The organism is Enterobacter sp. DNB-S2 (genome assembly GCF_019443845.1).
In the GTDB taxonomy this organism is placed as follows: domain Bacteria; phylum Pseudomonadota; class Gammaproteobacteria; order Enterobacterales; family Enterobacteriaceae; genus Enterobacter; species Enterobacter asburiae_B.
The window spans coordinates 3592372-3650042 of sequence record NZ_CP050520.1 but is presented as its reverse complement, the minus strand read 5'-3'; the positions used below and the strand labels follow the sequence as shown (position 1 = coordinate 3650042).

General features: G+C 56.4%; 52 protein-coding genes, 4 tRNA genes and 1 other annotated feature (2 of these 57 only partly in view). Of the genes, 28 read left to right on the top strand and 28 right to left on the bottom strand.

From position 1 onward, the window contains the following. From cpsB to ugd, 4 genes are all read left to right on the top strand, one after another. Window positions 1–1192, top strand: the 3' portion of a protein-coding gene (cpsB, locus tag HB664_RS17540) for a mannose-1-phosphate guanyltransferase (protein ID WP_039262644.1). The gene continues 236 nt to the left of window position 1, outside the view; only the last 1192 of its 1428 coding nucleotides appear in the window; its start codon lies off the left edge, out of view; the stop codon is at window positions 1190–1192. Window positions 1193–1210: 18 nt separating this feature from the next. After that, window positions 1211–2581, top strand: a complete 1371-nt coding sequence (cpsG, locus tag HB664_RS17535) for a colanic acid biosynthesis phosphomannomutase CpsG (protein ID WP_055703382.1) — start codon at window positions 1211–1213, stop codon at window positions 2579–2581. A gap of 167 nt (window positions 2582–2748) precedes the next feature. After that, window positions 2749–4155, top strand: coding sequence for an NADP-dependent phosphogluconate dehydrogenase (gene gndA / locus HB664_RS17530; RefSeq protein ID WP_028013772.1), 1407 nt, complete (start codon window positions 2749–2751; stop codon window positions 4153–4155). Window positions 4156–4381: 226 nt separating this feature from the next. Beyond that, a complete protein-coding gene (gene ugd, locus HB664_RS17525) occupies window positions 4382–5548 on the top strand; it encodes a UDP-glucose 6-dehydrogenase (protein WP_039263831.1) in 1167 nt (388 codons plus the stop codon). Window positions 5549–5600: 52 nt separating this feature from the next. Here ugd and HB664_RS17520 read toward each other — a convergent pair whose 3' ends face one another. Next, entirely contained in the window at window positions 5601–6605 is a 1005-nt protein-coding gene (locus HB664_RS17520; RefSeq protein WP_219939898.1) for an NAD-dependent epimerase, read from the bottom strand. A 192-nt stretch (window positions 6606–6797) separates the two neighbouring features. Here HB664_RS17520 and wzzB point away from each other — a divergent pair, with 192 nt between their 5' ends. Continuing rightward, on the top strand, window positions 6798–7778 hold the full coding sequence (gene wzzB / locus HB664_RS17515) for an LPS O-antigen chain length determinant protein WzzB (protein ID WP_219939897.1): 981 nt from the start codon (window positions 6798–6800) through the stop codon (window positions 7776–7778). A 41-nt stretch (window positions 7779–7819) separates the two neighbouring features. Here the strand turns inward: wzzB and hisIE are convergent, their stop codons facing one another. The 9 genes from hisIE to hisL form a co-directional block, all read right to left on the bottom strand. Beyond that, window positions 7820–8431: a bifunctional phosphoribosyl-AMP cyclohydrolase/phosphoribosyl-ATP diphosphatase HisIE gene (gene hisIE, locus HB664_RS17510; RefSeq protein ID WP_219939896.1), complete on the bottom strand. Its 612-nt coding sequence runs from the start codon at window positions 8429–8431 to the stop codon at window positions 7820–7822. After that, entirely contained in the window at window positions 8425–9201 is a 777-nt protein-coding gene (gene hisF, locus HB664_RS17505) for an imidazole glycerol phosphate synthase subunit HisF (protein ID WP_111966136.1), read from the bottom strand. Before hisF ends, hisIE begins: the two co-directional genes overlap by 7 nt. Beyond that, window positions 9183–9920, bottom strand: a complete 738-nt coding sequence (gene hisA / locus HB664_RS17500) for a 1-(5-phosphoribosyl)-5-[(5-phosphoribosylamino)methylideneamino]imidazole-4-carboxamide isomerase (protein WP_219939895.1) — start codon at window positions 9918–9920, stop codon at window positions 9183–9185. The genes hisF and hisA overlap by 19 nt, the downstream gene beginning before the upstream one ends. Further along, window positions 9920–10510, bottom strand: a complete 591-nt coding sequence (gene hisH / locus HB664_RS17495; protein ID WP_032636077.1) for an imidazole glycerol phosphate synthase subunit HisH — start codon at window positions 10508–10510, stop codon at window positions 9920–9922. The genes hisA and hisH overlap by 1 nt, the downstream gene beginning before the upstream one ends. Continuing rightward, window positions 10510–11577 (bottom strand): bifunctional histidinol-phosphatase/imidazoleglycerol-phosphate dehydratase HisB, encoded by a 1068-nt coding sequence (gene hisB / locus HB664_RS17490; RefSeq protein WP_219939894.1) that lies wholly within the window; start codon window positions 11575–11577, stop codon window positions 10510–10512. Before hisB ends, hisH begins: the two co-directional genes overlap by 1 nt. After that, window positions 11574–12635: a histidinol-phosphate transaminase gene (gene hisC / locus HB664_RS17485; RefSeq protein WP_032658765.1), complete on the bottom strand. Its 1062-nt coding sequence runs from the start codon at window positions 12633–12635 to the stop codon at window positions 11574–11576. The genes hisB and hisC overlap by 4 nt, the downstream gene beginning before the upstream one ends. Then, complete coding sequence (gene hisD / locus HB664_RS17480) at window positions 12632–13936, bottom strand: histidinol dehydrogenase (RefSeq protein WP_033146555.1); 1305 nt, start codon at window positions 13934–13936, stop codon at window positions 12632–12634. Before hisD ends, hisC begins: the two co-directional genes overlap by 4 nt. A 5-nt stretch (window positions 13937–13941) precedes the next feature. Then, window positions 13942–14841 carry an ATP phosphoribosyltransferase gene (gene hisG, locus HB664_RS17475; RefSeq protein ID WP_028018500.1) on the bottom strand — a complete coding sequence of 300 codons (900 nt, stop codon included), beginning with the start codon at window positions 14839–14841 and terminating at the stop codon, window positions 13942–13944. Between the two features lie 45 nt (window positions 14842–14886). Continuing rightward, window positions 14887–15010 (bottom strand) — a sequence feature (His leader region). Beyond that, entirely contained in the window at window positions 14986–15036 is a 51-nt protein-coding gene (gene hisL, locus HB664_RS17470; protein ID WP_001364200.1) for a his operon leader peptide, read from the bottom strand. (Overlaps the previous feature by 25 nt.) 175 nt (window positions 15037–15211) lie before the next feature. Between hisL and HB664_RS17465 the strand changes: the two genes are divergently transcribed. From HB664_RS17465 to plaP, 4 genes are all read left to right on the top strand, one after another. Then, complete coding sequence (locus HB664_RS17465; protein ID WP_039263825.1) at window positions 15212–16036, top strand: SDR family oxidoreductase; 825 nt, start codon at window positions 15212–15214, stop codon at window positions 16034–16036. A gap of 41 nt (window positions 16037–16077) precedes the next feature. Continuing rightward, window positions 16078–17007, top strand: coding sequence for a LysR substrate-binding domain-containing protein (locus tag HB664_RS17460; protein WP_219939893.1), 930 nt, complete (start codon window positions 16078–16080; stop codon window positions 17005–17007). Window positions 17008–17226: 219 nt separating this feature from the next. Continuing rightward, a complete protein-coding gene (gene yoeI / locus HB664_RS17455; protein WP_099458931.1) occupies window positions 17227–17289 on the top strand; it encodes a membrane protein YoeI in 63 nt (20 codons plus the stop codon). Next, entirely contained in the window at window positions 17279–18637 is a 1359-nt protein-coding gene (gene plaP, locus HB664_RS17450) for a putrescine/proton symporter PlaP (protein WP_023312362.1), read from the top strand. The genes yoeI and plaP overlap by 11 nt, the downstream gene beginning before the upstream one ends. Window positions 18638–18755: 118 nt before the next feature. Here plaP and sbcB read toward each other — a convergent pair whose 3' ends face one another. Beyond that, window positions 18756–20192, bottom strand: a complete 1437-nt coding sequence (gene sbcB / locus HB664_RS17445) for an exodeoxyribonuclease I (RefSeq protein ID WP_370650855.1) — start codon at window positions 20190–20192, stop codon at window positions 18756–18758. Window positions 20193–20390: 198 nt separating this feature from the next. Between sbcB and dacD the strand changes: the two genes are divergently transcribed. The 4 genes from dacD to HB664_RS17425 all read left to right on the top strand — a co-directional run bounded on the left by dacD (window position 20391) and on the right by HB664_RS17425 (window position 23795). Then, a complete protein-coding gene (dacD, locus tag HB664_RS17440; RefSeq protein ID WP_032658759.1) occupies window positions 20391–21557 on the top strand; it encodes a serine-type D-Ala-D-Ala carboxypeptidase DacD in 1167 nt (388 codons plus the stop codon). A gap of 119 nt (window positions 21558–21676) precedes the next feature. Continuing rightward, on the top strand, window positions 21677–22150 hold the full coding sequence (gene sbmC / locus HB664_RS17435) for a DNA gyrase inhibitor SbmC (protein ID WP_033145946.1): 474 nt from the start codon (window positions 21677–21679) through the stop codon (window positions 22148–22150). A gap of 92 nt (window positions 22151–22242) precedes the next feature. Further along, entirely contained in the window at window positions 22243–23301 is a 1059-nt protein-coding gene (locus tag HB664_RS17430; RefSeq protein ID WP_023312358.1) for an FUSC family protein, read from the top strand. Between the two features lie 158 nt (window positions 23302–23459). After that, a complete protein-coding gene (locus HB664_RS17425) occupies window positions 23460–23795 on the top strand; it encodes a DUF496 family protein (RefSeq protein WP_008499467.1) in 336 nt (111 codons plus the stop codon). 47 nt (window positions 23796–23842) lie between these two features. Here HB664_RS17425 and HB664_RS17420 read toward each other — a convergent pair whose 3' ends face one another. Then, window positions 23843–24178, bottom strand: a complete 336-nt coding sequence (locus HB664_RS17420; protein WP_219939892.1) for a gamma-glutamylcyclotransferase family protein — start codon at window positions 24176–24178, stop codon at window positions 23843–23845. A gap of 53 nt (window positions 24179–24231) precedes the next feature. Further along, window positions 24232–24307: transfer RNA gene (locus tag HB664_RS17415), tRNA-Asn, on the bottom strand. A 161-nt stretch (window positions 24308–24468) separates the two neighbouring features. On the opposite strand from HB664_RS17415, the gene emmdR reads away from it, so the two are divergent. Beyond that, complete coding sequence (gene emmdR, locus HB664_RS17410; protein WP_219939891.1) at window positions 24469–25923, top strand: multidrug efflux MATE transporter EmmdR; 1455 nt, start codon at window positions 24469–24471, stop codon at window positions 25921–25923. 103 nt (window positions 25924–26026) lie between these two features. After that, window positions 26027–26102, top strand: a tRNA-Asn gene (locus HB664_RS17405). A 144-nt stretch (window positions 26103–26246) separates the two neighbouring features. Here HB664_RS17405 and HB664_RS17400 read toward each other — a convergent pair. The 3 genes from HB664_RS17400 to shiA all read right to left on the bottom strand — a co-directional run bounded on the left by HB664_RS17400 (window position 26247) and on the right by shiA (window position 30879). After that, the gene (locus HB664_RS17400; protein ID WP_219939890.1) at window positions 26247–28019 is read right to left on the bottom strand and encodes an aminopeptidase P family protein; all 1773 of its coding nucleotides are present in this window, start codon (window positions 28017–28019) and stop codon (window positions 26247–26249) included. An 18-nt stretch (window positions 28020–28037) separates the two neighbouring features. Next, window positions 28038–29492, bottom strand: coding sequence for an AMP nucleosidase (locus tag HB664_RS17395; RefSeq protein ID WP_048976440.1), 1455 nt, complete (start codon window positions 29490–29492; stop codon window positions 28038–28040). A 73-nt stretch (window positions 29493–29565) separates the two neighbouring features. Beyond that, entirely contained in the window at window positions 29566–30879 is a 1314-nt protein-coding gene (gene shiA / locus HB664_RS17390) for a shikimate transporter (RefSeq protein ID WP_182930888.1), read from the bottom strand. 255 nt (window positions 30880–31134) lie between these two features. Between shiA and pagP the strand changes: the two genes are divergently transcribed. Beyond that, entirely contained in the window at window positions 31135–31710 is a 576-nt protein-coding gene (pagP, locus tag HB664_RS17385) for a lipid IV(A) palmitoyltransferase PagP (RefSeq protein WP_045887840.1), read from the top strand. Here the strand turns inward: pagP and HB664_RS17380 are convergent. The 3 genes from HB664_RS17380 to HB664_RS17370 are packed head-to-tail and all read right to left on the bottom strand — an operon-like array spanning window position 31707 to window position 36816. After that, window positions 31707–32672 (bottom strand): acyltransferase, encoded by a 966-nt coding sequence (locus tag HB664_RS17380; protein WP_069303050.1) that lies wholly within the window; start codon window positions 32670–32672, stop codon window positions 31707–31709. The two genes, pagP and HB664_RS17380, sit on opposite strands and share 4 nt — an antisense overlap. Continuing rightward, window positions 32669–35731, bottom strand: coding sequence for an efflux RND transporter permease subunit (locus HB664_RS17375; RefSeq protein ID WP_219939889.1), 3063 nt, complete (start codon window positions 35729–35731; stop codon window positions 32669–32671). Before HB664_RS17375 ends, HB664_RS17380 begins: the two co-directional genes overlap by 4 nt. Further along, window positions 35731–36816: an efflux RND transporter periplasmic adaptor subunit gene (locus HB664_RS17370; protein ID WP_219939888.1), complete on the bottom strand. Its 1086-nt coding sequence runs from the start codon at window positions 36814–36816 to the stop codon at window positions 35731–35733. The genes HB664_RS17375 and HB664_RS17370 overlap by 1 nt, the downstream gene beginning before the upstream one ends. A 396-nt stretch (window positions 36817–37212) precedes the next feature. Here HB664_RS17370 and HB664_RS17365 point away from each other — a divergent pair, with 396 nt between their 5' ends. The 3 genes from HB664_RS17365 to ldtA all read left to right on the top strand — a co-directional run bounded on the left by HB664_RS17365 (window position 37213) and on the right by ldtA (window position 41343). After that, window positions 37213–37644, top strand: a complete 432-nt coding sequence (locus HB664_RS17365; protein ID WP_023312348.1) for a universal stress protein — start codon at window positions 37213–37215, stop codon at window positions 37642–37644. A gap of 47 nt (window positions 37645–37691) precedes the next feature. Next, the gene (locus tag HB664_RS17360) at window positions 37692–40385 is read left to right on the top strand and encodes a cation-transporting P-type ATPase (protein WP_219939887.1); all 2694 of its coding nucleotides are present in this window, start codon (window positions 37692–37694) and stop codon (window positions 40383–40385) included. 61 nt (window positions 40386–40446) lie between these two features. Continuing rightward, on the top strand, window positions 40447–41343 hold the full coding sequence (gene ldtA, locus HB664_RS17355; protein WP_047061146.1) for a L,D-transpeptidase: 897 nt from the start codon (window positions 40447–40449) through the stop codon (window positions 41341–41343). Between the two features lie 145 nt (window positions 41344–41488). On the opposite strand, the gene HB664_RS17350 is transcribed toward ldtA, so the two are convergent. Continuing rightward, window positions 41489–41564, bottom strand: a tRNA-Asn gene (locus tag HB664_RS17350). Between the two features lie 320 nt (window positions 41565–41884). Between HB664_RS17350 and nac the strand changes: the two genes are divergently transcribed. Both nac and cbl read left to right on the top strand, forming a co-directional pair. Then, window positions 41885–42802 carry a nitrogen assimilation transcriptional regulator NAC gene (gene nac, locus HB664_RS17345; protein WP_033145933.1) on the top strand — a complete coding sequence of 306 codons (918 nt, stop codon included), beginning with the start codon at window positions 41885–41887 and terminating at the stop codon, window positions 42800–42802. 96 nt (window positions 42803–42898) lie between these two features. Next, the gene (cbl, locus tag HB664_RS17340; protein WP_023336219.1) at window positions 42899–43849 is read left to right on the top strand and encodes an HTH-type transcriptional regulator Cbl; all 951 of its coding nucleotides are present in this window, start codon (window positions 42899–42901) and stop codon (window positions 43847–43849) included. 43 nt (window positions 43850–43892) lie between these two features. On the opposite strand, the gene HB664_RS17335 is transcribed toward cbl, so the two are convergent. Then, window positions 43893–44498: a glutathione S-transferase family protein gene (locus tag HB664_RS17335; RefSeq protein ID WP_258235895.1), complete on the bottom strand. Its 606-nt coding sequence runs from the start codon at window positions 44496–44498 to the stop codon at window positions 43893–43895. A 173-nt stretch (window positions 44499–44671) separates the two neighbouring features. Here HB664_RS17335 and HB664_RS17330 point away from each other — a divergent pair, with 173 nt between their 5' ends. From HB664_RS17330 to HB664_RS17320, 3 genes are all read left to right on the top strand, one after another. Continuing rightward, window positions 44672–45565 (top strand): LysR substrate-binding domain-containing protein, encoded by an 894-nt coding sequence (locus tag HB664_RS17330; protein WP_219939885.1) that lies wholly within the window; start codon window positions 44672–44674, stop codon window positions 45563–45565. A gap of 177 nt (window positions 45566–45742) precedes the next feature. Beyond that, the gene (locus HB664_RS17325) at window positions 45743–46096 is read left to right on the top strand and encodes a type II toxin-antitoxin system RelE/ParE family toxin (RefSeq protein WP_219939884.1); all 354 of its coding nucleotides are present in this window, start codon (window positions 45743–45745) and stop codon (window positions 46094–46096) included. A gap of 4 nt (window positions 46097–46100) precedes the next feature. Then, on the top strand, window positions 46101–46403 hold the full coding sequence (locus HB664_RS17320) for an XRE family transcriptional regulator (RefSeq protein WP_029741460.1): 303 nt from the start codon (window positions 46101–46103) through the stop codon (window positions 46401–46403). Window positions 46404–46477: 74 nt separating this feature from the next. On the opposite strand, the gene HB664_RS17315 is transcribed toward HB664_RS17320, so the two are convergent. Further along, window positions 46478–47398, bottom strand: a complete 921-nt coding sequence (locus HB664_RS17315) for a LysR family transcriptional regulator (protein ID WP_126327674.1) — start codon at window positions 47396–47398, stop codon at window positions 46478–46480. Window positions 47399–47539: 141 nt separating this feature from the next. On the opposite strand from HB664_RS17315, the gene HB664_RS17310 reads away from it, so the two are divergent. From HB664_RS17310 to HB664_RS17300, 3 genes are all read left to right on the top strand, one after another. Next, window positions 47540–47929 carry a RidA family protein gene (locus tag HB664_RS17310; protein ID WP_219939883.1) on the top strand — a complete coding sequence of 130 codons (390 nt, stop codon included), beginning with the start codon at window positions 47540–47542 and terminating at the stop codon, window positions 47927–47929. A gap of 291 nt (window positions 47930–48220) precedes the next feature. After that, window positions 48221–48478 carry an antitoxin gene (locus tag HB664_RS17305; protein ID WP_033145928.1) on the top strand — a complete coding sequence of 86 codons (258 nt, stop codon included), beginning with the start codon at window positions 48221–48223 and terminating at the stop codon, window positions 48476–48478. Next, window positions 48479–48811 carry a type II toxin-antitoxin system PemK/MazF family toxin gene (locus HB664_RS17300; protein WP_032658722.1) on the top strand — a complete coding sequence of 111 codons (333 nt, stop codon included), beginning with the start codon at window positions 48479–48481 and terminating at the stop codon, window positions 48809–48811. A gap of 54 nt (window positions 48812–48865) precedes the next feature. On the opposite strand, the gene HB664_RS17295 is transcribed toward HB664_RS17300, so the two are convergent. The 6 genes from HB664_RS17295 to HB664_RS17270 all read right to left on the bottom strand — a co-directional run bounded on the left by HB664_RS17295 (window position 48866) and on the right by HB664_RS17270 (window position 57072). Continuing rightward, window positions 48866–48941: transfer RNA gene (locus HB664_RS17295), tRNA-Asn, on the bottom strand. Between the two features lie 164 nt (window positions 48942–49105). Then, window positions 49106–51295 (bottom strand): TonB-dependent siderophore receptor, encoded by a 2190-nt coding sequence (locus tag HB664_RS17290; protein WP_045142987.1) that lies wholly within the window; start codon window positions 51293–51295, stop codon window positions 49106–49108. A gap of 26 nt (window positions 51296–51321) precedes the next feature. Beyond that, window positions 51322–52647: a lysine N(6)-hydroxylase/L-ornithine N(5)-oxygenase family protein gene (locus HB664_RS17285; protein WP_069303042.1), complete on the bottom strand. Its 1326-nt coding sequence runs from the start codon at window positions 52645–52647 to the stop codon at window positions 51322–51324. After that, on the bottom strand, window positions 52644–54386 hold the full coding sequence (iucC, locus tag HB664_RS17280; RefSeq protein WP_309137264.1) for an aerobactin synthase IucC: 1743 nt from the start codon (window positions 54384–54386) through the stop codon (window positions 52644–52646). The genes HB664_RS17285 and iucC overlap by 4 nt, the downstream gene beginning before the upstream one ends. Further along, entirely contained in the window at window positions 54383–55330 is a 948-nt protein-coding gene (locus HB664_RS17275; protein ID WP_219939882.1) for a GNAT family N-acetyltransferase, read from the bottom strand. The genes iucC and HB664_RS17275 overlap by 4 nt, the downstream gene beginning before the upstream one ends. After that, complete coding sequence (locus HB664_RS17270) at window positions 55330–57072, bottom strand: IucA/IucC family siderophore biosynthesis protein (protein ID WP_047061138.1); 1743 nt, start codon at window positions 57070–57072, stop codon at window positions 55330–55332. The genes HB664_RS17275 and HB664_RS17270 overlap by 1 nt, the downstream gene beginning before the upstream one ends. Before the next feature lie 138 nt (window positions 57073–57210). Between HB664_RS17270 and HB664_RS17265 the strand changes: the two genes are divergently transcribed. Continuing rightward, on the top strand, window positions 57211–57671 hold the 5' end (the start) of the coding sequence (locus HB664_RS17265; protein ID WP_219939881.1) for an MFS transporter. Its footprint extends 751 nt past the window's final position; 461 of the gene's 1212 nt are visible here — the first part of the coding sequence; it begins with the start codon at window positions 57211–57213; the stop codon falls past the right edge of the window.

Sequence of the window (57671 nt, the reverse complement as noted above, 5' to 3'; positions counted from 1 at the left end):
CATCCTCGAACCGGTTGGTCGTAATACAGCTCCGGCGATAGCGTTGGCTGCACTTGCTGCAGTTCGTACCCAGCACGAGGGTAATGCGCTCATGCTGGTTCTGGCCGCCGATCACGTCATACAGGATGAAGAAGCTTTCCGTAATTCAGTTCGTAAGGCACTACCTTATGCTGAAAATGGAAAGCTTGTGACCTTTGGCATCGTCCCGCATAAACCAGAGACTGGCTATGGTTACATTTGTCGAGGTGTGCCATGCGTTGATGTTGAGCATGCAGATGCATTTGAGGTCGCGCAATTTGTTGAGAAACCTAATCTTGAAACGGCGGAAGCCTATGTTGCCTGCGGTGAATACTACTGGAATAGCGGGATGTTTCTCTTCCGCGCCGATCGCTATCTTGAGGAACTGAAAAAATATCGTCCGGATATTCTTAAGGCGTGCGAAAAGGCCATGAGCTCTATTGATCCTGACCTTAACTTTATTCGCGTTGACGAGGAAGCTTTCAGAGCTTGTCCTGATGAGTCGATTGATTATGCTGTGATGGAACAGACTTCAGATGCTGTTGTTGTGCCAATGGATGCTGGCTGGAGTGATGTCGGCTCATGGTCTTCGCTTTGGGATATTAGCCATAAGACTCCAGAGGGTAACGTCGTTACAGGTGACGTCTTGTCCTATAATACCGAAAATAGTTTCCTGTATTCTGAATCCGGGCTATTGACTACTGTTGGGGTGAAAGATTTGGTCGTTGTGCAGACCAAGGATGCTGTATTGATTGCCGATCGTAACGCCGTTCAGGATGTGAAGAAAATTGTCGAATCGATCAAAGCAGACGGCCGTCATGAACATCATACTCACCGCGAAGTTTATCGTCCCTGGGGTAAATATGACTCGATTGATACGGGAAGCCGCTATCAAGTTAAGCGATTGACCGTAAAGCCGGGCGAAGGTATCTCTCTTCAGATGCATCACCATCGTGCTGAGCATTGGATTGTCGTCGCAGGAACTGCACAAGTTACAATTAACGAGCAAACCAAACTCCTCGGTGAAAATGAGTCTATTTATATTCCTGTTGGAGCAACGCACTGTCTGGAGAACCCTGGAAAGATCCCTTTGGAATTGATTGAGGTTCGCTCAGGCTCTTATCTTGGAGAGGATGATATTGTACGTTTTGCTGACAGGTATGGTCGTGTTTGAGATTACGGTAAAATTATCATGGAAAAATTAACCTGTTTTAAAGCCTACGATATTCGCGGCAAGCTGGGCGAAGAGCTGAATGAAGACATCGCGTGGCGCATTGGCCGCGCGTACGGCGAATATTTAAAACCGCAGACCATTGTGCTGGGCGGCGACGTGCGTCTGACCAGTGAATCCCTCAAGCTGGCCCTGGCGAAAGGGCTGCAGGACGCGGGCGTGGACGTGCTGGATATCGGCCTTTCCGGGACCGAGGAGATTTACTTTGCCACCTTCCACCTGGGCGTGGACGGCGGTATCGAAGTGACGGCCAGCCACAACCCGATGGACTACAACGGGATGAAGCTGGTGCGCAAGGGCGCCCGTCCTATCAGCGGCGACACCGGCCTGCGCGACGTGCAGCGCCTGGCGGAAGCCAACGACTTCCCGCCGGTGAACGACGCGAAGCGCGGCAGCTACAAAAAAATCAACCTGCAGAAAGAGTACATCGACCACCTGCTGGGCTACATCAACGTGGCGAACCTCAAGCCGCTGAAGCTGGTCATCAACTCCGGTAACGGCGCGGCCGGCCCGGTGGTGGACGCGCTGGAAGCCCGCTTTAAGGCGCTGAACGTGCCGGTGACCTTCGTCAAGGTGCACAACACCCCGGACGGCAACTTCCCGAACGGTATTCCTAACCCGCTGCTGCCGGAGTGCCGCGACGACACCCGCAACGCGGTGATTGAGCACGGTGCGGACATGGGCATCGCCTTTGACGGCGACTTCGACCGCTGCTTCCTGTTCGACGAGAAAGGGCAGTTCATCGAGGGCTACTACATTGTCGGCCTGCTGGCGGAAGCGTTCCTTGAGAAAAACCCGGGCGCGAAAATCATTCATGACCCGCGCCTTTCCTGGAACACCGTCGACGTGGTCTCCGCGGCGGGCGGCACGCCGGTGATGTCCAAAACCGGCCACGCCTTCATCAAAGAGCGTATGCGCGAAGAAGACGCCATTTACGGCGGCGAGATGAGCGCCCACCACTACTTCCGTGATTTTGCCTACTGCGACAGCGGGATGATCCCGTGGCTGCTGGTGACCGAGCTGCTGTGCCTGAAGGGGCAGACGCTGGGCGAGCTGGTGCGCGACCGCATGGCGGCGTTCCCGGCGAGCGGGGAGATCAACAGCAAGCTGGCGCAGCCGGCCGAGGCCATTGCCCGCGTGGAGCAGCACTTTGCGATCCACGCGCTGGAAATTGACCGTACGGACGGCATCAGCATGGCGTTCCCGCAGTGGCGCTTTAACCTGCGCTCGTCCAACACCGAGCCGGTGGTGCGCCTGAACGTGGAGTCCCGTGCTGACACGGCGCTGATGGAAGAGAAAACGCAAGAAATTCTGGCTTTGCTCAGGAAGTGAGGGTCTGCCGCCGGCGTATTTCTGGCGGCTTGACTGTACCTGGATTGTGCAATCAGTGTGACATAGATCAGCAAAAGCTATTCATGTCACCTAATACTGAGTTAACATCTCAACCACATTTCAAGCCGCGCATAAGCCGTGGTGACCACACCTGACAGGAGTATGTAATGTCCAAGCAACAGATCGGCGTTGTCGGTATGGCAGTGATGGGGCGCAACCTGGCGCTCAACATCGAAAGCCGTGGTTATACCGTCTCCGTTTTCAACCGCTCCCGTGATAAGACCGAAGAAGTGATTGCCGAGAACCCAGGCAAGAAACTGGTTCCTTTCTATACGGTGAAAGAGTTCGTTGAATCTCTGGAAACGCCTCGTCGTATCCTGTTAATGGTGAAAGCAGGCGCAGGTACCGATGCAGCTATCGATTCCCTGAAGCCTTACCTTGAAAAAGGTGACATCATCATTGATGGCGGTAACACCTTCTTCCAGGACACCATTCGTCGTAACCGTGAGCTGTCTGCTGAAGGATTTAACTTCATTGGCACCGGTGTATCTGGTGGTGAAGAGGGCGCACTGAAGGGCCCATCCATCATGCCTGGTGGACAGAAAGAAGCATACGAACTGGTTGCGCCTATTCTGACTAAAATCGCTGCCGTTGCCGAAGATGGCGAGCCGTGTGTGACCTACATCGGTCCGGACGGTGCTGGTCACTATGTCAAAATGGTGCACAACGGCATCGAATACGGCGACATGCAGCTGATTGCTGAGGCTTATTCCCTGCTGAAAGGCGGTCTGAACCTTTCCAATGAAGAACTCGCGGAAACTTTCACCGAGTGGAACAAAGGCGAGCTGAACAGCTATCTGATCGACATCACCAAAGATATCTTCACGAAGAAAGATGAAGAGGGTAAATACCTGGTTGATGTGATTCTGGATGAAGCTGCGAACAAAGGTACCGGTAAATGGACCAGCCAGAGCTCTCTGGATTTGGGCGAACCGCTGTCTCTGATCACCGAATCCGTCTTCGCGCGTTACATCTCTTCCCTGAAAGAGCAGCGCGTCGCGGCATCTAAAGTGCTGTCTGGTCCGCAGGCTAAACCAGCGGGTGATAAAGCCGAATTCGTTGAAAAAGTGCGCCGTGCACTGTACCTGGGTAAAATCGTTTCTTACGCGCAGGGCTTCTCTCAGCTGCGTGCAGCGTCAGACGAGAACAACTGGGATCTGAACTACGGTGAGATCGCGAAGATCTTCCGCGCGGGTTGCATCATTCGTGCGCAGTTCCTGCAGAAAATCACCGATGCCTATGCTGAAAACGCCGGTATCGCCAACCTGCTGCTGGCACCGTACTTCAAGAAAATTGCGGATGAATATCAGCAGGCGCTGCGTGACGTGGTTGCCTACGCTGTCCAGAACGGTATCCCGGTTCCGACCTTCTCTGCTGCAGTAGCCTACTATGACAGCTACCGTGCTGCTGTGCTGCCAGCTAACCTGATTCAGGCACAGCGTGACTACTTCGGTGCGCATACTTACAAACGTACCGATAAAGAAGGCGTGTTCCATACCGAATGGATGGAATAAGTTAACTTACTCGCTGTAATCAAAACCCGGAGCTTGCCTCCGGGTTTTTTTATGCAAAAAGTGTCGCCTGTTATTCGAAGTAGTCTGAATCTCGCCCAGCTCGTAGTGATTACTCCTGGTTTGCCTTGACAGTTCAGTTTGCCAGGAGGTACAAAGCCCAACAGTTATGTTTATCGCGATGGTCTGGCGGCCATCAGTACAGTTAACTCACAGAAGTCATTAGCGAATGAAAATAACAATCTCCGGAACAGGGTATGTCGGTCTTTCTAACGGCATTCTGATTGCCCAGAATCATGAAGTGGTTGCGCTGGATATCGTGCAGGCCAAAGTGGATATGCTCAATCAGAAAAAATCGCCGATTGTGGATAAAGAAATCCAGGACTATCTCAGCAATAAATCGCTGAATTTCCGCGCCACAACAGATAAAGAAGATGCATACCGCAATGCGGATTACGTCATCATTGCGACGCCTACTGACTACGATCCTAAAACCAACTACTTCAACACCTCAACTGTAGAAGCGGTTATCAAAGACGTTATCGCGATTAACCCTGACGCGGTGATGGTTATTAAATCGACCATTCCTGTTGGGTTTACCAAATCTATTAAAGAAAAGTTCGGTATTGATAATATCTTCTTCTCGCCTGAATTCCTGCGTGAGGGGAGAGCGCTTTACGATAACCTGCATCCTTCGCGTATCGTCATTGGCGAACGTTCAGAGCGCGCTGAACGCTTTGCTGCGCTGCTTCAGGAAGGCGCAGTGAAGAAAGATATTCAGGTGCTGTTCACCGACTCCACCGAAGCTGAGGCGATTAAGCTCTTCGCGAATACCTACCTGGCAATGCGGGTAGCTTATTTCAATGAGCTGGACAGCTATGCAGAGAGTCTTGGCCTGAATACCCGCCAGATTATTGAAGGTGTGTGTCTCGACCCGCGTATTGGCAACCACTACAACAACCCGTCATTTGGCTACGGCGGCTATTGCCTGCCAAAAGATACTAAACAATTGCTGGCAAATTATCAGGCTGTGCCGAACAACCTCATTTCGGCGATTGTTGACGCTAACCGTACACGTAAAGATTTCATCTCCGATTCCATCCTTGCGCGTCAACCGAAAGTGGTCGGCGTATACCGTCTGATCATGAAGAGTGGCTCCGATAATTTCCGCGCCTCTTCCATTCAGGGGATCATGAAGCGCATTAAGGCGAAAGGGGTTGAGGTTGTAATCTATGAGCCTGCCATGCCGGACGATCAGTTCTTCAATTCCCGGGTGATCCGCGATCTGGATGCCTTTAAGAAAGAAGCCGATGTCATCATTTCAAACCGCATGGCGGAAGAGCTGGCTGACGTGGCGGATAAGGTTTATACCCGCGATCTGTTTGGTAGCGACTGATTCTCTGCGTTATTTTGTAAAAAACCCGGCTGAATTGCCGGGTTTTTTATTTTCAAACCTTGTAGAAATCGCGGTACCAGCCGACGAAGTTCTTCACCCCATCTTTAACCGAGGTTTGCGGTTTAAATCCGATCACCTCATAAAGCGCCTGGGTATCGGCACTGGTTTCCAGAACATCGCCTGGCTGAAGAGGTAGCATGTTTTTCTCTGCTTTTTTACCCAGCGCGTCTTCCAGGGCGGTAATGTAATCCATCAGTTCGACTGGCGAGCTGTTACCGATGTTGTAGACCCGGTAAGGCGCTGAGCTGGTCGCCGGGGAGCCGGTCTCAACGGTCCAGTTTGTGTCTGACTGAGGAATAACATCCTGCAGACGAATAATTGCTTCAGCGATGTCATCAATGTACGTGAAGTCGCGCTTCATCTTACCGTAGTTATAGACATCGATGCTTTTGCCTTCAATGATCGCCTTAGTAAACTTAAATAGCGCCATGTCCGGACGTCCCCACGGACCGTACACGGTGAAGAAGCGCAGGCCGGTGGTCGGCAAGTTGTACAGATGCGAATAGGTGTGCGACATCAGCTCATTGGCTTTTTTGGTCGCGGCATAGAGTGAGACCGGGTGATCCACGGAATCGTCAGTGGAGAAGGGCATCTTGCGGTTGAGGCCGTATACTGAGCTGGACGAGGCATAAAGCAGGTGCTGCACGTTATTATGGCGGCAGCCTTCCAGCACGTTGAGATGGCCGATAAGGTTGGCATCTGCATACGCGTGAGGGTTTTCAAGAGAGTAACGTACACCCGCCTGCGCGGCCAGATGAATCACACGATCAAACTTCTCACTGGCGAAAAGCGTGGCCATACCTTCCCGGTCAGCTAATTCCAGCTTGTGGAAGGTGAAACGCTCAGATATTAACAGTTCCAGGCGCGCCAGCTTCAGGTTGACATCGTAGTATTCATTGAGGTTATCGATACCAACAACCTGATGACCCGCCTCAAGGAGGCGTTTACTGACATTCGCACCGATAAAACCTGCAGCGCCCGTGACTAAAAATTTCATAGCTTCCCTCATAAACCCTATTCTATAGATGCCGTAACGCATCACATGGCGTCTATGATAGCGCGAAGGGTGTAAGTTACATAACCCATCTTTCCGATATTACTCATCGGATTCTTATAGAAAAATCGCCAGTAATGGATAAACTATACAAACAAAATTATGTTTGCCCTTTTTTTATCAGTTAGGGATTGTATGACGCAAAATAACAATAGCCAGGTCAGCCGAGGCAATGACCCGGAGCAAATTGATTTACTTGATTTAATGCTGCAGCTGTGGCGTGGGAAGTGGGTGATAGCCACCTTTGTTGTTGTTTGTATCGCCCTGGCAATTGGATATCTCTCTGTCGCAAAGGAAAAATGGACCTCAAGTGCGATTATTACGCAACCAGATGCGGCCCAGATTGCCAGTTATTCTAATGCATTGAACATCCTTTATGGTACCGCAGCACCTACAATGCTTGACAACCAAACGCGCGCTATCGGTCGTTTTAGCTCCTCATTCTCGGCGTTGTCGCAGGCGCTTGATAACCAGGCAGTGCCTGAAAAACTGACGATCGAGCCCACGGTTAAAGAGCAGCCGCTCCCATTAATAGTATCGTATACCAGTACATCTGCAGAAGCTGCGCAAAAGCAATTGGCACAGTTCATCCAGCAGGTAGATGAGCAAACGGCTAAAGAACTGGCCGCTGACCTTAATGACAACATCAAAGCGCAGATAAAGACCCTGAATGATTCCCTGCAAAACCAGGAGAAGGTCGCTCAGGAACAGAAAGATCTGCGTATCAAACAGATTGCTGAGGCACTCAAGAACGCTGAAGCAGCGAAAATTACCTCGCCGCGCCTCCAGCAAACCCAGGAGGTGACTCAGGAAACGATGTTCTTGCTGGGAAGTGAGGGGCTGAAATCCATGATTGACAACGAAGCTTCTCTCCCGTTGGTCTTTCCCAGAGCTTATTACCAGACCAGGCGAAATCTGCTGGACATCCAGAATCTGAGCGTTAACCCGGACACGATCCACGTTTACCGTTATGTCATGAAGCCGGAACTCCCTGTGCGTCGTGACAGCCCGAAAAAAGCAATTACTCTTATTCTTGCTGTACTGCTGGGCGGGTTGCTTGGTTCCGGTTTTGTGCTTGGCCGCAACGCATTGCGCAACTACAAACCCAAAGTCTGATTTGCAGATTAAAAAAAACCGGGGATATTCCCCGGTTTTTTTTATTTGTGACGTTTGCGAAGATTTTCAATCACCGCCGTCAAATCCAGCTCCTGATCCTGCAGCAGCACCAGCAGGTGATACATCAAATCAGACGCTTCATTCGTCAGCTCCTCGCGGTCATGCACGGTCGCGGCCAGTGCCGTCTCAACGCCTTCTTCACCTACCTTCTGTGCGATACGCTTGGTTCCGCTGGCGTACAGCTTCGCGGTGTAAGAACTTTCAGGATCCGCCGTTTTACGCTCTGCCAGCAGCTGTTCCAGTTGATACAGGAACAACCACTGGTGGCTCGCCTCGCCGAAGCAGCTGCTGGTGCCCTTATGGCAGGTTGGGCCGATTGGGTTTACCAGCACCAGCAGGGTGTCGTTATCGCAGTCAGGCGTTATGCTCACTGCATTCAGGAAATGACCCGAGGTCTCGCCTTTGGTCCACAGGCGCTGTTTCGTGCGCGAGTAGAAGGTCACTTTGCCGCTGGCGAGCGTTTTCGCCAGCGCGTCCTGATTCATATACCCCAGCATCAGCACTTCGCCTGAGACGGCATGCTGGACAACCACCGGCAGTAATCCGTCCGTTTTTTCCCAGTCCAGCTGCGCCTGTTGTTGCTCTGTTAACATACCCTGATCTCCACGCCCTGGTCGGCCAGGTACGTTTTTAACTCACCAATATTAATAATCTGCTTGTGGAACACGGAAGCGGCCAGCGCGCCGTCCACGTTCGCATCGCGGAAGGCTTCGAGAAAGTGTTCCATGGTGCCCGCGCCGCCGGAGGCAATCAGCGGAACGTGGCAGACCTCACGAACTTTTTTCAGCTGTTCGAGGTCATACCCGTTACGCACGCCGTCCTGATTCATCATGTTGAGGACAATCTCGCCAGCGCCACGCTTTTGCACTTCCTGCACCCAGTCGAGCGTTTCCCACTGCGTCACGCGCGTGCGGCTTTCATCCCCCGTGTACTGATTGACGTGATACTTGCCCGTTGCGGCGTCATACCAGGTGTCGATCCCGACCACAATACACTGCACGCCAAAACGATCGGCGAGGCGGGTAATGAGCTCCGGGTCGGCCAGGGCAGGGGAGTTAATCGAAATCTTGTCGGCGCCAAACGAGAGAATTTTGGCGGCGTCGTCAGCGGACTTAATTCCGCCCGCCACGCAGAACGGAATGTCGATCACTTCCGCCACGCGTTCCACCCAGCTTTTGTCGACCACGCGGCCATCGCTGGAGGCGGTGATGTCGTAAAAGACCAGCTCGTCGGCGCCTTCATCGGCATAGCGTTTTGCCAGCGGGACGATGTCTCCAATGATCTCGTGGTTGCGGAACTGCACGCCTTTCACGACCTGACCATCGCGTACGTCCAGGCAGGGGATTATCCGTTTTGCCAGCATTGAATAGCCTCCGTCACAGTAAATTTACCTTCCAGCAGAGCCCGGCCCACAATCACACCCTGCACACCGGTACCGCGCAGCGCGGCTACGTCGCCTATATCACCGATACCGCCGGAAGACTGGAACGCTATGTGCGGATAACGCGCACAAACCTCTTCATAAAGCGAGACGTTGGAGCCAGCCAGCGTGCCGTCGCGGGAGATGTCAGTGCATAACACGTGCTTCAGGCCAACGGGCAGATAGATATCAACCAGCTCTTCCAGCGTCACGCCGGAGTTTTCCTGCCAGCCGCTGACGGCCACCTGCTTGTTGCCCTGTTCGTCAATACGCACGTCCAGCGCCAGCACCAGAGCATCGGCGCCAAAGCGGCGGAACCAGCCCTTCACCGTCTCAGGATCTTTCACGGCGGTTGAACCTACCACCACGCGGGCCACGCCAGCGTCCAGCAGCGCCGCGACGTCATCTTCCGTACGCACGCCGCCGCCGACCTGGACGGGCACATCAACGCCCGCAACAAGTTGTTTTAGCAGCGGGATCTGGCGTTTCGCCGGATCTTTCGCGCCCGTCAAATCCACCAGGTGCAGTACCTGCGCACCCTGGGCGGCATAATCCTGCAGACGCGGCAGCGGGTCGTTTCCGTAGTCGCGCTGCTGGCCGTAATCGCCCTGATGCAGACGGACAACCGTACCGTCAATTAAATCTAACGCGGGAATAATCATCACATCTCCAGGAAGTTTTTCAGCAGCTGCGCGCCCGCGGCGCCAGAGCGCTCCGGGTGAAACTGTACGCCGAAGAAGTTGTCTTTCTGTACGGCCGCCGTAAACGCCTCGCCGTAGGTGCACTGGGCGATCGTATTCACGTTCACCGGCATGGCGTAGCTGTGGACGAAGTAAAAATACGCGCCGTCTTCGATGCCGCGAAACAGCCGGTCGCCCGCTTTGGCGTAAACGCGGTTCCAGCCCATATGCGGCAGAGGCAGGCCGCGATCGGTCATTTTCGGCACGTCTTCATCAATAATGCCCAGCAGGTCAACGCCGTTGCTCTCTTCGCTGCGGCGGCCCAGGATCTGCATGCCCAGACAAATACCCAGTACCGGTTGGGTACAGGCTTTGATCAGGTCGACCAGCTCGCGTTCGCGAATCTGATCCATCGCCGCCTGCGCGGTGCCCACGCCCGGTAAAAAGAGTTTGTCGGCGCGCAGCACCACGTCCGGGTCACGGCTTACCACCGGCTCATAGCCGTGGCGCGCAATGGCCGATTTCACGGAGTTCAGGTTGGCGCATCCGGTATCCAGAATGACCACGTTCATTACAGCACTCCTTTCGATGAAGGTAGGGCGTCACCTTCCACGCGAATTGCCTGGCGCAGGGTACGGCCAAAGGCTTTAAAGAGACTCTCCACGCGGTGGTGGTCGTTCTTGCCCTTGGTCTTCAGGTGCAGCGTCAGGCCCATGGTGTAGGACAAGGAGCGGAAGAAGTGCTCCACCATTTCGGTGCTCAGATCGCCCACGCGCTGGTAGGTGAAATCAGCTTTGTATTCCAGGTGCGGACGGCCGGAGATGTCCATCGCGCAGCGCGCCAGACACTCGTCCATCGGCAGGACAAAGCCGAAACGGTTAATGCCGCGCTTGTCGCCGAGCGCCAGCTTCAGGGCTTCACCCAGCGCCAGGCCGGTATCTTCCACGGTGTGGTGATCGTCAATGTAGAGATCGCCTTTTACCGTAATTTCCATGCGGAAACCGCCGTGGGTGGCAATCTGGTCCAGCATGTGATCGAAGAAACCGACGCCGGTGTGGATCTTGCTGCCGCCTTCACGGTCCAGCCAGACCTTCACGTCAATCTGCGTCTCTTTGGTGTTGCGCTCTACGTGGGAATAGCGGTCGCGCTTTGTCAGCTGCTCGCCAATCTTCGCCCAGTTCAGGTTGTTGCGGTCGTAGCGCAGCCCCGCGATGCCCATGTTTTCCGCCAGCGTGATATCGGTGATGCGATCGCCGATGACATAGCTGTTGGTTTTATCCAGCGCATCTTCAGCCAGGTAGCGCTCTACCAGCTTCACCTTTGGCTTACGGCAGTCGCACTCGTCGGCCGGCATGTGCGGGCAAATCAGCACGTCATCAAATACCACGCCCTGAGAGGTCAGCACCTGCATCATCAGATTATGCGGGCCGTCAAAGTCCGCCTGCGGGAAGCGGTCGGTACCCAGACCATCCTGGTTGGTGATCATCACCAGCTTAAAGCCTGCTTTTTGCAGCTTAAGCAGCACCGGGATCACGTCCGGTTCAAAAGCCAGCTTGTCGAATCGGTCGACCTGAAAATCGGCTGGTGGTTCCGAAATAAGGGTGCCGTCACGATCGATGAAAAGGATCTTCTGGGTCATACTTTCTCCGCTTTCAGGGCGTCAATCACGCGCTGGCTCTCTGCACGGGTGCCTACGGTAATGCGCAGGCACCCGCTCAGAGAAGGTTGTTTATTCTGGTCTCGTAAGATAATGCCCTGATCCCATAAAGATTTAAATACGGCACTGGAGGCGGTGAAGCGCACCAGGATGTAGTTAGTTTCCGAGTCGAATACCTGCTCCACGCAAGGGATATCCTTCAGGGCGGTCACCAGATACTGACGTTCCTCCAGAATTTGCGCCACGCGCTCGCGCATCGCGTTGATCCCCTGAGGCGTTAGCGCCTGTGCCGCAATATCGGCAACCGGCGTTGAGAGCGGGTACGGGGCGATCACTTTCAGCAGCAGGTCGATGACCTCTTTATTTGCCAGGGTGAATCCGCAGCGCAGACCCGCAAGGGCAAAGGCTTTCGACAGCGTACGCAGCACCACCAGGTGCGGATACTCTTCCAGCCAGCCTGCCAGCGTCGCCTGTGGGCAGAACTCGATGTAGGCTTCGTCGGCAACCACCAGCGCTTTACCGCGCGTCATTTCCAGCAAAGTGCGGATATCCTGCGGGTTGATAATCTGTCCGGTCGGGTTGTTCGGGCTACAGACAAATACCACTTTTACCCCATCGAGATTGTCGGCGATCCCCTGAAGATCCAGCTGCCAGTTCTCTAGCGCCTGCACGTTGCGACACGCTACGCCGAAGGTTTCCGCGCTGACGCTGTACATGCCGTAGGTAGGCTGGCAGTACATCACCGCGTCTTTGCCCGGCTCGCAGAAGGCGCGGATCAGCAGTTCAATGCCCTCATCCGCGCCGCGGCTGACCAGCACCTGCTCTGGCTTCACGCCCGCGTACTGCGCGTAGTTTTCAATAACGGCCTTTGGCTGACACTCCGGATAGCGGTTCAGCGTTTGCTGCGACAGTTCAAACTGCACCGCCGTCGGGAATTCGTTGGCGTTCAGCCAGACATCCCCTTTGCCGCCCAGACGACGCGCCGACTGGTAAGGCGTCAGGCGACGGACATTTTCGCGGGCTAACTCTTCAATGTTCATGCTTGCTCCTTCAGGGCTGCAACGCGCAGCGTAACGGCATTTTTGTGGGCGGTCAGCCGCTCGGCGGCAGCCAGGGTTTCAATAGTAGACGCCAGTGACGCAAACCCTTCGCGGGAGAGCTCCTGCACGGTCATGCGTTTCTGGAAATCCGCCAGGCCCAGGCTCGAACAGGTCGAGGTGTAGCCATACGTGGGCAGCACGTGGTTGGTGCCGGAGGCGTAATCGCCCGCGGACTCCGGTGACCAGTCGCCGAGGAACACCGAGCCCGCGCTGGTAATGCTGTCAACCAGATCGCGCGCGTTGCGGGTCTGAATGATCAGGTGCTCCGGGCCGTACTGGTTGGAGATGGTAATACACTGGTCCAGGTCGCGCGCCACAATCAGGCGGCTGGCCGCTAGCGCCTGACGTGCCGTGTCGGCGCGGGGCAGGTCGGCAAGCTGGCGCTCAACGGCTTCGCCCACGCGTTTCGCCATATCGGCATCCGGCGTCAGCAGGATGACCTGCGAGTCCGGGCCGTGTTCCGCCTGAGAAAGCAGGTCGGAGGCCACAAAGTCCGGCGTTGCGCCGCTGTCGGCAATCACCAGCACCTCAGACGGGCCGGCAGGCATATCGATGGCCGCGCCGTCCAGACGCTGGCTGACCTGGCGCTTGGCTTCGGTCACGTATGCATTGCCCGGGCCAAAAATTTTGTCGACCTTAGGAATGGATTCCGTGCCGAACGCCAGGGCCGAAATCGCCTGCGCGCCGCCCACTTTATAGACCGCCTGCACGCCGCAGAGCTTCGCCGCATAGAGGATCTCGTCGGCAATCGGTGGCGGTGAGCACAGCACCACTTTCTGACACCCGGCAATTCGCGCGGGTGTCGCCAGCATCAGTACGGTGGAGAAAAGCGGGGCAGAGCCGCCAGGGATATAGAGGCCAACGGATGCAACCGGGCGCGTGACCTGCTGACAACGCACGCCGGGCAGGGTTTCGACATCCACGGTCTGCAGCTTTTGCGCGGTGTGAAAGGTATCAATGTTTTTCACCGCGACGGCCATCGCCTGCTTGATGTCGTCACCCAGACGATTGCTGGCATCAATGATTTCCTGCTCGGTAACCTGTAATGCACCGACTTCCGTCTTGTCAAACTTCGCGCTGTATTCACGCAGCGCGTCATCGCCACGGGCTTTGACGTTATCCAGGATCTCCGCCACGGTACGTGAGATGCTCTCAGAGGCGGAAATCGCCGGGCGCATCAGCAGCTCGCGCTGCTGTGCGTCGCTACAGGTGTTCCAGTCGATGATTGTGTTAAAGCTCATGGCCATTACTCCATCATCTTCTCAATAGGCAGCACCAGGATGGAGCTTGCGCCCAGCGCCTTCAGTTTTTCCATGGTTTCCCAGAACAGGGTTTCGCTGCTCACCATGTGCATCGCCACGCGCTGCTGATCGCCCGCCAGCGGCAGGATGGTTGGACGCTCAGCGCCCGGCAGCAGGGCAATTACTTCATCCAGACGCTCGGTTGGGGCGTGCATCATGATGTATTTGGACTCACGCGCCTGAATCACGCCCTGAATGCGGGTCAGCAGCTTGTCGATCAGCTGCTGTTTGGCGTCGGCCATGTCGCCGTCGCGCTGAATCAGGCACGCTTTAGAGCGGTAGATCACTTCCACTTCGCGCAGACCGTTGGCTTCCAGCGTCGCGCCGGTAGAGACGAGGTCACAGATGGCGTCCGCCAGACCCGCACGCGGCGCCACTTCAACGGAGCCGTTCAGCAGGCAGGATTTAAACTGCACGCCTTTCTGGTCGAGATAACGCTTTAACAGGTGAGGGTAAGAGGTGGCGATACGTTTGCCGTTCAGCGCGGCCGGGCCGTCCCACGCTTCGTCAACCGGCGTAGCCAGCGACAGGCGGCAGCCGCCGAAGTCCAGACGACGGAGGGTGAAGTAACGCGGATCTTCACCCTGCGCGCGGCGGGTCAGCAGCTCTTCTTCCAGCACGTTTTCCCCGATAATGCCGAGGTCAACGACGCCATCCATGACCAGGCCGGGAATATCGTCATCACGCACGCGCAGAATGTCGATGGGCATGTTTTCAGCCAGAGCAATCAGGCGCTGGGTGTGCAGGTTAATTTTAATCCCGCAGCGGGCCAGCAGTTCGCGTGAGTCATCGCTCAAACGGCCTGATTTTTGAATAGCTATGCGTAAGCGTGAGTTATCTAACATTCTTTATTCCTCGTTAACCTGTTTTAACCTGCCTGAATTTGGTCCAAAAAAAACCCCCCGGAAGAAGATCTTCCGGGGGCTTTTTCATGCGTTCATGCACCACTGGAAGATCCAAACGTCTTCCAGCACACATCGCCTGAAAGACTAGTCAGGATGATGGTGATGATGGTGGTGTTTAAATTGAACGCGTGTCATATAAATTCTCGATGAATGCTTATTCATTTGATGTCTTTTAACCTAAACCAGTTGTACGACATATTGCAAGGGCTTTTTTTGATCATTAATTCATTTCATATTGATGCTATGAATTGTGTGTTCTGCCGGGCTGGCGTAGCCTTATAAAAGACGAGTGAGAGTCAGGAGAATTCGCATGAAAAAGGTCGCGATTGTCGGTTTAGGATGGCTGGGAATGCCGCTGGCGATGTCATTAGCCGCGAAAGGCTGGCAGGTGACCGGGAGCAAAACCACGGCGGATGGGGTAGAGGCAGCGCGCATGTGCGGTATTGATGGAGTTGAGCTGCGCCTTGAACCGGAGCTGGTGTGTGATGCTGACGATCTGGACACGCTGATGAACGTCGATGCGCTGGTGATCACGCTCCCCGCGCGGCGCAGTGGCCCGGGCGAGTCGTTTTATCTGCAGGCGATGCAGGAGATCGTCGACAGCGCGCTGGCGCACCATGTTCCGCGCATCATTTTTACCAGCTCGACGTCGGTGTATGGCGAAGTTGAGGGCGTGGTGAAAGAGAGTTCCGAGCGCCGTCCCGTGACGGCGAGCGGTCAGGTTCTGAAAGAGCTGGAAGACTGGCTGCATAATCTTCCCGGCACGCAGGTCGATATTGTCCGTCTGGCGGGGCTGGTGGGTCCAGGCCGCCATCCGGGACGCTTTTTTGCCGGTAAGTCTGCGCCAGACGGCCAGCATGTCGTCAATCTTGTGCATCTTGACGATGTTGTTGCTGCGATTGAGCTACTCTTACAGGCTCCGAAAGGTGGACACATCTATAATATATGTGCACCTTCTCATCCGGCACGCAGCACGTTTTACCCGCTGATGGCACGTCAGCTGGGCCTGGCTCCGCCGGTTTTTGGTGAGGCAAAGGATGACAGCAAAGGCAAAGTTGTTGATGGCAATCGCATTTGTCATGAGCTGGGGTTTGAGTATCAGTATCCCGATCCGCTGGTGATGCCCATGGAATAAGACCCGCAGCGGAGACGATCGCGCACCAGAAGGGGGCGAGCATGAAACCGCTGCTGGATGTTCTTATTATTCTGGATGCCCTTGAAAAAGAGGGGAGCTTTGCCGCTGCGTCAGCAAAGCTCTACAAAACCCCATCTGCGTTGAGCTATACCGTTCAAAAACTGGAAAGCGATCTCAATATCCAGATCCTCGATCGCACCGGGCACCGCGCACGTTTCACCCGTACCGGACAGATGCTGCTGGAAAAAGGCCGTGAAGTCCTCCATACCGTTCGTGAACTCGAAAAACAGGCCGTAAAGCTTCATCAGGGTTGGGAAAACGAGCTGGTTATTGGCGTAGATGATACTTTTCCGTTTTCTCTCCTGACGCCGCTGATTGAAGCCTTTTATCAACACCACAGCGTGACCCGGCTTATCTTTATCAACGGCGTGCTGGGTGGCTCCTGGGATGCCTTAACGCAGGGCAGGGCGGATATCTTTGTCGGTGCACTCCATGAGCCTCCCCAGCTGAGTGATTTTGGTTTTGCCCGGCTGGGCGTACTGGAGCAGGTATTTGCCGTAGCGCCCCATCATCCTCTGGCTCAGGAGCCAGAGCCTGTTAACCGTCGCGTGATTAAAGGCTACCGCGCCATCGTGGTCGGGGACAGCTCTCGTCCGGAATGTGCGGTCTCCTCGCAGCTGCTGGATGAGCAGGAGGCCATTACCGTTTTCGACTTTAAAACCAAGCTGGAACTGCAAATAAGCGGCCTGGGCTGCGGCTATTTACCGCGCTATCTGGCGCAGCGGTTTATTGACAGCGGCGCGCTTGTTGAAAAACAGGTACTTGCTCAAAGCAGTAATGAATCGGTGTGGGTAGGCTGGAATGAACAAACTGCCGGGCTTGCAAGCGCCTGGTGGCGAGACGAGATTTTAGCAAATAGTGCTATCGCCGCCGTTTACTCTCAGCCCGACGTCCAGAAATCAGCCAGTTAGTAAAAAGAAAATTGTCCCATGCTTTGCAAAGTATTGCCTTTTGTATCCGATGTGGGGCAAAATGCGGCCGCTGCAACCAAATGAATAATCGACGATATAAAAGGCGTCGGTTATTTTTTTTTGCATGTACGAAACGAAACTAAAAACCAAGAGGCCGGGCTTCGTACCGGATAGATATTTACTAAAATCCGACAGTTGTTGTCGCTGAGGAAGAAAGAAATGGGGCAATTTTTCGCTTACGTGGCGGTTATCACCGTAAAGGAGAATAACTATGTCGCATAACGCAACTCCAAACACCTCTCGCGTGGAATTACGTAAAACGCTTACGTTGATTCCGGTTGTTATGATGGGCCTTGCCTATATGCAACCGATGACGCTGTTCGATACATTCGGTATCGTATCAGGCCTCACAGACGGTCATGTGCCGACGGCTTATGGCTTCGCGCTGATTGCGATCCTCTTTACCGCGCTGAGCTACGGTAAACTGGTGCGTCGCTATCCGTCTGCTGGTTCCGCCTACACCTATGCCCAGAAATCCATCAGCCCGACTGTTGGCTTTATGGTGGGCTGGTCTTCGCTGCTCGACTACCTGTTCGCGCCGATGATCAACATTCTGCTGGCAAAAATTTATTTTGAAGCGCTGGTGCCGTCGATTCCATCCTGGATGTTCGTCGTGGCGCTGGTGGCCTTTATGACCGCCTTTAACCTGCGCAGCATTAAGTCCGTTGCCAACTTTAACTCCGTTATCGTTGTGCTTCAGGTTGTCCTGATTGCCGTTATTCTTGGCATGGTGATTTACGGTGTGTTCCACGGCGAAGGCGCCGGCACTCTGGCGAGCAGCAAGCCGTTCTGGTCTGGTGATGCCCATGTGATCCCGATGATTACCGGGGCAACCATTCTGTGCTTCTCCTTTACCGGTTTTGACGGCATCAGCAACCTGTCTGAAGAAACGAAAGACGCAGAGCGCGTGATCCCTCGCGCCATCTTCCTGACGGCGCTGATTGGCGGTCTGATCTTTATTTTCTCGACCTATTTCCTGCAGCTGTACTTCCCGGATATCTCCCGCTTCAAGGATCCGGATGCGTCTCAGCCGGAAATCATGCTCTATGTGGCGGGTAAAGCGTTCCAGGTTGGCGCGCTGATCTTCTCCACCATTACCGTACTGGCGTCCGGTATGGCCGCGCATGCAGGCGTTGCGCGTCTGATGTACGTGATGGGCCGCGATGGCGTATTCCCGAAAAGCTTCTTCGGCTACGTTCATCCAACCTGGCGTACCCCGGCGATGAACATCATCCTGGTCGGTGCCATTGCGCTTCTGGCGATTAACTTTGACCTGGTGATGGCAACGGCGCTGATTAACTTCGGTGCGCTGGTGGCGTTCACCTTTGTTAACCTGTCGGTTATCTCTCAGTTCTGGATCCGTGAAAAGCGTAACAAGACGCTGAAAGATCACTTCCAGTATCTGTTCCTGCCGATGTGCGGTGCCCTGACCGTGGGCGCGCTGTGGGTTAACCTGGAAGAGAGCTCTATGGTGCTTGGCCTGATTTGGGCGGGTATCGGCCTGATTTACCTGGCCTGCGTCACGAAGAGCTTCCGTAACCCGGTTCCGCAGTACGAAGACGTCGCGTAATGACTTGCCGGGTGGCGCTAGCGCTTGCCCGGCCTACAAAACGACGCACCCGTTGGCCTGTGCCAGCGGGCAAAAAAAAGCCGGAGACATCGCCTCCGGCTTTTTTTATACCCCTCGCTCAGACAATCTCTTGAGCGTACTGGAACAGGGATTTCAACAGCGCCTGTTTCTCAGCATTCCCCTCATACTGGCCATAAAGCATTTCCAGCTCCTGGGCATAGCTATTAAGGAACTCAGGGGTAAAGACATTGCGACGATGCTGCAGCCAGCGATCCTGCTCTGCCTCGTCCAGCGTGCCGGGGAAATTACGTGCGCGGTAGTTAAACATCAGCTTTTCGATGCGTTTATCGGCGAAAGTAATATCCAGCGCCGGTAAGTTACGCGGCTCGGTTTGCAGAACGATATTCATCGCCGCGCGGTCGGCATCGCTGAAGAAGCCGTTGTAGAGCTGGGCATCCACGTTTTCAGACGGCACGAACGGCTCCGCCTCGGCAAAGATAGCAACTACTTTCTCGCGCACCTGCGGGTTATCGCGCAGCACTTTCAGGTTATCGAGGCAGCGCTGACGGTTAATGCCCAGTCTGTCCGCATCTTCCGGGCGCAGCGTATTCGCCTGCGCGAGTACCGGACATTTATTGATATGCACCAGTTTGACCGGCACCGCGGGCAGATCGCCGAGTTCATTTTTCGGGGTATAGAGCCGTTCGCGCAGGGTATCGCTGTCGAGCTCCAGCAGCGGCGAAATATCGCCAGCTAAATCCACCATGATGACCGCATTACGGTTGTCCGGATGCCAGGCCAGCGGGGCGACCCAGCTGGTATTACCGCGCCAGGCGCCAAACATGCCGGAGATATGCACCAGGGGTTTCATCTGCGGTACGTCGATAAGGGTCATGAGCTTCTGCTTGCTGCGGTGGCTCAGCAGATACTCAAACAGCCGGGGCTGCGCGTTTTTCACCAGCTTCGCCATGGCAATGGTGGCATAGACGTCCGCCATCGCGTCGTGGGCATTGCTGTGCTCGATGCCGTTGGCGCGCGTCAGGTGTTCCAGCCGGAAGCTGGTCAGCCCTTCCTCATTTTCCGGCCAGTTAATGCCCTCAGGACGCAGGGCATAACAGGCGCGCATGATGTCGAGCAAATCCCAGCGTGAATTGCGGTTCTGCCAGCTCCAGGCATAGGGATCGTAGAAGTTGCGATAGAAGATGTTGCGCGTCACTTCGTCATCGAAGCGGATGTTGTTGTAACCAACCACGCAGGTATTGGGAACGGTAAACAGATCGTGAATGCGTCGGGCGAATTCTGCCTCGTTAACGCCTTTCTCGCGCGCTTCCTGAGGCGTGATCCCGGTGACCATGACCGCCCCGGGCTGCGGCAGGTAGTCATCAGCCGGTTTGCAGTAAAAGACCTCAGGCTCGCCAATAATGTTGAATTCGTCGTCGGTACGGATGGCGGCAAACTGCGCCGGTCGGTCCAGCGCCGGGTGCGTGCCAAAGGTTTCGTAGTCATGGAATAAAAAAGTCGGGCGAGCGGCAGAGTCAGACACCAGTAATACCATCCTGTTAAAAAATGACGTCACTATGGTAAACGATCGTGCGGTTCAGACCGAATAAAAAGCACCGCCGTGACGCAAATTTGCGCGCCAGCTTCAGAGAAAAACCTGTGCTCTGTCACATTTTTTTGCAATTAAGCCAGGTAACGACATCAGAACTCCCGTAAAAAGGTCATCGATTTTTAATGACCTGAGGATATACCGTTGAAACGCCGTCTGTTTATTGCTGTTTCTTTACTCGCTTCGAGTGTCTCATCTGCTTTTGCGGCCGAACCACTGGATTTTTCGCCGCAGCCTCCGGCCATTCAGGCTGGCTCCTGGGTGCTGATGGACTACACGACTGGTCAGATCTTAACGGCGGGCAACGAACATCAACAACGTAATCCGGCGAGCCTGACCAAGCTGATGACGGGGTATGTGGTTGATCGGGCCATTGATAGCCATCGCATTACGCCGGACGACATTGTCACCGTCGGGCGTGACGCGTGGGCAAAAGGCAACCCGGTTTTTGACGGCTCATCGCTGATGTTCCTGAAAGAGGGCGATCGCGTCTCCGTGCGTGATTTAAGCCGCGGTCTGATTGTCGATTCCGGCAACGACGCCTGCGTGGCGCTGGCCGATCACGTGGCGGGCGGTCAGCCGCAGTTTGTGAAGATGATGAACGACTACGTGCAGAAGCTGAACCTGCGCGATACGCACTTTGAAACCGTCCACGGGCTGGACGCGCCGGGCCAGCACAGCTCGGCCTATGACCTGGCCGTACTCTCCCGGGCCATCATTCACGGCGAGCCTGAGTTTTACCATATGTACAGCGAAAAGAGCCTGACCTGGAACGGGATCACCCAGCAAAACCGTAACGGCCTGCTGTGGGATAAAACCATGAACGTGGACGGGCTTAAAACGGGGCACACCTCGGGGGCGGGCTTTAACCTGATTGCGTCCGCCGTTGACGGTCAGCGCCGTTTAATCGCGGTGGTGATGGGGGCGGACAGCCCGAAGGGGCGTGAGGACCAGGCCCGGAAACTGCTGCACTGGGGGCAGCAGAACTTCGATACGGTGCAAATCCTGCATAGCGGTAAAAAAGTGGGGACAGAGCGTATCTGGTACGGCGATAAGGAGCAGGTGAAACTGGGCACCGACCAGGACTTCTGGCTGGCCTTGCCGAAAGCGGAAGTGCCGAACATCAAAGCCAAATACGTGCTGGATAAAAAAGAGCTGGAAGCGCCGATTGCTGCGCATCAGCGGGTCGGGGAGATCCAGCTCTATGACCGTGACAAGGTGGTGGCGCACTGGCCGCTGGTGACGCTGGAAGCCGTTGATAAGGGCGGACTGTTCTCTCGCATGAGCGATTATCTCCACCACACGCTTTAACCGCTGATGGGCAGACTGGCAGGGTTGCGAGTCTGCTCACATAATAAACACTCCTCGTTTGCCGATAATAGTAATCCAGCTTTATAGTGTATAAATATACAGTAATAAATGGAGGCAGCATGGACTACAGCATCAAGCAGCAACAGAAACGTAAGATTGCCGGTTTTCATTTGGTCGGACCGTGGGAACAAACGGTTAAACAGGGCTTTGAACAGCTGGTGATGTGGGTGGACGGGCGCCACATTGAGCCGCTGGAGTGGGTTGCGGTCTACTACGATAACCCCGATGAGGTCCCGGCAGAAAAACTGCGCTGCGATACGGCCGTTACGGTGCCGGACGATTTCGTTATCCCGGAAAACAGCGAAGGCGTCATGATGACGGAAATCGCGGCCGGGGATTATGCCGTGGCGACGGCGCGCGTGGAAAACTACGACTTCGCCACGCCGTGGTATCAGTTCTTCAACTCTCTGCTGCAGGACAATAAGTACCAGATGGCGCTTAAACCCTGCTTCGAACGCTATCTTAATGACGGCAATGCAGACGGCTACTGGGATATCGAAATGTATATCGCGGTAGAGCATAAAACGGCTTAAGCCTGCTAAATGAAGGGTTTTTCAGCCGGGAGCGATCCGCCCGGCTGAAAACACAGTACAATTGTGATTTGCCGTGTAGCTGGAGAGCGGGTGTGCGTCCCGACAAATCATTAACCCCTTTTGAAATTCGGTTGTACAAACATTACCGCGTGGTGCACGGGTGCCGCATCGCGCTGGCGTTCGTATTGACGTTTGTACTGGTCCGTTTGCTTGATGTTCCGGAAGGAACGTGGCCGCTGATCACCCTGGTGGTGGTGATGGGGCCCATCTCGTTTTGGGGGAACGTTGTTCCGCGCGCCTTTGAGCGAATTGGCGGGACGGTTTTAGGCTCGGCCCTTGGGCTTATTGCCCTGAAGCTGGAACTCATCTCATTTCCCGTGATGCTGGCATGGTGCGGGGCCGCCATGTTCCTGTGCGGCTGGCTGGCGTTGGGCAAAAGACCGTATCAGGCCTTGCTGATTGGGATTACTCTCGCGGTGGTTGTCGGTGCGCCCGCCGGGGATATGACCACCGCGCTGTGGCGAAGCGGGGATGTCATCCTGGGGTCACTGCTGGCCATGCTCTTCACCGGTATCTGGCCGCAGCGCGCTTTTCTGCACTGGCGTATTCAGATGGCGAACTACGTCACCGCCTTTAACCGCGTCTATCAGGCCGGTTTTTCTCCTAATCTGGTCGAGCGTCCCCGGCTGGAAAAGCATCTGCAAACGATCCTCAACGACGTGGTCAAAATGCGCGGCCTGATCACGCCCGCCAGCAAAGAAACCCATATTCAGAAATCGATTTTCGAAGCCATCCAGACGGTAAGCCGCAATCTGGTCTGCATGCTTGAACTGCAAATCAACGCCCACTGGGCCTCGCGTCCCAGCCATCTGTTGATGCTTAACGCGCAGACTCTCAAAGAGACCCAGCAGATGACGCAGCAAACGCTGTTGACCATTGCCCATGCGCTCTATGAAGGGAACCCGCAGCCGATACTGGCCAACAGCGAGCGGCTGAATGAGATCGTCGCGGAGCTGAAGCAGTTAATCAATGAACGCCAGAGCGATAACGTGGCGGAAACGCCTATTCATGGCTACGTCTGGCTGAGCATGGAACTGGCGCGTCAGCTTGAGCTGTTATCGCACCTTATTTGCCGGGCGCTGCGCAAATAAAAGGCGTATGTGACGGCTGCTGCTTCGATTCAGCAGCAATTGGGGTTATGATAGCTTTAAACGATATACTCATTGTCATTCGCAGCCGCTGTCAGTAAGGTTATTGTTACAACGGTTGCCTTAACGAATCCGAATCTCACATTATCAGGGGTGTAAAAATGGAAACTACCAAGCCTTCGTTCCAGGATGTTCTGGAATTCGTCCGCCTGTTCCGCCGCAAAAACAAGCTGCAGCGTGAAATCCAGGACGTTGAGAAGAAGATCCGTGACAACCAGAAACGTGTTCTGCTCCTCGACAACCTGAGCGACTACATCAAGCCAGGTATGAGCGTTGAAGCTATTCAGGGCATCATTGCCAGCATGAAAAGCGACTATGAAGACCGCGTTGATGACTACATCATCAAAAACGCTGAGCTGTCCAAAGAGCGTCGTGACATCTCTAAAAAGCTGAAAGTGATGGGCGAAATCAAAAACGGCGAAGCAAAAAGCGAGTAATCGCAGCGAATAGTGAAAAAGGCTCTCTGGTGACAGAGAGCCTTTTTTTATGGTTCAGAACGCGGCTGTAGCTGATAAATCCAGGCCTGAACCTGCTTGCCTTCAAGGGTGGTCACCGTGACCTCAACCCGATCGTAGCCGTCTTCAAATTCGTCCAGCATTTGCCAGTGTGCGGCAAGGTTATCCGAGATAAACAGATAGCCTTCGACGCGGGGGCCGTCAGGGTGGAGCACAATTCCCGGGAAGTCCGCCGCGGCGCCCCAGCCGCGTTCGTAAAACGTGCCGGATACGGAACCGGCCAGCCATTCGCCGCCGATGTCTTCAAGAATATGCGCATTAGCGTGGCCCGGGCGCAGCGTGCCGTAGACAAACAGAGCGTTCATTTTCCCTCATCCGCAAAGCAAAAAGCCTGCTTTAAAAGCAGGCTTTTTAAATTTGGCTCCTCTGACTGGACTCGAACCAGTGACATACGGATTAACAGTCCGCCGTTCTACCGACTGAACTACAGAGGAATCGTTGTGGAGGCTTATCTTAGCGGCGAAAAAACTTTTGTCAAACCTGATCTTAGGGAAAATCGACTGATTGCTGATTCTGTCGTCAGTTTGTTGTAAATCCACACATCTTTTTCTGGAAAATACTTTGCAGGATTAGCATTTGTCCCCCATCATTTGAAATGGAGTTTCAACTTTTCTCGCTAAGGTCCATTTTGAACGTCACTGCCTCCTTACGCCAGGCGATAACGCGCACGCCATGGTATGCAAAACGTAAAAGCTATCGTGTCCTGTTCTGGCGTGAAATCACCCCTCTCGCTGTGCCTATCTTCCTGGAAAATACCTGCGTTTTGCTGATGGGGGTTTTGAGCACCTTCCTGGTGAGCTGGCTGGGTAAAGAGGCGATGGCTGGGGTTGGGCTGGCGGACAGTTTTAACATGGTGGTGATCTCGTTCTTTGCCGCCATAGACCTCGGGACGACGGTGGTGGTGGCCTTTAGCCTCGGCAAGCTTGACCCCAAACGTGCACGCGAGGCGGCCCGCCAGTCGCTGATGATCATGACCATTTTTTCGATCGTTCTGGCGGCGGTGATCCACTATTTCGGTAAAGAGATTATCGATTTTGTCGCCGGGGAGGCCACTAACGAGGTTAAAGACCTGGCGCTGACCTACCTGGAAATGACCGTCTTAAGCTATCCGGCGGCGGCCATTGCGCTGATTGGCAGCGGTGCGCTGCGCGGGGCGGGCAACACCAAAATTCCGCTGCTGATCAACGGCGGGATGAATATCCTGAATATCATTATCAGCAGCGTGCTGATCTACGGCGTGTTCTCGTGGGAGGGGCTGGGGTTCGTCGGTGCCGGACTGGGGTTAACCATTTCACGCTATATCGGTGCGGCAGCCATCATCGGGGTGCTGATGGCGGGGGTCACCCCCTCGCTGCGTCTGACGCTAAAAAGCTATTTCCGCCCCTTTAACTTCGCCATTATCTGGGAAGTGATGGGCATCGGCATTCCCGCGAGCATTGAATCGGTATTGTTCAACGGCGGGAAGCTGCTCACGCAGATGTTTGTCGCCGGGATGGGGACCGACGTTATCGCCGGTAACTTTATCGCCTTCTCTATTGCCTCGCTGATTAACCTGCCGGGTAACGCGCTGGGTTCAGCATCCACCATTATTACGGGTAAACGGCTCGGGAAAGGGCAGATAGGCCAGGCGGAGCGGCAGCTGCGGCACGTGTTCTGGCTGTCAACCATTGGGCTGACGCTGATCGCCTGGGGAACCGCGCCGTTTGCCGGGCTGATGGCCTCGTTCTATACCCACGAAGATGACGTTAAAGAGGTCGTAAAGATCCTCATCTGGCTCAACGCGGCCTTTATGCCCATCTGGGCGGCCTCATGGGTATTACCCGCCGGGCTGAAAGGGGCGCGCGATGCCCGCTTTGCGATGTGGGTATCGATGCTCGGCATGTGGGGATGTCGCGTTGTCGCGGGGTATACGCTCGGGGTGATGCTTGGATGGGGTGTGGTCGGCGTCTGGCTGGGGATGTTCCTCGACTGGGCCGTGCGGGGTGCGCTGTTCTACTGGCGGATGGTCAGCGGACGCTGGCTGTGGAAATATCCGCGGAAAAATGCCTGAGAATTGCGCGAAGTGGAGAATAATTCGGCAAACGATCGGAAATGTGCATTCTGCCTTTGACATCCCGGGGGAGCATCGATAATATGCGCCCCGTTCACACGATTCCTCTGTAGTTCAGTCGGTAGAACGGCGGACTGTTAATCCGTATGTCACTGGTTCGAGTCCAGTCAGAGGAGCCAAATTTGAAAAGCCTGCTTTTAAAGCAGGCTTTTTGCTTTTCTGCGCAAGGTAAACGCAAAACGGCAACCGGGTTGCCGTTTTTAGTGTTTGCACCCTCTCCCGCGGGAGAGGGCTGGGGTGAGGGCACCAGCCCGCACAATGCACTATCGACACAAACCAATCGGCGCCGTCGCCTCAACCAGCCACTCACGCGCATCGCTATTCACCAGAGGTGAAAGCACCTCGCGTACCTGCCGGTGATACGCATCCAGCCACTGCTTTTCCTGCTCGCTCAGCAGATGCAGCTCAACCTGACTTAAGTCGATCGGGATCAGCGTCAGCGAGGCAAATTTGCAGAAACCCGGACGGCTCTCCACTATCTCCACCTGGTTTTCAATACGAATACCGTGGCTGTCGCCCAGATAGTAGCCTGGCTCGATAGTCATGATATTGCCCGCCACCAGCGGCCACGGGTTAACCTTTTTGGCGATGCGATGCGGGTTCTCGTGGATCAGCAGCTGGTGCCCCACGCCGTGTCCCGTGCCGTGATCGTAATCCAGCCCCATCTCCCACAGCGGGCGACGCGCAAACGCATCCAGCTGATGCCCCTGAGTCCCGGAAGGGAACTGCAGGGTAATGAGCGACAGGAAGCCTCTCAGCACGGCAGTGTAATGCAGGCGTTGCTGCGGATCGACTTTCCCCCACGCCAGCGTGCGCGTGGCGTCGGTGGTGCCGTTAACATACTGGCCGCCGGAATCGTTCAGGTAAAAATGGTCATGGCCGATGGGCTTATTGCTGGCCTCGCTCGAATGATAGTGGCACATCGCCGCATTGCTCGAAGAGGCGGAGATGGTTTCAAAACTCTGCTCGATGAACCCGGGCTGCTGCTGACGGAACGCAAGCTGCTGCGCCTGCGCGTCCAGCTCGGTGAGCGGTTGTCCTGCCGCCTCGCGCCGCGGCACTTCGCGGCTCAGCCAGGCGAGGAAGTTGACCCACGCGGCCCCGTCCCGGTGATGGCACTCGCGATAACCCGCCAGCTCGACCGGGTTTTTAGTCGCTTTCATCAGGGTGATGGGATCGGTCCGCCAGACAATTTCTCCCCGTGGTTCAACGGCGAAGCGCAGGGCAACCGGCGCGGAATCGGCATCAATCATCACCCGTTTGCCTACAGCAATCTGCTGGCAGCGTTCAATAAAGGTATCCTGCGGCGCAATGGTGAACACATTGCGCACATCGTCAGGCAGGGCGCTGAGCTTATTGTCGTTAACAAACCACTCAACGTGACCGTCACGACCAAGAAGGGCAAAGGAGAGCGGTACCGGGCTGTAAGGGATATCCGCACCGCGGACGTTTAACAGCCAGGCGATGTTATCCGGCAGGGTGACGGCGAGATAATCGGCATTGTTTGCGGCCAGCACGGCGGCGACGCGCTGACGTTTGTCCGCGCTGCGTTCGCCGCTGTGTTCAACCGGCATCTCACGGATAAGCCCCGCCGGTGCGGCTGGGCGATCGGTCCATAGCGTGTCAAACGGCGAGACCTTCAGCGGCACCAGCTCGCACGGCGTGGCTGACAGTTGCTCAAACTCCGCGTTGGTCATCAGCAGCGCGTCAAAACCGATGCGCGTTCCTGCCTCAACGTTTTCTGCCAGCCATTCTGCCAGCGGCTCGTTGTGCAGGTGGTGGATCTCAACCTCATCCATATTGACCTGAACGCGCGCCTGAACCTGATAGCGCCCGTCGACGAACAGCAGCGCTTTGTTTTTCAGCACCAGCGCCACGCCGGCCGAACCGTCAAAGCCCGTCAGCCAGGCCAGCTTTTCGTCGTAAGGCGCGCAGTATTCGCTCTGCCAGGCATCCGCACGCGGGACGATCATCCCGTCGAGATGGCTGGCCTCAAGCCAGTGGCGCAGGGCAGAGAGCGGTGATGTGCTGGACATTGTTTTTCCTTATCGTGATTAGCGGAACGGCGGCTCGTTGAAGGTGCGCAGCTTGCGGGAATGGAGCCTGTCACCTTCAGCCCGCAGCAAATCAATGGCGCGAATACCAATCTGCAGATGCTCGGAGATTGCCCCTTCGTAGAAACGGTTGGCCTGGCCCGGCAGCTTAATTTCACCGTGCAGTGGCTTATCGGAGACGCACAGCAGCGTGCCGTAAGGAACGCGGAAGCGATACCCCTGCGCGGCAATGGTGGCGCTCTCCATATCGATCGCCACCGCGCGGCTCAGGTTGAACCGGAGCGCGGAGGCGGAGTAGCGCAGCTCCCAGTTGCGGTCATCCGTTGTGACGACCGTACCGGTGCGCAGGCGCTGTTTAACCTCTTCGCCCGGCATACCGCTGACCTCTTTGGTGGCGTCATACAGCGCGCGCTGTACTTCGGCGATGCTCGGGATTGGGATATCCGGCGGCAGGACCGCATCAAGCACGTGGTCATCGCGCAGATAGGCGTGGGCCAGCACGTAGTCGCCAATCAGCTGGCTTTCGCGCAGGCCGCCGCAGTGGCCAATCATCAGCCAAACGTCCGGGCGCAGTACCGCCAGATGGTCGCAGATGGTCTTGGCATTTGACGGGCCAACGCCGATGTTAATCAGCGTGATGCCCTGGCCGTCTGCGGTGATCAGATGCCAGGCGGGCATCTGGTGCTTTTTCCACGCCAGGTCGGAAATGGCCTGCTCGGGCGCTTCGGTTTCAGCGGTGATCCAGATCCCGCCCGCGCAGGACAGCGCGATGTACGGGCTCTCCGGGTCGAGGATCTGGCTGCAGCCCCAGCGGACAAACTCGTCGACGTAGCGGGTGTAGTTGGTAAAGAGCACGAACGGCTGGAAATGTTCGACTGGCGTACCGGTGTAGTGGCGCAGGCGCGCCAGGGAGAAATCGACCCGTCGGGCATCAAAGTGCGACAGGGGAGAAAATTCTGCCGGGTGATAAATCCCGTCGGCCGTCTCATCGCCAATCTGGGAAAGTTCCGTCGTCGGGAAGTGGCGGGTCAGCCCCGCGCTCATGGAGCGGTCAAGGGTTAACGCCGAACCGTCAATCACGTACGGATACGGGATCTCATGCTGCGAGGGCTCAACGGCAATGTGCGCGCCGTAATCCTGGTACAGCAGCGTAAGCTGTTCTTCAAGATACGGGCGGAACAGCGCAGGGCGGGTGACGGTGGTGCTGTAGCAGCCGGAGTGGGTAAAGCGCGCATAGGCGCGGGTTTTGGGATTACTGCTGGCGCTGCCGTCCCAGGTCACAGAGAGCGATGGATAAACAAAAAGGCCCTCGGTTCTGGCCTTTTGGTCGGGAAGTTTCCCTGTTTCGATATATTCGCTGATGGCGCCGCGCAGCGCGTTGACGGACTGTTCATACAGCGCGTCGAGTTTTTCCAGCGCCTGAGCCGGGGTCAGGCTGGAGCCCTTATTATTCATCTCTGTCTCCTTGTTCCACAGGTGTGCGACTCTACCCGATAGTATGTCACACGCCTGTGAAACAAAAGGGAGATCAGCCGTGGCTCGTCTCTTTCATCAGCAGCGCCGTCGCCGCCGACAGCAGGCAACCGGCCAGCAGATAAATCGCCACGCTGTGCCAGTTGCCGCCGGAGAAGGTCACCAGCGCGGCGGCAATAAACGGCGTAAATCCGCCACCGACCACGCTTGCCACCTGATAGCCCACGCCCGCGCCGCTGTAGCGGTAGCTTGCGCCAAACAGCTCGGTGAACATCGGCTGCTGCACGCACACCACCATGTCGTGAGCGATATTGGCGAGCATGATGGCGAAGAAGACAATCCAGAAGATCGACTGCGCCTCAAGCGCCATAAAGAATGGCCAGGCGCTGAGGGTGCCAATCAGCGCCCCGGTGATGTAAACGCGACGGCGGCCAAACCGGTCCGCCAGCCAGGCGAAGCAGGGGATAGTCAGACAGCTGATCCCGCCGACCAGCAGGCCAATATTCAGGAACAGCTCGCGCGGCAGACCAAGGTTCTGCGTCGAGTAGTTCAGGGCAAACGCGGTGACGATATACATCGTCAGCAGCTCGCACAGGCGCAGGGCGATAATTTTCAGAAAAGCGCCAGGATGCCGGACGAGGGCTTCCATGACCGGAAGACGTCTGTTCTTGGCCGGTTTTTCCTGCTGCTTTTCGAACTCAGCCGACTCCTCCATCCCGTTACGGATCCACAGCGCGGCGATGACCAGCACGATGCTGAAGATGAACGGAATGCGCCAGCCCCAGCTCAGGAACTGCTCGTCGGTGGTGAGCTGGCTGATTAGCGATACCAGCCCGGTGGAAAGCAGAAGGCCCACGCCGTACCCGACCTGTACGCCGCTGCTGTAAAACGCTTTCCGGTGCTTCGGCGCGCTCTCAACGGACAGCAGCGCCGCGCCGCCCCATTCGCCGCCGACGGCGAAGCCCTGGATGGCGCGCAGGGTGACCAGCAGTACCGGCGCCCACCAGCCGATAGAGGCAAACGAGGGGAGAATACCGATAAGCGCGGTGGCGATCCCCATCATCCAGACGGTGAGCATCAGCATGCGCTTGCGGCCCAGGCGGTCGCCGAAGTGGCCGAAGATCACACCGCCCAGCGGGCGAAACAGAAAGCCGACGCCGAAGGTGGCAAACGCGGCAAGCGTGCCCATCGCAGGGCTGACCTGGGGAAAAAACTCGCGGTTAAACACCAGGGCGGCAGTGATGCCGTAAAGCAGAAAATCATACCAGTCGACGACGGCACCCGCGAAGCTGCCTAAGGCTGCGCGGCGGGCACGATTGAGCGAAGGTGTCTCCTCGTTGGGACGATCGGAGATGAGGGTGGAGTCCATAGTTGTCCTGTCCGTACTGATTTTTAATTATTGGTATAAGAAAAGGTCACTCACATAGCGGCCGTCATATAAACGGAACCTATGAGACTACCGCGACAGAACGCCTGAGAAAACGTTTTTATCTTTCCGGATGGTGCTGAATAAATAAATTTCATCCCCGCCTGCATCGAGATAATTGTGTCTTCTGGCTCCGTTAAAGGCTGAATGGTTTACAGTAATAGTGACCGCTGCGTAAGTTAAGCTGAGGGAATAACGATGCAACGCACCTTTTCGGCATTCTGGATGGTCCTGTTTTTATTCGTCGCACCGCTTCATGCGGAGCCCAACGTCTATGGTGAACAGCGTATCAGCGGCTGGTGGAATGCGCTGACGGATGATATTTCGCAAACCTGGGAAGAGCCCCAACGTTACGACCTGTACCTGCCGTTTCTGAGCTGGCACGCTCGCTTTATGTACGACAAAGAAAAAACCGACAATTACAATGAAATGCCGTGGGGCGGCGGGCTGGGCGTTTCCCGCTATAACGAAGAGGGCAACTGGAGCGCGCTGTTCGCAATGATGTTCAAGGACTCGCACAACGAATGGCAGCCCGCGATGGGCTATGGCTGGGAGAAGGGATGGTATCTGGATAATGCCAAAGATTTCCGTCTTGGGCTCGGTGCCGCGGCGGGCATCACGGCGCGAGATGATTTTGCAAACTATGTCCCGCTACCGTTCATCTTCCCGCTGTTTTCGGCCGGGTATAAGCGCGTTACCGTCCAGTTCACCTATATTCCAGGAACCTATAACAACGGCAACGTGCTCTTTGCCTGGCTGCGCTTAGGCTTCTAAAGGGTGATCACCTTTTTTGCCACGGCGTTAGACAATACCAGCATGGAGAACAGAACTGAGGTGACGAAGGTGAGCACAATCAACGCCAGCTTCATACCGAGAGAGGTCACCGGTATCAGCGCCGTCAGCAGATGAAACACCGAGTAGTGCACAATATACACGCCGGTCATCGTTTTGCTGATGGCGGCCAGAATGGACTCCTTAAATTCAGCATTGCGGCGAAAGCGCACGCCGTTCGCCGCAATCACCAGCGCGATGATCAAAATGTAAATCTGCGAGCCGGTGAGAATAAAGGCGTTTCTGTCCGCCTTGAACAGCGCGAAGAAGAAGTGGCGCTCGTAAAACCAGGTGAAGAGGTAGATAAACGGGATGGCGACAACCGCCGCCCTGACGACATTTTTGCGGCTAATCCACTCGGCAATTTTCGGGTCGCAAAAGAGTTGCCCCGTCAGATAAAACAGCAGCCATGTCCACAGCCGATACTGCGGTGAAAGAGAAAGGGCGTGCGTTCCAGGATAGAGCGCCGACAGCAGATCGTATCCGTAGGAAAAGAGCAGCAGGGCGGCAATCGCGCCGCAGAACAGCCTTCGCCGCTGGCTGAGCCACTCCACCGCCGGGTGGAAGGTGTAAATCACCACAAACGCAAACACGAACCAGGGCTGGATTAAATACCCGCGCTGATAGGGCTCCCACAGGTAGTAGATCGTTATCCAGAACAGAAAAACAATCACCAGACTTTTAATTTTACCGAGCTGCCAGCGGGTGCCGTGCCGTGATTGTCCGTCGAGATAGCCCGCAACGACAAAAAACAGCGGCGTGGCAATCGTCGAAATAAAGGTTAAAAACCCCAGGATCCAGTGATAGTCATAATCATAATGATCCCAGGTGTTGTAGATGGTAAAGAAGGTCACCGCCGTCATACAGCCCAGCGTCTTGATAATGTTCAGCCCTGTCGCATTCATTGTTGTTTGGCTTCGTCCTTACGATGGAAACACGCATAGATCACGGGGAGTACCAACAGCGTCAGGATTGTAGCAAACCCCAGTCCAAACATAATCACAACGGCCATGCTCTGGAAGAAAACGTCCAGCAGCAGCGGAGCCAGGCCAAGTACGGTCGTAAACGCGGTGAGCAGGATGGGGCGCAGACGCGAGGTCGCGGCGTACACGATCGCCTCGTTCTGATCCTTTTGCGTTTTCTGCTGCTCGATCTCTTCCACCAGCACGATGCCGTTGCGGATGAGCATTCCGCTCAGGCTCAGCAGACCAATCAGCGCCATAAAGCCAAAGGGAATGCCGGTAATTAAAAATCCCGGCGTGACGCCAATCAGCGCCAGCGGTACGGTCAGCCAGATGGCGACCGCATTTTTCACCGAACTGAACATCAGCACCGTAATGACAAACATCACCAGATACCCAAGAGGTAGCGTAGTGAATAGCCCCTGCTGCGCTTCGCTGGAGTTTTCCGCGTCGCCCCCCCACTCGATGCTGTAGCCGTGTGGCAGGGGAAGGGCATCTACCTGCGGCTTCACCCGGGCGAGAATGCCCCCGGAGGTTTGCTGGCTCAGCGGGTCCGGGTCCGTCTGCACCGTCAGCACCCGCGAGCGGTCGCGGCGAAGGATGAGCGGATCTTCCCACTCCAGCGAGAAGCGGCTGACGACGTTACTCAGCGGGATATACTGCTGCCGCGTCTGGCTCCAGACCAGCACGTTGTTCAGGTGACTGGCGTCCAGCCGTTCGCTCTCAGGCGGGCGCACCACGACCGGAAGCAGGTCACTGCCTTCCCGATACAGCCCCGCCCGGCTGCCGGAGAAGTTCATCTCCAGCGCGTTGTCGACGTCCTGCTTATCTACGCCAAGCTCGCGGCCCAGGGCGGCAACGTACTGTGGGCGGATCACCTTGCTGCGGTTTTGCCAGTCGTTCCTGACGCTGCCCGTAGCAGGATCGCGGGTGAGGATGTCGTCCACCTGGCTGGCAATCAGGCGCAGCCGGTCAGGGTCGGGGCCTTTAATGCGCACCTCAATGGCGCTGTCGCCGGAGGGGCCAAACATCACGCGTTTGGTGCTGGCGTTGACCTGCGGATAGTTTCGCGCGATGTACTCGTCCACGTGGCGCGTCAGGGCGGAGATGTTGCGCTGGTCGTCCATGCGCACCATGATCTGCGCATAGTTGCTGTACTGGCGCTGTCCGCTGTAGGTCAGAATAAAGCGCATACTTCCCTGACCAATGGTTGAGACGGTGGTCTCCACGCCAGGCTGGCCGTTAATGGTTTTTTCGATATCGCTGGTCATTTTCTCAGTCCACTTGATATCGGTACCGTAGGGTAACCACAGGTCGACAAAGAAAATGGGCGTATTAGACGACGGGAAAAAGTTTTGCCGTACGGCGCCGAAGCCCCAGACAGACGCTGCCAGCAGCGCAGCCATCACAATGAGCGTCGGTGCCTTATGGCTCAGCAGCATGTTAAGCAGGCGCTGGTAGGCGCGGTAGAGTGGTTTATCGTAAGGGTCTGACTCGTCGGTTTTATCGGGCGCGCTGTCGTTTTTAAACAACCACCACTTAATCAGCACCGGGGTGAGGGTGAGCGCCGAGAACCAGCTCAGCATCAGGGAAATCAGCAGCACCTGGAACAGGGATTTACAGTATTCCCCGGTGGAATCCTGCGACAGCCCGATAGGGGCAAACGCCAGGATGGCAATCACCGTCGCCCCCAGCAGCGGCAGGGCGGAGCGGCGGATGATGTAGTTTACGGCGGTTAACAGCGGGGAGCCCTGCTGTCGGGCAATCAATACCCCTTCGACAATCACGATGGCGTTATCCACCAGCATGCTGAGGGCGATAATCAGCGCCCCAAGCGAGATGCGCTGTAGCTCAATGCCACACAGATACATAATCAGCAGCGTGCCCAGCACGTTAAGGGCGAGAGAAACCGCAATGATGATCCCGCTGCGTACGCCCATAAAAATCAGCAGCACGCCGATGACAATCGCCAGTGCCATCAGGAAGTTAATAATAAAACCGTTAACGGAATGGCCCACTTCGGCGGCCTGATCGTAAAACAGGTCTATCCGTATGCCGGCCGGTTTTTCCGCCGACATCTGGTTTAGCTTCGCCTCCAGCGCGTGGCCCACGTCGATCACGTTCACCCCGGGAATAAACGAGACGCCCATGGTGACGGCTTTTTTGCCGTTGGCATGGTAGATACTCGCTGGCGATTCGTTCAGCCCGCGCGACAGCGTGGCGATATCCCGCAGACGCGTCGCCGCCCCGGTGCCGGAAGGCGTGATGATAATATCCGCCAGTTCATCAAGATTCCCGAACTCGCCGGTCGGGTGCAGGCGAATGGATTCGGTGCCGGAGGTGATTTCTCCTGCGCTGGAAACAACGTTAAGTCTGCTGAGCAGGGCGGAAAGCTGGTTCAGCGTAATGCCGCGCGCGGCCATTTTGCTCAGGGAGATATCAATGTTGACCTGCTGGCTAATCGCCCCACCGATGGCGACCTTCGCAACCCCGGGGACCAGAATTAACTCGCGGCGAAGCTGCTCCGCGTATCTCACCAGCTCAGGGTTACTGAATTCATTCCCGGAAATGGCAAAGAAGAAGCCGAACACGTCGCCGAAATCGTCATTTACAAAGGGCGTGACGACGCCGGGCGGGAACTGACGCGAGGCATCGCCCACGCGGCGGCGCAGTTCATCCCAAATCTGCGGCAGCTCGTTCGAGTGATAGCGTGACGCGATGTTAACGGTGATTTGCGACAGACCGTTTGACGAGATAGAGCTGACGTTATCCAGATAAGGCAGCTGCTGAAGGGCATTCTCCAGCGGAAGCGTCACCTCTTCTTCCACCTGCTGAGCGGATGCGCCGGGGTAGTGGGTGACCACCACTGCGGTTTTGATGGTAAAGGCGGGATCTTCCAGCCTGCCGATATTCAACAGGGCAAAAACCCCCCCGATGCCCAGCAGCAGGATCGTTAGCCAGACGCGAACAGGGTTATTGATAAATTGACGAGAGATATCCATTACAGTCCCCGTTCACGCGTCCAGATACGCACCGGCTGGTTAGCATGGAGCTCCCCAACGCCCGCGGCAACCACGCGTTCGCCCGCCTTAAGCCCGCTGGTGATCACCACGCCTTCAGTACTCACTTGTCCCACGCTGACCTTGCGGTCTTCAAGATGGAGCGCGTCGCCTTCGCCCGTTACGACCCAGACGTGCGGCTCATTGCGCGGGCTGTTGTCCGGGTTAAAGACTGCCTCAACCGGTACGACCAGCGCCTGAGCGCCCGCGCCCGCCGGGAGGTTGGTTAAATTGATGGTCACCGTACCGCTTACGCCACCGACGGCGGGAAAATCATCTGGCCGCGGCATGGTGAGTATCACCTGCCAGGTCAGGGTATTGCTGTCGCTGCTGCCCGAGTGCTCTTTGTAGACGGCGGTAAATTCACGATTCGGAATGGCGTTAATTCGCACCACGGGGCGATACTGCGCGTTGCGGATATCAAAGGTCTTAAACAGGTTTTCGGGGATACTGAACACCACGTCAAGCAGGTCGGTGCGGGTTAACGTGGCAATGGGCTGTCCGGGGGACACCACCTGATGGTTTCGGACATGTACGCTGGCCACCGTCCCGCTGAAGGGGGCGACGAGCGTCATCTGATTCAGCTCTTCCCGGGCAATCTGTAGCGCCGCATTCGCCGAATCGCGGTTCGCACGCTGCACGTCCATTTCCGCTTTCGAAATCGCCTGCCGGCCCGCCAGCGTCTGGAAGCGATCGAACTGCCTCTGGGCCAGCGTCGCCGCCGTTTGTCTGTCGTTAACCCGCTGCTGGGCTTCACGGGCGTTCAGTCTGGCAAGCTGTTGCCCCTGCTTGATGGCTGCGCCCTGACGCACATCGAGCGCTTCAATTTGACCTGCGCGCTTGAAGGAAAGGTCTGTGGCATCGCCCGATTCAATGCGGGCGGGGAAAACGCGCTGCTGGGCGTGACCGGGAACCGTCACCTCCGCCACTTTTACCATCCTGGGAAGGGGGGAGTCTTGCTTCGGTTTCGGGTCGCACGCCGTGAGCGTTAACAAAACGAACGGTAAAAGAGAGAGGTAGCGGTTCACTGTATTCCCCTAATAAATAACTGTTTTATTTATTCCATAACCTGGACAGGGGTGACACTATTCTGCCAGAACAGTGACGACCATATAGGTAAATAAACCAATCGCCGTGCTGGCGATAATGGCAAGCGCAATAAACATACCCAGACGGATCAGGCTTAAACCATACATACATTCCTCCATGAGCCGGAAGCGGTAGCTGACTATGAGCATAGTCGGCGAAAAGATAAATGTTAAATAACCATTATCAGTGGGGAAGCGCTAAACCTGATATTCCTGTGCTACGTTTAATGTTAATCATCTTTTTTTACCGTAACTGGCATTAAGGGCAACCCCCTGCATTTAATGCGTTTTTTTGCTTCATTCACTCTCGTGTTGGTTATAAAAAGGATGCTCGATATGTATAAAAACATTCTCGTTCCGGTGGATGTCTACGAGACAAGCCTTGCGGATAAAGCGTTGCAGCATGCACAGTTTCTGGCGCAAAGCGCATCGGGTGACATTCATTTGCTGCACGTCATGCCCAAATTTTCAGCCGAACTGACGCGTGGTTTTATTTCAGATGCGCGCAAAATGGATGAATATATGATTAATAATTCGAAAGAAAAGCTGTCTGACCTGGTCAAAAAAGTAAATCTGCCAGAAGAGCGTGTTCATCTCCACGTCCGTAGCGGGAATGTTCGTGATGAGGTTATTAAGCTGGCGGATGAACTTACCGTCGGCGCGATTATTGTCGGCTCGCGAAATCCAAATATTCAAACCCATTTGTTAGGATCGGAGGCGGCAAGTATTGTTCGTTACGCACATGTTCCTGTTTTCGTTATTCGTTAATTACATAAAAGCAAGGTGATTTCTGAATAGAACCTGAGGAAGGAACGATGAAAACAGGAAAACCTGAACGTCCGTATTATCAACAAACCGTTGATGAAACCCTGTCGAATATTCACTCCACCCTGGAAGGCCTTAGCGGCACTGAGGCATCAGCCCGGCTTCAGCAGCACGGTGAGAATGCGTTACCGCAAAAAAAGGGTAAACCCGCCTGGCTGCGCTTCCTGGCGCATTTTAACGACGTATTGATTTACGTTCTGCTGGTGGCCGCGTTGCTTAAGCTCTTCATGGGCCACTGGGTAGACATGTTTGTGATCCTTGGGGTTGCCATCATTAACGCGCTGATTGGCCATATCCAGGAGAGCAATGCTGAAAAATCGCTGCAGAGTATTCGCAATATGCTCTCCAGCGAAGCCGTGGTGGTACGACAGGGGAATCACGAAACGATCCCCACCACGGCGCTGGTCCCGGGAGATATCGTGGTGATCCGCGCCGGGGATCGTATCCCTGCGGACCTGCGCGTGATTGAAGCGCATAACCTTCGCGTGGAGGAGGCCATCCTGACCGGCGAATCCACCGTTGTTGAGAAAAACAGCGATGCGTTAAGCGGGGAACTGCCCTTAGGTGACCGGTATAATCTGCTCTACTCAGGCACCACCGTCAGCTCCGGCGGCGGTAAAGGCGTGGTGGTGGCAACCGGGGGCGAGACCGAGCTGGGCCACATCAATCAGATGATGTCCGACATTGAAAAACACCGCACGCCGCTGATGGTGCAGATGGATAAGCTCGGTAAGACCATCTTCATCACTATCCTGGTGATGATGGTGGCGCTGTTTGTCTTTAGCCTCCTGTTCCGGGACATGCCGGTTTCTGAACTGGTGCTGTCGCTTATTAGCCTCGCCGTTGCCGCCGTGCCGGAAGGCCTGCCGGCCATCATTTCCATCATCCTTTCGCTTGGCGTACAGGCCATGGCGCGTCGCAAGGCCATCATTCGCAAGCTGCCTACGGTGGAAACGCTGGGGGCGATGACGGTCATCTGCTCGGATAAAACCGGCACCCTGACGATGAATGAAATGACGGTCAAAGCGGTGATTACCGCTGACACGACCTATCGCGTAGAGGGCGACAGCTACGAACCGGTGGGGAATATTCACCCCGTAGATGACCCGACGCCCGTCAGCGTGACGCAGGGTTCCCTGCTGGAACGCTATCTGCGCACCATTGATCTCTGTAATGACAGCCAGCTGATCAAAGACGAGCAGGGGCTGTGGAAAATCACCGGGGGCCCAACCGAGGGCGCGCTGAAGGTGCTGGCGGCGAAAATCCCGCTCCCACCGCTCGATACCGAAATGCGCAGTAAAATCCCGTTTGATTCGCAGTATAAATACATGTCCACGCTGTACCGGCTGGGCGATGAAGAGGTGATTTTAATCACCGGCGCGCCGGACGTCCTGTTCCGCCTCTGCCAGTACCAGCAGACGAATGACGGGCTGCAGCCGTTCGATCAGCCTTACTGGGAAGGGAAGATTGAAGAGTATGCCCGTGAGGGGCTGCGCATGGTGGCTGCGGCCTGGAAACCTGCCCACGAGGGACAACGCGAGCTGGATCACCCGGACCTGCATGACGGCGTGATCCTGCTGGGTATCGCAGGAATGATGGATCCGCCGCGTCCGGAGGCCATTACCGCCATTGCCGACTGTCTGCAGGCCGGGATCCGCGTGAAAATGATCACCGGTGACCACCCGCAAACGGCCATGAGCATTGGGCAAATGCTGGGGATTGGTAACGCCGCAAGCGCTATCACCGGACGTGAGCTGGAGGCGATGGACGATCGTCAGCTGAGCGACGCCGCACAGCAGTACGATATTTTCGCCCGAACCAGCCCGGAGGATAAATTCCGCCTTGTGCAGGCTCTGCAAAGTAAACAGGAAGTCGTGGGCATGACCGGGGATGGCGTAAATGATGCCCCGGCGCTCAAGCGGGCGGATGTGGGTATCGCCATGGGGATTAAGGGGACTGAAGTGACCAAGGAAGCCGCCGACATGGTGTTAACGGATGACAACTTTGCCACCATTGCCAGCGCGGTGCACGAGGGACGCCGGGTTTACGACAACCTGAAAAAGACCATTCTGTTCGTTATCCCCAGCAACATCGCGCAGGCTCTGCTGATCATCATCGCGCTGCTGGCGGGGAACCTGATCCCGCTGACGCCGGTCCTGATCCTGTGGATGAACATGGCGACGTCGGCAACGCTGTCGTTTGGCCTGGCGTTTGAAGCGGGTGAGAAGGACATCATGAACCGGCCACCGCGCAAGGCGAATCTCCATGTGATGGACGGCTATGCCATCTGGCGCGTGGTGTTTGTCGGTCTGATGATTGCCATCAGCGCCTTCGTGCTGGAAGCCTGGCTACAGCCGCGCGGCTACTCGGCAGAATTTATCCGCACCGTGCTGCTGCAAACCCTGGTCACTGCGCAGTGGTTCTACATGCTCAACTGCCGCGTTAATGACGGCTTCTCGCTGAGCAAAGGCCTGCTGGCGAACAAAGGGATTTGGATCGTGAGCGGCGTACTGCTGGCGCTACAGCTTCTTATCATTTACGCACCGTTCATGCAGATGCTGTTTGGCACCGAAGCGCTGCCGTTCCGCTACTGGGTCATCACCTTGCTGATTGGTTTTGTGATGTTCCTTATTGTCGAGGCGGAGAAAGTGCTGACGCGCAGGTGGCGCAAAACCGAGGCGTGATAGCGTAAACTGAGAAAGCCTGCCTGAGTCCGGGCTTTCTCTTTTTTGAGCGCAGAAAACTATGATTCGACTTACCTGGTTCGTCCTTACGCTGTGTGCCGCTGTACCCGGTGCGTTTGCCGTAACCTATACACTCCCGCCGGAAGGCAGTCGTCTGGTGGGTACCCCGATTATCATCACCGTTCCCGAAGGCAATACGCTGCCTCTGGAAGCCTTTGCCGCGCAGCACGGGCAGGGGCTGAGCAACCTGCTGGAAGCAAATCCGGGCGTGGATCCTTTTTTGCCCAAACCCGGCACCCGGCTGGTGATACCCCAGCAGCTGATTTTGCCTGACACCGTCCGCGAGGGCATTATCGTCAATGCGGCGGAGATGCGTCTCTACTACTACCCGCCCGGCGGTAACACCGTTGAAGTGCTGCCCATCGGTATCGGTCAGGCCGGGCGTGAAACCCCGCGTAACTGGGTGACGGCCGTTGAGCGTAAGCAGGAGGGGCCAACCTGGTCTCCAACGCCGAATACGCGCCGTGCCTATGCGGCAGAAGGGAAAACGCTGCCGGCATTCGTGCCCGCCGGGCCGGATAACCCGATGGGGCTGTATGCGATTTATATCGGCAGGCTGTATGCCATTCACGGCACAAACTCGAATTTCGGCATCGGGCTGCGGGTGAGTCAGGGCTGTATTCGTCTGCGTAATAACGACATCAAGTATCTTTTCGATAACGTTCCCGTGGGAACCCGCGTGCAGCTTATCGATCGGCCCGTAAAAATGACCACGGAGCCGGACGGCAGCCGCTGGGTGGAAGTTCACGAGCCATTATCGCGTAACCGCGCGGAGTTTGAGTCAACCCGGAAAGTGCCGCTGCCTATTTCAGCCGCGCAGCGGACGCAGCTGATAAACGAGGGCGCGGGCGCTGAACTGGAACGGCGGTCGGGAATGCCGGTTAAGATTGGCATGTGAAGGGATAGCGCGGGCTGGTGCCTTCACCCCAGCCCTCTCCCGCGGGAGAGGGTGCAAACACTAAAAACGGCAACCCGGTTGCCGTTTTGCATTTACCTTGCGCAGAAAAGCAAAAAGCCTGCTTTAAAAGCAGGCTTTTCAAATTTGGCTCCTCTGACTGGACTCGAACCAGTGACATACGGATTAACAGTCCGCCGTTCTACCGACTGAACTACAGAGGAATCGTGTGAACGGGGCGCATATTATCGACCTGCGTTCGCCTTGTCAAAGGGTGGATCAACGCCTTTTGATCGTTTGCTGACAAAATCGGCAAAGTGATGTTTTTGGCAGCGGAATGCACCGTCATGGTGCGGGTATACCCCTAATGGGGCAGATCATAAACTGCTGTTTCGGTAATAAAACCCCCCTCCATGATTAGGTTTCCTTATTTTCAGGCGCTTAGCGAACAATTTGGACCGCCTGGTAAAAGTGGCATTCATATTGCAAAACCTGTTCAACAACGACAGCCGGTTCCGGCACAGCATTTCGAACAGGGGGCAAAATGAACTTAAGACGACTGAAATACTTCGTAAAAATCGTCGATATCGGCAGCCTGACTCAAGCGGCAGAAGTGCTGCATATCGCGCAGCCTGCGCTGAGCCAGCAGGTGGCTACTCTGGAAGGCGAGATGGATCAGCAGCTGTTGATCCGCACCAAACGCGGCGTCACGCCAACGGAAGCAGGCAAGATCCTTTATACCCATGCGCGCACCATCCTTCGCCAGTGTGAACAGGCGCAGCTGGCGGTAAATAACGTGGGCCAGACCCTGAGCGGGCACGTTTCTATCGGCCTTGCGCCGGGAACGGCCGCGTCCTCTATTACCATGCCGCTGCTGCAGGCCGTCCGCGCCGAGCTGCCAGAAGTGCTGGTGTACCTGCACGAAAACAGCGGCTCCGTACTGAATGACAAACTGCTCAACGGCCAGCTGGATATGGCGGTCCTTTACGATCGCTCCCCGGTTGCCGGCATCACCAGCCAGCCGCTGCTGAAAGAAGATCTCTACCTCGTGGGCACCCGCGACTGTCCGGGCCAGAGCGTAGACCTTACCGCCGTGGCAGAGATGAACCTTTATCTGCCGCGCGACTACAGCGCCGTGCGCGTGCGCGTGGACGAAGCGTTCTCCCTGCGCCGCCTGACGGCCAAAATCATCGGTGAAATTGACTCAATCTCCACGCTCACCGCGGCCATTGCCAGCGGAATGGGGGTGACGGTTCTGCCGGAATCCGCAGCACGCTCGCTGTGCAGCGCGGCGAACGGCTGGATGGCGCGGATCACCACGCCTTCGATGAGCCTGCCGCTGTCGCTGAACATGTCTGCACGCGGTTCGCTGACGCCGCAGGCGCAGGCGGTAAAAGAGATTTTGATGTCGCTGGTCAGCAAGCCGTCGCTTGAGAACCGTGAACTCCAGCTTGTGAGCTGATATTCCATAAAAGCATAAGATGCTGGTTTTTATTATTTGTTCTGCAGCGCGGCTGACTCTAACAATAGAGCTATGTCAGATGCGCCGGAGTGAACCGTGAATTTCCAGCAACTTAAAATTATCCGTGAGGCGGCCAGGCGGGACTACAACCTGACCGAGGTCGCCAATATGCTTTATACCTCTCAGTCCGGCGTCAGCCGCCACATCCGCGAGCTGGAAGAGGAGCTGGGCATAGAGATCTTTATCCGTCGCGGCAAGCGGCTGCTCGGCATGACGGAGCCGGGTAAGGCTTTGCTCACCATCGCTGAGCGGATCCTCAACGAGGCCAGCAACGTGCGTCGTCTGGCGGATCTCTTTACCAATGACGCCTCGGGCGTACTCACCATCGCCACCACCCACACCCAGGCGCGCTACAGCCTGCCGCCGGTGATTAAAGCGTTCCGCGAACTTTTCCCCGACGTCCGTCTGGAACTCATCCAGGGCACGCCGCAGGAAATTGAAGTGCTGCTGCAAAACGGTGGGGCGGATATCGGCATTGCCAGCGAGCGCCTGAGCAACGACCCGCTGCTGGTGGCCTTCCCCTGGTTCCGCTGGTACCACAGCCTGTTACTCCCGGTCGATCATCCGCTGAATCAGGTTTCCCCTCTGACGCTGGAAGACGTCGCGAAATGGCCGTTGATCACCTACCGCCAGGGGATCACCGGACGTTCGCGCATTGATGAAGCCTTCAACCGCAAAGGGCTAACGCCGGACGTGGTGCTGAGCGCGCAGGATTCTGACGTGATCAAAACCTACGTCGAGCTGGGTCTGGGCATTGGCCTGGTGGCGGAACAGTCCAGCGGAGAACGCGAGGACGGGAACCTGGTGCGTCTTGATACGCGTCATCTGTTCGACGCCAATACCGTATGGCTTGGCCTGAAGCGCGGGCAGCTGCAGCGCAACTATGTGTGGCGCTTTATCGAGCTCTGCAACGCCGGGCTGTCGGTAGATGAGATTAAACGTCAGGTGATGGAGCCGGAAGAAGTGGCGATTGATTATCAGATTTAGGTGCTGATTTGCCCGGTAGCGCTGCGCTGACCGGGCTCATCGCTTAGCTGAACGGATATTTTTTAAAGACCGCCTGTGATTCAAATGATTCGGCAACCGCCTGAATCCCCCTAAAATCCGCTGCGTTAACGATGTGCGGGATCATCGACTGAATAAACGTCCAGACAACCGTGCTCGTGACGGCAACCTGATCGGGAACGGCGGAGGCCGGACGCGTCTTCAGCAAGGCATTCCATTCCCTGCAGGCCGCCAGCAGCTGGGTGGTAATGCGCTCGACCCATAAAGCGTGCTGCTTTTCCACCGGGCGCTGGTGGTGTTCATACACATTTTGCACGGCTTTCTCCGCGGCGGCGAGGATAAAGCCCAGCGTCTGAAGATCGTTTGCCAGCGCATCCGGCTCTACGGGCAGAAGTCTCCGCCCGGGTGCGGCCTGAGTCTCGAAATAATTCAATATCAATGACGAGTCCATCAAACGTATTCCGTTATCCAGAATCAGCGTGGGCGCTTTTACCGCGGGGTTGATTCGGGAGAACGCGTCGAAGGTGCTGAATACCGACAGCGGCTGACTTTCAAACTCAACGCCATAAAGTTCAAGGGAAATCGCCACGCGCCGTACATAAGGTGAATCCATCATGCCAACAAGCTTAATCATCGTTGCCGTTTTCCTGTCTCTGTGAAATAACGCGTTATTGAAGAGGATGAACAGACAGTACAATACAAACTTCCTGGCGAATATCTTCAGTATCTTACCGTAAAGGTTAGTATTACTGACATGTGGGCAAGTTGCCGTTATACATCCAGCGCGGATAAGGGAGTGCTTTCATGTCGGATTTTCCACCCATTGCCAGTTTGCGAAGCTTTGAAGCCGTCGCCCGTCTTGGCAGCGTGACGCTGGCGGCGAAAGAACTCCACGTTACCCATTCCGCTATCAGCCAGCAGATCAAAGTGCTGGAGGAGATGGTGGGCGTTAAGCTCTTTATCCGTCAGGGACGCGGGGTGCAGATCAACGAAGAAGGGCGGCTCTATGCCTTACAGGTACGCGAGGCGTTGAACCATATTGCGGATGCCACCCGGCTTGTACAGGTGAAGCCGAGAAAGCAGGAGCTGACGCTGGCGATGGTTCCGTCTTTTGGATGCCACTGGCTGTTGCCGCGTCTGGAACGCTTTCGGGCGAAATATCCGCTTATCACCCTTCGGATCCAGGCCAGCCTGACGGTCACCAGCCTGCAGCAGGAAGGAACAGATATCGCGATACGAATGGGGAAGGGAAACTGGGAAGGGAGCGAAAGCCATTACCTTTTTTCCGATGAGCTTATTGTGGTGGCCGCACCCGGCTATAACGACGGTGTGCTGCCCGCTACGCCGGCTGAGATTGCAAAAAGTCATATTATTTTTTCCATGGAGTCGTGGAAAACGTGGTGCGTGAATGCGGGGCTGGAGAAAGAGATCGTGCCTGGCGGTTTATGCATTAACGACTCGAATTTAATTATCGAAGCCGTTCGGCTCGGGAAAGGGATCGCGCTGGAGCGCCGCTCTCTGGTTCAGGATGCCATCACCCGGGGTGAACTGGTCCAGCTAACTTCCATTACCGCGCCGTATCCCTGGCCTTACTGGCTGGTGAAAGCGCGGTCAACGGAGACGAAGCCCGAGGTGGCTCTTTTTGTCGCGTGGCTGGATGAGGAAGTGGCGGCCTGGCGGCAGTTGCTGGGCTGCTGAACTTTTTCCGATGCTGCTCGTAACAAAATGAATATCCAACAAGGGATACATAGAATTACTCCGGCACGCATTCAGTATTTCCGTAACCCCACAAGATTCTGCTTTTCCATCTCTGCATAATCATCGCTATAGCTTTGCACGTATATAGCTTTTGATCTATATTGAATGGGAGGTTTTGTGTGGGCAATTAACACGACGGACAGGTTTGATCGCTGGTTCACTTTGCTTGACGATACCGAACGCGCCAGCGTACTTGCAGCACTGCTTGTTTTGCGAGAGAAGGGGCCGGGTTTATCGAGACCCTACGCTGATACGCTTAAAGGCTCTCGTTACAGCAACATGAAAGAGCTACGTATTCAGAGTAAGGGCGATCCCTTGCGGGCGTTTTTCGCCTTTGATCCAAACCGCACGGGTATCGTGCTTTGTGCTGGCAATAAGGTCGGCAATGAAAGGCGATTCTACGATGAGATGCTTCTCGTTGCTGACCAGGAATTCACTCACTGGCTGGATACATTAAAAGAGAGGGAATAGCGCGATGGGAAGAACCCTTGAGCAGCTTATAGCGGATGAAAAGCCGGAGGTTGTCGCCAGCGCTCAGGCGATAGCAACGGATATTTTGCTCAACATTCATCTTGCTGAGTTACGCGAGAAAGTACAAAAAACGCAGGTAGAAATGGCGCAGGCGTTGGGTATCAGGCAACCTACCGTTGCGGTAATGGAAAAGCCCGGGCGCGATTTGAAACTCTCTTCTCTCAAGCGCTACGTTGAGGCTGCGGGCGGAAAGCTGCGGCTTGATGTGGAGCTGCCGGATGGCTCGCACTATGAGTTTGTGCTGTAGGGCAGAAAAGCAAAAAACCTGCTTCAAAACCGCCAGCATGACCGTCACTCGCGGTGATGAACGAATAGATGCAGTTATTTATGGGTAGAAGTGGGGACATGCTGCTGCATCAATTCAACGATCCAATCAATAAAAACGCGCAGTTTGGCGTTAACGTGGCGGTTCGGCGGAAAGGCCAGATACAGGGGCATTGGATCAATACGCCAGTCTTCAAATAGCGGAATCAAGGAGCCACAAGCCTGATGTGCTGCCGCCATATAGACGGGTAGCGCAATCACGCCTAATCCCGCGAGCCCGGCTTCGAGGTAGGCATTGCCATCATCCACTGCAAGCACGTAGCTTCCCGTGATTTCAATATGTTCGCTCTCACCGTGCAGTACCAGAGGATCAACCTTGCCGGTGCGTGAGGACAAGAATCCCACTATGCGATGGTCCGTGTTTTCCAGCTCTCGCGGATGCGCAGGTGCGCCGAGGCGTTCCACATAGCTCGGTGCGACGTAAACACCGATTTGCAAATCGCCGACATGGCGTGCGATCAGAGACTGGTCATTGATTTCCCCGCCGCGCACGACGCAATCCACGTTGTCGCCAATCAGATCCACCACCCGGTCACTCACGCCCATGTCGAACTGGATATCAGGGTAGCGCGCGTGAAAAGCCGGTAGCGCGGGCACCAGCACCAGGCGAGCGAGAGGAGTGGGCACGTCCACCCGTAGTCGCCCCCGGGGCGTCATCGTCGCACTGGACAGGCTGTTTTCAGCATCTTCCATGTCCGCCAGCAGGCGGATGACGCGCTCGTAGTAGACCGCGCCATCAGGAGTTACACCGAGCCTGCGGGTGGTGCGGTGGAGCAGCTTGACGCGCAGGCGCGCTTCCAGCTGTTGAATAAGCTGCGTCACCGTGGTTTTGCTCATATGAAGCGTTTGGGCAGCCCTGGTGAAACTGCCTGCCTCAACTACGCGAGCAAAGGCGCGCATCGCATCGAAACGATCCATCCGTTGTTCTCTCTTTTCACCGATTGTTTGGATATTACAAACAATGATGGACAAAGTCGCTTGTTTATCCGCCCGCTACAGCAACTGTAAAGTGTGTTTATGTTCACCGGGCCGATTTCGCCCCATTACAGAGGCACGAACATGACAACACGCGAAGCCGTTTTTCCCTTCGGTCGGCAGGCGCTCTACGAGCGCAACCGGTATTCACCCGCCATCAAATCTAACGGCTTCCTGTTTGTTTCGGGACAGGTTGGTAGCCGGGAGGATGGTTCGCCTGAAGAGGATCTCAACGCGCAGATCCGGCTGGCATTCGATAACCTTAATGCTGTTCTCGCAGCTGCGGGCTGCACGTTCGGTGACGTGGTTGACGTTACCCTCTTTGTCGTCGATCCCGAGTCAAACCTCGACGCAATCTGGAGTATCCTGCCAAAATATTGGGGGGGAGCGCCTTACCCGACGTTGACCGGGATCGGCGTGACGTGGCTGTACGGATTCCAGTTTGAGATTAAGGTGATTGCCAGGCTGCCCTGAGCGTTACGGGTCTTTCCGACGGTCAAAAGACAATACAGCGGGCGCAGCTCCGATCCGGAAGCCGCCTCGCATTTCGTTTATCCGATTCGCCATAACCCTTTGAACCGCAAAAAGAGTTTTTTATTATCAGCCTTCTTAGTTCCGCGCTTCGTTCCCGCCTGCACTGTCCTTCGATGGATAACGGCTTTATGGACACCTAAATACGAAAAGGAAATCACCATGAATCTGATGACTAATTGTGCACTTCCCGCCATGAATGTTATATTAAAATATAATATCCGGAGGTGCGCTATGTATACAACTCGTCTGAAAAAGGTCGGCGGATCCATCATGCTGGCGGTTCCTCCCGCCGTGCTGAAAACGCTGGAGCTGTCGACGGACAGCGAAGTCGGCATGACCATTAATAATGGCTGCCTGATTATTGAACCCCAGAAGCGGCCTCACTATTCGCTTGAGGAGCTGCTGGCGCAGTGCGATCCGCACGCTGAAATGAGCGAAGAGGAGCGGGAATGGATCGATGCGCCTGCGGTGGGCAGGGAGATCCTGTAAATGGACAGAGGGGAAATCTGGCTTGTTTCACTGGATCCGATTGCTGGCCACGAGCAAAGTGGAAAACGTCCGGTTCTTATCGTATCGAAGGCATCGTTTAACAAGCTGACCCGGTTACCGGTAGTGGTTCCCGTCACCAGCGGCGGAAACTTTGCACGTACAGCAGGTTTCACCGTTTCACTGGAAGGGGCGGGGACAACAACAACGGGCGTTATTCGCTGTGACCAGCCCAGAACCATTGATATGTCTGCCCGGAACGGCATGCGGCTGGAACGCATCCCTGACGCCGTTGTAAATGAAGTGCTTGCCAGGCTGGATGCGATTCTGAATTAACATCAGTGACGCAGAAAAGCAAAAAGCCTGCTTCAAAAGCAGGCTTTTCAAATTTGGCTCCTCTGACTGGACTCGAACCAGTGACATACGGATTAACAGTCCGCCGTTCTACCGACTGAACTACAGAGGAATCGTGTGAACGAGGCGCATAGTAGCGACCTCAGTACGCCTTGTCAAAGGGTGAAAACGCACTTTTCATTTGTTTGCCGACAATTTCAGCAAATCGCTGATTTTATAGCAAATTCGCGTTGAAATTACACAGCAAAATGCGCCGCCCGCAGGCGGCGCGCAGGATCAGAACAGTACGGAGTAGTTCAGACCAAACGTACGTCCGCGGCCTTTATAGGTATACAGCCCCGGTGCGCCGTAGGTTGGGCTATACAGCCCCGGCGCGCGCTGGCCCCAGGCGGTGGTGTAGTCTTTGTCCAGCAGGTTTTCCACGCTGAAGCTGACCTTACCCACCGGCAGGGCGTAGCTGCCCAGGAAGTCGACCGTGTTATAACCATCGATCTTCTTGCCGTCGGAGTCTGACACGTCAAAGGTCTGCGTGCTCTGCACGCGCAGGGTCCAGTCGCCCGGCGCCCAGTTGACCCATGCGCTGGCTTTCGACGGGCTTGCGCTGTCAACCGTCAGCTTCTCCCATTTGCCGTTTTCGCGCGTTTCAGACTTGATGGCGTTAAAGTTCGCACCGGTGCTCCAGTCGCTGTCGGTGAAGAAATAGTCCACCTGACCTTCAACCCCGTAGATACGACGCTTGTCGTCTTCCAGGTTGATGGTCATATCCGTCTTGTTGATGGTGATGGTTTTATCAGAGAGCGAGTAATACGCCGCGACCTGCGTGCGCAGGTTATCGCCGGTGTAACGCCAGCCCAGCTCATAAGCGTTGACCTTGATACCGTCCAGCGTCGAGTCGTTCACGTTGACGCTGTTCAGCAGGCGATAGTGACCGTTGCTGAGCTGATAGGTGCCGGAGCCGTAGTACTTCGCCAGGTCCGGAATTTCGAAGCCCTGGGAGAAGTTAAACCACAGCTGCTGCTGTTCGGTCAGGCGACCGAGGATCCCGGCGTTAAACAGGAAGTTGTTGTAATCGGTTTTCCCGCCCGGCACCGCATCGGCGGAGGTGGCTTTCCCGGTGGCGATGGCCTGCTGCTGGGTATAACCGACAAAGTCGTCCACCTTGTTTTCGGTGTACTGATAACGCACGCCGCCGCTCAGGGTGATGGCGTCAATGTCGTAGCTGGCCTGCAGGAACGGGGCGAGGTTGGTGATGCTGTAGCCCGGGTAACGGCCCACGTTGTAGGCGTTATCCAGCTCCATGCCGCCGCTCGCCGCGGCCTTGCTCAGGTTAAAGAACTGCTGGTTGGCATCGAAGGTTTCGTGGTCGGCATCCACACCCCAGGTCAGCGTTAAATCGTCCACCGGCTTGCTGTTCAGCGTCAGCTTGCCGCCGTAGAAATCTGTTTTCTGCTGGGACGCGCCGATGCTGCTCACCACGCCTTTGGTCAGTGTCGGGAACGGATAATAGGTCAGGCTCTCGTCGCGATAGTAAATCTGCGCGACCAGATCCTGGCCCCAGAAATCGGTATTGGAGTACTGCAGGTTAATCAGATGGCGCTCGGTGCCCGGTACGCGGTCAGAATCAAGATTATCTTTGTTGTACGCGGTCGCATCGCCTGTTACCGCCGAGAAGTTTTTCCCGAGATACAGCCCATGCTTGCCGTCGGACTCGCTCTTGTAGTACTGGGTCGTCAGCTGCAGCTGCTGACGATCGTCAATGTTGATGGTGCCTGTGCCCATCACATCTATACGGTCGGAATACTGGAGGCCGGTCTGGGTGTTATCGATAATCACCTCGTTGCCTTTGCCGTCATACCAGCCGCCGTAGCGCTGATACGACACCGACAGACGACCGGAGGCGTTGTCGTTGCCGCCGCTTACGGCTGCCGACACGTTCTCATCGCGATCGTTGTGGCTGTTAAACCCGCTCTTTGCCCCGGTCTGGAACTCAACTTCGGTATCCGGCTGGCCCTTTTTGGTGACGATGTTCACCAGGCCGCCGGTGCTGCCGCCGCCGTAGAGCGAGGTGGCGCCGGAGATCACTTCGATACGGTCAATGTTGAACGGATCGATAGAGTCCAGCTGGCGGCTGTCGCTGCGGGACGAGTTCAGGCGAACGCCGTCCACCATCACCATCATTGAGCGGCCGCGCAGGTTCATGCCGTAGTTGGTACGGCCCTGGCTGCTGACGTCCATGCCCGGGATCAGCTGCGCCAGCACTTCTTTAATCTCTTTCCCGCCCTGAACCTGCTGCTCAATTTCAGCTCGCTCGATGACCCAGGTGGTCTGCGCCATCTCCGCCACGCTGCGGTGCGCGCGGCTGGCGGAGACCACGATATTTTCTTCCTTTTGTTCTTCCGCCCACGCAGAGGTAGAAAGCATTGCAAGCAAGCAAGGATTTAAAACCCAAAGATGAGAACGTTTCATTGTTATGTTGATCCTGATTGTGTGTGTCAGTACTCGGTTGTTTTTGCTAACGATTTAAAAACCGGGCTATTCTCCGGGCTGGTGGTGCTGCGCCAGTGGATAACGCCGGGTGTGGTAGCCAGCTCAAACGGCTCGTCGGCGTGTGCGCGATTAAGAATTCGCGCCGCGCGCCAGGCCATCAGGCTGAGCTGGGGTTCGGCAATGCCGAGACGGTGCATCCCGGCGTTCACGGCGAACAGGCGGTTGCTCTGCGGGCCGTCCCATTCGAGGGTGAAATCGTTGTTAATGCAGAAGGCTTCGTCCGTATCCAGATGCAGGCGGTGAGACAGCGGCGCGAGGAACGCGGGCTGCACGGCGCGGTAGCCGGTGGCGAAAATCACCACGTCGCTCTCCAGCTGCTCGCGGCCGCCGTCGAGGTGATGCTGAATGCTCAGGCGATGGCCGTTTTCCTGGCGCGTCAGGGACGTCACCGAGCGGGACGGCAGGAGATGCGCCCAGGGTTTTTCACGCAGCACTTCGAAGCGGTGGTACATGGCGCGGTAAATCGCCAGCAGGGACTCGGTGGTGATCCCGTCGGACGTCATCTTCTGCTCGTGCAGCATCTGCCGACGGGCCTCTTCACCCAGCGTGGAGAAGCTGTCCACGTACTCCGGCGTGAAATACTCGTTGGCAAAGGCGGCTTCATCCAGCGCATTATAGTTATTGCGGCGCGATACCCAGTTCAGGCTCAGCGGCTGGCCCCATTCGCCGCGGAAGATATTCAAAAACAGGTCGGCCCCGCTCTGGCCGCCGCCGACGACGGTGACGCGCTTGCCCGCGAGATCCGGCGTGCGCAGCATCATCTCGCTGGCGTGGAAGCAGGTATCGTCCTGCGCGGTGACGCAGTCAGGCAGGTTGATCTGTTTGCCAATCCCCACGCAGACGTGGCGCGCCAGGAAACGGTCGCGCTGGGTCACCACCTCAAACAGGCCGCTTTTCTCATCAAAGCTCACCTGCTGTACCTGCTGGCTGAAGGCGAGATTGGTGAGGTTTTCCGCCGCCCAGCACAGGTAGTCCGCAAACTCTTCGCGGGAGACGGTGCGCTGCTCGGTGGTCAGGAAGCGGTAGAACTTTTTGCGCTGCACCAGGTAGTTCAGGAAGCTGTGGCGGTTGGTCGGCTCCACGGCACTGACCAGGTCCTTCAGGAAGCTGGTCTGCATGTGGCAGTCCGGCACCATCATCCCCGGGTGCCAGGAGAAGTGCGGTTTACGCTCAAGGAACAGCGAGCTAAAGCCGTCCAGCCCTTCGGCCAGAGCGGCGATGCTGAGGTTAAACGGGCCAATACCAATGCCGATGAAATCATAGGTTTTCATTGCGCTGACTCCCGGGAGGCGAGAAAAAGAGGGTTATCAAGGTCGGTGACGTAGTTCGGCAGCATGCGGCTGCCGCCGTCGTGTTCGGAGAAGGTCAGTTTGACCGGGTTGAGGATCACGCGAATAATCTGCGGCTTGAAAAGATCGAATTTGGCGAAGCGTTCTGCCAGATCCGGGTGCGCCGCCATATAACCCCGTAAAACCCCGGCCAGAATCTGGTAGAAACGCGTTTCGCTCACGCCGCATTGCAGCGTGAGGCGCGAGATAAAGCGCAGCACCGTCACAAAGTTACCGGTTTGCAGGTCGTGAATAATGTAATCCGCGCTGAGGCGCGCCGTGACGGCCTTCACCTGCTCCGGCAGGCTCTGGGCCTGCGGGAAATCCTCATCCACCAGGCGCATATCGCCCTGGAAATCCTTCAGCAGGATGCGCTGCGGGACGTAATCCTTCATCACCAGCGTCACGTTCTGGCCGTGGGCGATCAGCGCCACGCCGTAGCGGCAGAGCAGGTGATAGAACGGGATCACCGTTGCCTCGAACAGCTTTTCAAGCCACGCGTCGGCGCTTAGCCCCGAGCGTTTAATCCACGCGTCGATCAGCGGGCGCCCGGCGTTATCGGTTTCCATCAGCGCCGCCATCAGCACCGCCTGTTCACCGTCTTCTACATAACAGGACGGATTCTCGCGCCAGATCACTCCCAGCATCTCCTGATAGCGGTAGGGCGCTTTCGGCAATGCGGCATAGCCCGGATGCGACAGATAACCGGCGGCGGGTTCGCCAAGCACCTGAGCACCGGAGCGGATCAGCGTGGCGTCGGTAGCGAACTGCTGCTGCAGCCAGCACGAAGCCAGCGGCCCGGCGGCAATGTACTTGCCCGGGATGCCGCGGTAGCAGGAGGTGTTGTAGATGGTCAGCGGAAGCTTGATGTCATACGGCGCGCGACGGCTGGCGTTGGTGAGCGTGCGCAGGGACTGCTGTGCCAGATACTCGTCGCCAAATTCGCCCAGCTCAACCATCTCACCGCGCGCCAGCTGCGCCAGGAAATGAATGGCGATCTTCTGCTGCCACTGCCACGGGTGCAGCGGCACCGGCAGCCAGCCGTCGTTGAGACCCAGCGCCTGCCAGCGGTCGTTGAAGCGGGCGAGCTCGGCGTTGTCCATGGCGCTGGCCAGCAGAGCGTTGATATCGCAATCGGCGTCGCTGCTCCAGACCAGATGCTCTCGCTGAACGGCGACCCAGTGCAGGCGAAAACGTCCGCGATACTCAGGCGCGTACTGACGCAGCGCGTCCAGGCCCCAGCCGCGGCGACCTTTGTTGAAAATAAACTTCGGGTGACCGCTCATCAGACACTGTAATTCGTCCGGGTCGAGGTGGATCAGCGCGTCCGCGTCCAGCGCTTCACGCGCCTGCAGCAGCTGCATGTCGCCGCGCAGCGTGGCGTAGAGATCTTCCATATGCTCTGCCGTTTGCGCGTCGCTCATCTCCAGCACTTTCGCCAGCTGCAGCAGCGCGCGTTCCGCTTCCACGGCATCGCCGCTGGCTGTAGTCAGGGTATCCGGGTCGATATGCAGCCAGCCCCAGATCCCGCGCGTGGCGCGAAACTGCCAGGACTCGTTGCCCATGGTGATGCGCCAGCCGTCCGACGAAACCGGCTCAGCGCGCAGGGTGCGTTCGTACTCCAGCTCGGCGAGGATCTTCGCCACCATCTCGCGGTTCACTTTCTGCCAGAGCGCGTTCACAGTTCCACCTCGCTGAAGAAGCGGTGGCGCTGGCTCATGATGAGGCGCGAGCGCTTGTGCGGGAAGTCGAACTCTTTCACCGTCTCGAAACCGGCGGAGGCCAGATGGCGGAACAGGCGCTGGTTGTCGAAGCGCGGCTCGGCGACAATTCGCGCGGTGCGCGGTTCATCGAGATACAGATAGTGGCTCAGGCCGCGCAGCCAGCTGCGGATGTACTGCGCGCCGCGCCAGTTCTCTTCGCCCACCAGCATGTGCAGCCCGCGGTCAAACGGCTGCCAGCGGTAGTGGCGGCCAATGCGGTCTTCTGGCGCCCAGTAGAGCTCAAAATAGCCGAACGGCTGGTCATCGAAGCAGCCGATAACCGGGTAGCAGTAGGTCGAGTCAAGCTGACGGCGCAGGTAGTTTTCCTGCTCGGCCTGCGGGCCCGCCATCTCCCAGAAGGCGTTCACGCGCGGGTTGTTCATCCAGCGCGTAAAGCGCTCGCCGTCCAGCGCCACGTCGGCCACGCGGAAGCTGAGGGTGCGCTTAATTTGCGGATCGTAACGACGGTACACTTCGCCCTGCGGGCGGTGAGGACGCAGCGGGAAGTACAGCTGACGGCTTTCATCAAACTGCATCCCGCCGCTGGCCTGCGGCCGTTCGCCTTTCAGCCACAGCGGCAGCTGCCAGAAGGTGTCGCGTGCCAGATAGTCCCCGTGGGCCAGGCTAAACAGCGCCTGCGCCTGGGGTTCATCCTGCCAGGTTGCCCAGGTCAGGGTAACGCCGGTCAGCGCGGGCGCGGCAACAAACAGCTGATCGAGTGCTTCGACCAGCCAGCCGTCCGGGATCCCATTCAGACGCTCCAGCACTGCGCTGCCGTCGAGACCCAACGTCAGCGGCAGCGCGCGATCCGTTGCGGTGCAGCGAAAGCCGTAGCCGGAATGGACGATATTCGCGATGGACATTACGCCTTCTCCTTGTAAAACGGGTTGCTAAAGTCGAAATAGATCACCGCCGGATCGACGATGGTGTTTTCATTGCGATCGTGCAGGTAGCAGAAGAAGTTGCCTTTGCAGTTCCAGGTCGGGCTGTCGAGGACGTAGTCGAGGCAGCGGGTCTGCTTCGCCGTGCGGCGCAGTTCGGCCAGCGCGTCGCGCACGCGGGACATCAGGTTCTCCTCGCTGTCAAAACCGGCGGCGGCGAGGGCGGCGGTGACGGCAAGGGTAGAGTTCAGCAGCAGGTAATAAGGGAAGTAGCGCAGCAGCTGGCTCTCACCGAAGCGGTTTTCCACCTCCGTTTCACCCGCTGAATTCAGCCACGCGTCGGCCCCTTCGGTCCATGCACTGCCCTGGCAGTCGCGGTAGATAAGCCCGACGGGGAAATCCTGCTGCATCTCAACGAGGATATTTTGCTGGTGCGCCAGCAGGACCAGACCGTAGTCCGCCTCGGCGCTGAACAGCGGGAGCAACACGCGGTCGCAATAGGCGTCCAGCCAGCAGCGGGCGGCCTGGGCGAGGGGTAAATCCAGACGCTGGCTCAGACGGCGCACCGCGGAGGCCAGCAGGCTGTCGCCGCCGTCCGGCGCGGCCTGGGTCAGGCTCACCAGCACGTTGGTCTGGGTGTCTGGCGTATCGAACAGCAGATTGACGCGCAGGGCCATCAGGCTCTCTTCCTGAATAACGCCGCTTTCGTCACGCAGCCCCGCCCAGCCGTCTTCCTGCATCACGCGCATGGTCGGGTAGCGGGCCTGTAATTCTTGCCAGCGTTCCGTTTTCGCCAGACGCGCCAGGCGCATTCCGCGCTTAACTTCTTTGACCGACAGCGTGCGCACGGAGTTGGTCAGGCGCACGCTGAGGGAGAACTTAATCATGTCGCTGTTGGTTTCGCTGTACAGCGAGCGGGAGGAGCTGGTGGGCAGCCACTGCGCGCCCGCTTCACCCAGGTCCTGCAATGCACCGTTTTCCGCCAGACGCTGGCACCAGTCCTGCTCCAGCAGAAAGTCGGCCTGCCACGGATGCATCGGCAGCAGCCAGCGGGTGTCGGTGAAGTGGCCGAGCAGCTCAGGCGCGCTCTGGGCCGCGAAGCGCAGCAGGCGCTCGCGCAGGGAGACGTTCAGGCTGTCGCCGGCAACGAGCGCGCTCTCAACGGCAAACCAGCGCAGCGGGAAGCGGGAGGCGAAATCAGGAAGATAGCGACGCGCCTCTGTTTCGTTGAACGGTTCGTGCGACTTCGGCGCCGGGTGAAACGCGTGGCCGACCAGCAGCGCCTGTTCCGCTTCAGCAAACGTCAGTGGCTTATCGCGCAGGTTTACCCAGCCGTGGCGGAGATCGATCGCCTGCCAGGTGTGGGCATGGCTTTCGAGAACGCGCTGCTTAAAACGCGCCAGCGTATCGGCATCCAGCGAGCCTTTTACTGACGGTTTTTCAAGAATTAAATCAACCAGTTGATCAAATGTGACGGCGTCACCGTCATCACTGTTGCTCTGAAGAAGCGTGGCCGGGAAACGGTACTGATGATGCTGGGTGGGAGAGAAATAGCGTACCGGAACCCGAAGCGCCTGGGTTTGGGACAGCGGGATATGAATGTTCGGTAACGCATCCGCAGCGGTAGCGGGGAGATAGCGCCAGTCCTTCGTTTCGCGCAACAGGGCGTTCAAAAAACACTGGGCTGCAACGTCTGTACCGGCAGAGCGGGGCAGAGCACGCATAGATGTACCTCATTCCATGATTGATAATAATTCTCGTTATGATATTCATTCTGTTTACAGTCGCAACCATTTTTGCAATATTTGTTTTCATAAACTTCATGATTTCCACACATTTATTGACACTATGTTCACATTCTCATGCGCGCTGACTCAGAAACATTGACCGAAAAGGTCATCTCAAAAGCCAACTGGCCCCTGGCGCTATGTGCGGGTTTATTAGGTATCGGGCAAAACGGCCTGCTGGTGATGCTCCCGCAGCTGGTGACCCTGACCGGGCTGTCGCTCTCGGTCTGGGCCGGTCTGCTGATGTTCGGAACCATGCTCTTTTTACCGGCCTCGCCCTGGTGGGGACGCCAGAGCGAGCGGCGGGGATGTAAGGCCGTGATGCTGGCCTCGCTGAGCGGCTATCTGGCCAGTTTCGCCGTCATGGCGCTGGTGGTCTGGGCGATGGCGGCCGGAAGGCTGGATACCGTCTGGGGACTGGCGGGACTGATTCTTTCACGTCTGCTTTACGGACTGACGGTCTCGGGGCTGGTGCCTGCGGCCCAGACGTGGGCTATTCAGCGTGCGGGGCTGGAGAAGAGAATGGCGGCGCTGGC

Bases quoted from the DNA above. Each gene is read 5' to 3' on its own strand.
- emmdR (WP_219939891.1), top strand. From the start codon at position 24,469: ATGGAGTTTCAACTTTTCTCGCTAAGGTCCATTTTGAACGTCACTGCC.
- HB664_RS17420 (WP_219939892.1), bottom strand. From the start codon at position 24,178: ATGAACGCTCTGTTTGTCTACGGCACGCTGCGCCCGGGCCACGCTAAT.
- HB664_RS17460 (WP_219939893.1), top strand. From the start codon at position 16,078: ATGAAACCGCTGCTGGATGTTCTTATTATTCTGGATGCCCTTGAAAAA.
- HB664_RS17290 (WP_045142987.1), bottom strand. From the start codon at position 51,295: ATGAAACGTTCTCATCTTTGGGTTTTAAATCCTTGCTTGCTTGCAATG.
- HB664_RS17520 (WP_219939898.1), bottom strand. From the start codon at position 6,605: ATGAAATTTTTAGTCACGGGCGCTGCAGGTTTTATCGGTGCGAATGTC.
- HB664_RS17365 (WP_023312348.1), top strand. From the start codon at position 37,213: ATGTATAAAAACATTCTCGTTCCGGTGGATGTCTACGAGACAAGCCTT.
- ldtA (WP_047061146.1), top strand. From the start codon at position 40,447: ATGATTCGACTTACCTGGTTCGTCCTTACGCTGTGTGCCGCTGTACCC.
- HB664_RS17305 (WP_033145928.1), top strand. From the start codon at position 48,221: ATGTATACAACTCGTCTGAAAAAGGTCGGCGGATCCATCATGCTGGCG.
- hisF (WP_111966136.1), bottom strand. From the start codon at position 9,201: ATGCTGGCAAAACGGATAATCCCCTGCCTGGACGTACGCGATGGTCAG.
- HB664_RS17310 (WP_219939883.1), top strand. From the start codon at position 47,540: ATGACAACACGCGAAGCCGTTTTTCCCTTCGGTCGGCAGGCGCTCTAC.
- HB664_RS17400 (WP_219939890.1), bottom strand. From the start codon at position 28,019: ATGTCCAGCACATCACCGCTCTCTGCCCTGCGCCACTGGCTTGAGGCC.
- shiA (WP_182930888.1), bottom strand. From the start codon at position 30,879: ATGGACTCCACCCTCATCTCCGATCGTCCCAACGAGGAGACACCTTCG.
- gndA (WP_028013772.1), top strand. From the start codon at position 2,749: ATGTCCAAGCAACAGATCGGCGTTGTCGGTATGGCAGTGATGGGGCGC.
- nac (WP_033145933.1), top strand. From the start codon at position 41,885: ATGAACTTAAGACGACTGAAATACTTCGTAAAAATCGTCGATATCGGC.
- hisD (WP_033146555.1), bottom strand. From the start codon at position 13,936: ATGAGCTTTAACACAATCATCGACTGGAACACCTGTAGCGACGCACAG.
- HB664_RS17375 (WP_219939889.1), bottom strand. From the start codon at position 35,731: ATGGATATCTCTCGTCAATTTATCAATAACCCTGTTCGCGTCTGGCTA.
- wzzB (WP_219939897.1), top strand. From the start codon at position 6,798: ATGACGCAAAATAACAATAGCCAGGTCAGCCGAGGCAATGACCCGGAG.
- HB664_RS17330 (WP_219939885.1), top strand. From the start codon at position 44,672: ATGTCGGATTTTCCACCCATTGCCAGTTTGCGAAGCTTTGAAGCCGTC.
- HB664_RS17285 (WP_069303042.1), bottom strand. From the start codon at position 52,647: ATGAAAACCTATGATTTCATCGGCATTGGTATTGGCCCGTTTAACCTC.
- hisH (WP_032636077.1), bottom strand. From the start codon at position 10,510: ATGAACGTGGTCATTCTGGATACCGGATGCGCCAACCTGAACTCCGTG.
- hisA (WP_219939895.1), bottom strand. From the start codon at position 9,920: ATGATTATTCCCGCGTTAGATTTAATTGACGGTACGGTTGTCCGTCTG.
- sbcB (WP_370650855.1), bottom strand. From the start codon at position 20,192: ATGGTATTACTGGTGTCTGACTCTGCCGCTCGCCCGACTTTTTTATTC.
- hisC (WP_032658765.1), bottom strand. From the start codon at position 12,635: ATGAACATTGAAGAGTTAGCCCGCGAAAATGTCCGTCGCCTGACGCCT.
- HB664_RS17425 (WP_008499467.1), top strand. From the start codon at position 23,460: ATGGAAACTACCAAGCCTTCGTTCCAGGATGTTCTGGAATTCGTCCGC.
- HB664_RS17270 (WP_047061138.1), bottom strand. From the start codon at position 57,072: ATGCGTGCTCTGCCCCGCTCTGCCGGTACAGACGTTGCAGCCCAGTGT.
- hisIE (WP_219939896.1), bottom strand. From the start codon at position 8,431: ATGTTAACAGAGCAACAACAGGCGCAGCTGGACTGGGAAAAAACGGAC.
- HB664_RS17320 (WP_029741460.1), top strand. From the start codon at position 46,101: ATGGGAAGAACCCTTGAGCAGCTTATAGCGGATGAAAAGCCGGAGGTT.
- HB664_RS17315 (WP_126327674.1), bottom strand. From the start codon at position 47,398: ATGGATCGTTTCGATGCGATGCGCGCCTTTGCTCGCGTAGTTGAGGCA.
- sbmC (WP_033145946.1), top strand. From the start codon at position 21,677: ATGGACTACAGCATCAAGCAGCAACAGAAACGTAAGATTGCCGGTTTT.
- pagP (WP_045887840.1), top strand. From the start codon at position 31,135: ATGCAACGCACCTTTTCGGCATTCTGGATGGTCCTGTTTTTATTCGTC.
- HB664_RS17395 (WP_048976440.1), bottom strand. From the start codon at position 29,492: ATGAATAATAAGGGCTCCAGCCTGACCCCGGCTCAGGCGCTGGAAAAA.
- HB664_RS17465 (WP_039263825.1), top strand. From the start codon at position 15,212: ATGAAAAAGGTCGCGATTGTCGGTTTAGGATGGCTGGGAATGCCGCTG.
- hisB (WP_219939894.1), bottom strand. From the start codon at position 11,577: ATGACCCAGAAGATCCTTTTCATCGATCGTGACGGCACCCTTATTTCG.
- HB664_RS17380 (WP_069303050.1), bottom strand. From the start codon at position 32,672: ATGAATGCGACAGGGCTGAACATTATCAAGACGCTGGGCTGTATGACG.
- ugd (WP_039263831.1), top strand. From the start codon at position 4,382: ATGAAAATAACAATCTCCGGAACAGGGTATGTCGGTCTTTCTAACGGC.
- hisG (WP_028018500.1), bottom strand. From the start codon at position 14,841: ATGTTAGATAACTCACGCTTACGCATAGCTATTCAAAAATCAGGCCGT.
- plaP (WP_023312362.1), top strand. From the start codon at position 17,279: ATGTCGCATAACGCAACTCCAAACACCTCTCGCGTGGAATTACGTAAA.
- HB664_RS17275 (WP_219939882.1), bottom strand. From the start codon at position 55,330: ATGTCCATCGCGAATATCGTCCATTCCGGCTACGGCTTTCGCTGCACC.
- HB664_RS17360 (WP_219939887.1), top strand. From the start codon at position 37,692: ATGAAAACAGGAAAACCTGAACGTCCGTATTATCAACAAACCGTTGAT.
- HB664_RS17300 (WP_032658722.1), top strand. From the start codon at position 48,479: ATGGACAGAGGGGAAATCTGGCTTGTTTCACTGGATCCGATTGCTGGC.
- cpsG (WP_055703382.1), top strand. From the start codon at position 1,211: ATGGAAAAATTAACCTGTTTTAAAGCCTACGATATTCGCGGCAAGCTG.